At 74.5% G+C, this 57151-nt stretch carries 48 protein-coding genes and 1 pseudogene (1 of these 49 only partly in view); 21 read left to right on the top strand and 28 right to left on the bottom strand.

Annotated elements, in window-relative coordinates; all coding sequences use genetic code 11:
- Positions 1–102, top strand: partial view of a phosphatidylinositol-specific phospholipase C gene (locus tag ACFV0O_RS04795; RefSeq protein WP_380336380.1) — the end only. Its footprint begins 894 nt before the window's first position; 102 of the gene's 996 nt are visible here — the last part of the coding sequence; the start codon falls outside the window, past its left edge; its stop codon occupies positions 100–102.
- A 146-nt stretch (positions 103–248) separates the two neighbouring features.
- Here the strand turns inward: ACFV0O_RS04795 and ACFV0O_RS04790 are convergent, their stop codons facing one another.
- The 3 genes from ACFV0O_RS04790 to ACFV0O_RS04780 form a co-directional block, all read right to left on the bottom strand.
- Complete coding sequence (locus tag ACFV0O_RS04790) at positions 249–983, bottom strand: hypothetical protein (protein WP_380336378.1); 735 nt, start codon at positions 981–983, stop codon at positions 249–251.
- Positions 984–1142: 159 nt separating this feature from the next.
- Complete coding sequence (locus ACFV0O_RS04785) at positions 1143–1682, bottom strand: PadR family transcriptional regulator (RefSeq protein ID WP_380336375.1); 540 nt, start codon at positions 1680–1682, stop codon at positions 1143–1145.
- 340 nt (positions 1683–2022) lie between these two features.
- Positions 2023–4065 carry an FAD-dependent oxidoreductase gene (locus ACFV0O_RS04780; RefSeq protein ID WP_380336372.1) on the bottom strand — a complete coding sequence of 681 codons (2043 nt, stop codon included), beginning with the start codon at positions 4063–4065 and terminating at the stop codon, positions 2023–2025.
- Between the two features lie 276 nt (positions 4066–4341).
- Between ACFV0O_RS04780 and ACFV0O_RS04775 the strand changes: the two genes are divergently transcribed.
- Positions 4342–5577, top strand: coding sequence for a monooxygenase (locus ACFV0O_RS04775; RefSeq protein WP_380336369.1), 1236 nt, complete (start codon positions 4342–4344; stop codon positions 5575–5577).
- Positions 5578–5623: 46 nt separating this feature from the next.
- Here ACFV0O_RS04775 and ACFV0O_RS04770 read toward each other — a convergent pair whose 3' ends face one another.
- Positions 5624–6199 carry a TerD family protein gene (locus ACFV0O_RS04770; RefSeq protein WP_360250906.1) on the bottom strand — a complete coding sequence of 192 codons (576 nt, stop codon included), beginning with the start codon at positions 6197–6199 and terminating at the stop codon, positions 5624–5626.
- Positions 6200–6528: 329 nt separating this feature from the next.
- On the opposite strand from ACFV0O_RS04770, the gene ACFV0O_RS04765 reads away from it, so the two are divergent.
- Together ACFV0O_RS04765 and ACFV0O_RS04760 are read left to right on the top strand one after the other, a co-directional pair.
- Positions 6529–6822, top strand: a complete 294-nt coding sequence (locus tag ACFV0O_RS04765) for a hypothetical protein (RefSeq protein ID WP_380336366.1) — start codon at positions 6529–6531, stop codon at positions 6820–6822.
- 155 nt (positions 6823–6977) lie between these two features.
- A complete protein-coding gene (locus tag ACFV0O_RS04760; protein WP_380336363.1) occupies positions 6978–7508 on the top strand; it encodes a hypothetical protein in 531 nt (176 codons plus the stop codon).
- Here the strand turns inward: ACFV0O_RS04760 and ACFV0O_RS04755 are convergent.
- On the bottom strand, positions 7496–9055 hold the full coding sequence (locus ACFV0O_RS04755) for a glycerol-3-phosphate dehydrogenase/oxidase (RefSeq protein ID WP_380336360.1): 1560 nt from the start codon (positions 9053–9055) through the stop codon (positions 7496–7498). The two genes, ACFV0O_RS04760 and ACFV0O_RS04755, sit on opposite strands and share 13 nt — an antisense overlap.
- A complete protein-coding gene (locus ACFV0O_RS04750; protein ID WP_360250894.1) occupies positions 9052–9669 on the bottom strand; it encodes a TetR/AcrR family transcriptional regulator in 618 nt (205 codons plus the stop codon). Before ACFV0O_RS04750 ends, ACFV0O_RS04755 begins: the two co-directional genes overlap by 4 nt.
- A 20-nt stretch (positions 9670–9689) precedes the next feature.
- Between ACFV0O_RS04750 and ACFV0O_RS04745 the strand changes: the two genes are divergently transcribed.
- Positions 9690–11312 (top strand): FAD-binding oxidoreductase, encoded by a 1623-nt coding sequence (locus tag ACFV0O_RS04745; RefSeq protein WP_380336356.1) that lies wholly within the window; start codon positions 9690–9692, stop codon positions 11310–11312.
- Positions 11309–12235 (top strand): diacylglycerol kinase, encoded by a 927-nt coding sequence (locus tag ACFV0O_RS04740; protein WP_360250888.1) that lies wholly within the window; start codon positions 11309–11311, stop codon positions 12233–12235. Before ACFV0O_RS04745 ends, ACFV0O_RS04740 begins: the two co-directional genes overlap by 4 nt.
- Before the next feature lie 203 nt (positions 12236–12438).
- Here the strand turns inward: ACFV0O_RS04740 and ACFV0O_RS04735 are convergent, their stop codons facing one another.
- From ACFV0O_RS04735 to ACFV0O_RS04725, 3 genes are all read right to left on the bottom strand, one after another.
- Positions 12439–12897 (bottom strand): hypothetical protein, encoded by a 459-nt coding sequence (locus ACFV0O_RS04735; protein WP_380336353.1) that lies wholly within the window; start codon positions 12895–12897, stop codon positions 12439–12441.
- Between the two features lie 79 nt (positions 12898–12976).
- A complete protein-coding gene (locus tag ACFV0O_RS04730) occupies positions 12977–13897 on the bottom strand; it encodes a DUF6891 domain-containing protein (RefSeq protein WP_380336351.1) in 921 nt (306 codons plus the stop codon).
- Between the two features lie 188 nt (positions 13898–14085).
- On the bottom strand, positions 14086–14637 hold the full coding sequence (locus tag ACFV0O_RS04725) for a GNAT family N-acetyltransferase (protein ID WP_380336685.1): 552 nt from the start codon (positions 14635–14637) through the stop codon (positions 14086–14088).
- A gap of 332 nt (positions 14638–14969) precedes the next feature.
- On the opposite strand from ACFV0O_RS04725, the gene ACFV0O_RS04720 reads away from it, so the two are divergent.
- Positions 14970–15407, top strand: coding sequence for a hypothetical protein (locus tag ACFV0O_RS04720; protein WP_380336349.1), 438 nt, complete (start codon positions 14970–14972; stop codon positions 15405–15407).
- On the opposite strand, the gene ACFV0O_RS04715 is transcribed toward ACFV0O_RS04720, so the two are convergent.
- Entirely contained in the window at positions 15386–16141 is a 756-nt protein-coding gene (locus ACFV0O_RS04715) for a helix-turn-helix domain-containing protein (protein ID WP_380336347.1), read from the bottom strand. The two genes, ACFV0O_RS04720 and ACFV0O_RS04715, sit on opposite strands and share 22 nt — an antisense overlap.
- A gap of 67 nt (positions 16142–16208) precedes the next feature.
- Between ACFV0O_RS04715 and ACFV0O_RS04710 the strand changes: the two genes are divergently transcribed.
- Positions 16209–17165, top strand: a complete 957-nt coding sequence (locus ACFV0O_RS04710) for an LLM class flavin-dependent oxidoreductase (RefSeq protein ID WP_380336344.1) — start codon at positions 16209–16211, stop codon at positions 17163–17165.
- A gap of 46 nt (positions 17166–17211) precedes the next feature.
- On the opposite strand, the gene ACFV0O_RS04705 is transcribed toward ACFV0O_RS04710, so the two are convergent.
- From ACFV0O_RS04705 to ACFV0O_RS04670, 8 genes are all read right to left on the bottom strand, one after another.
- Positions 17212–18570, bottom strand: a complete 1359-nt coding sequence (locus tag ACFV0O_RS04705; RefSeq protein ID WP_380336342.1) for a DUF2252 domain-containing protein — start codon at positions 18568–18570, stop codon at positions 17212–17214.
- 156 nt (positions 18571–18726) lie between these two features.
- Positions 18727–20322 carry a multicopper oxidase family protein gene (locus tag ACFV0O_RS04700; protein ID WP_380336339.1) on the bottom strand — a complete coding sequence of 532 codons (1596 nt, stop codon included), beginning with the start codon at positions 20320–20322 and terminating at the stop codon, positions 18727–18729.
- Complete coding sequence (locus ACFV0O_RS04695) at positions 20319–20792, bottom strand: hypothetical protein (protein WP_380336336.1); 474 nt, start codon at positions 20790–20792, stop codon at positions 20319–20321. Before ACFV0O_RS04695 ends, ACFV0O_RS04700 begins: the two co-directional genes overlap by 4 nt.
- A gap of 466 nt (positions 20793–21258) precedes the next feature.
- Positions 21259–23784 carry an ABC transporter permease gene (locus tag ACFV0O_RS04690; RefSeq protein ID WP_380336333.1) on the bottom strand — a complete coding sequence of 842 codons (2526 nt, stop codon included), beginning with the start codon at positions 23782–23784 and terminating at the stop codon, positions 21259–21261.
- The gene (locus tag ACFV0O_RS04685) at positions 23781–24638 is read right to left on the bottom strand and encodes an ABC transporter ATP-binding protein (protein ID WP_380336331.1); all 858 of its coding nucleotides are present in this window, start codon (positions 24636–24638) and stop codon (positions 23781–23783) included. Before ACFV0O_RS04685 ends, ACFV0O_RS04690 begins: the two co-directional genes overlap by 4 nt.
- A gap of 110 nt (positions 24639–24748) precedes the next feature.
- The gene (locus ACFV0O_RS04680) at positions 24749–25537 is read right to left on the bottom strand and encodes an aminotransferase class IV family protein (RefSeq protein WP_380336328.1); all 789 of its coding nucleotides are present in this window, start codon (positions 25535–25537) and stop codon (positions 24749–24751) included.
- Positions 25530–26540, bottom strand: coding sequence for a GNAT family N-acetyltransferase (locus tag ACFV0O_RS04675; RefSeq protein ID WP_380336325.1), 1011 nt, complete (start codon positions 26538–26540; stop codon positions 25530–25532). The genes ACFV0O_RS04680 and ACFV0O_RS04675 overlap by 8 nt, the downstream gene beginning before the upstream one ends.
- A gap of 54 nt (positions 26541–26594) precedes the next feature.
- Entirely contained in the window at positions 26595–27713 is a 1119-nt protein-coding gene (locus ACFV0O_RS04670) for a DMT family transporter (RefSeq protein WP_380336322.1), read from the bottom strand.
- Positions 27714–27851: 138 nt separating this feature from the next.
- Between ACFV0O_RS04670 and ACFV0O_RS04665 the strand changes: the two genes are divergently transcribed.
- The 4 genes and pseudogenes from ACFV0O_RS04665 to ACFV0O_RS04650 all read left to right on the top strand — a co-directional run.
- Entirely contained in the window at positions 27852–28754 is a 903-nt protein-coding gene (locus ACFV0O_RS04665) for a LysR family transcriptional regulator (RefSeq protein ID WP_380336319.1), read from the top strand.
- A gap of 128 nt (positions 28755–28882) precedes the next feature.
- Complete coding sequence (locus ACFV0O_RS04660; RefSeq protein ID WP_380336317.1) at positions 28883–30460, top strand: MFS transporter; 1578 nt, start codon at positions 28883–28885, stop codon at positions 30458–30460.
- Positions 30450–31424, top strand: a complete 975-nt coding sequence (locus ACFV0O_RS04655; protein ID WP_380336314.1) for an Lrp/AsnC family transcriptional regulator — start codon at positions 30450–30452, stop codon at positions 31422–31424. Before ACFV0O_RS04660 ends, ACFV0O_RS04655 begins: the two co-directional genes overlap by 11 nt.
- Before the next feature lie 244 nt (positions 31425–31668).
- Positions 31669–32088: pseudogene (locus ACFV0O_RS04650) on the top strand (transposase); the annotation flags it as partial.
- 174 nt (positions 32089–32262) lie between these two features.
- Here the strand turns inward: ACFV0O_RS04650 and ACFV0O_RS04645 are convergent.
- Together ACFV0O_RS04645 and ACFV0O_RS04640 are read right to left on the bottom strand one after the other, a co-directional pair.
- Positions 32263–32568: a hypothetical protein gene (locus tag ACFV0O_RS04645; protein WP_380336312.1), complete on the bottom strand. Its 306-nt coding sequence runs from the start codon at positions 32566–32568 to the stop codon at positions 32263–32265.
- Positions 32569–32880: 312 nt separating this feature from the next.
- Complete coding sequence (locus tag ACFV0O_RS04640; protein WP_380336310.1) at positions 32881–33087, bottom strand: hypothetical protein; 207 nt, start codon at positions 33085–33087, stop codon at positions 32881–32883.
- Positions 33088–33417: 330 nt separating this feature from the next.
- Between ACFV0O_RS04640 and ACFV0O_RS04635 the strand changes: the two genes are divergently transcribed.
- Positions 33418–34845, top strand: coding sequence for a carbohydrate-binding protein (locus tag ACFV0O_RS04635; protein ID WP_380336308.1), 1428 nt, complete (start codon positions 33418–33420; stop codon positions 34843–34845).
- 159 nt (positions 34846–35004) lie between these two features.
- On the opposite strand, the gene ACFV0O_RS04630 is transcribed toward ACFV0O_RS04635, so the two are convergent.
- The 3 genes from ACFV0O_RS04630 to ACFV0O_RS04620 all read right to left on the bottom strand — a co-directional run bounded on the left by ACFV0O_RS04630 (position 35005) and on the right by ACFV0O_RS04620 (position 41191).
- The gene (locus ACFV0O_RS04630) at positions 35005–38073 is read right to left on the bottom strand and encodes a hypothetical protein (protein ID WP_380336305.1); all 3069 of its coding nucleotides are present in this window, start codon (positions 38071–38073) and stop codon (positions 35005–35007) included.
- Positions 38073–40007: an HSP90 family protein gene (locus ACFV0O_RS04625; protein ID WP_380336302.1), complete on the bottom strand. Its 1935-nt coding sequence runs from the start codon at positions 40005–40007 to the stop codon at positions 38073–38075. The genes ACFV0O_RS04630 and ACFV0O_RS04625 overlap by 1 nt, the downstream gene beginning before the upstream one ends.
- A 137-nt stretch (positions 40008–40144) precedes the next feature.
- Entirely contained in the window at positions 40145–41191 is a 1047-nt protein-coding gene (locus ACFV0O_RS04620) for a hypothetical protein (protein ID WP_380336299.1), read from the bottom strand.
- Positions 41192–41541: 350 nt separating this feature from the next.
- Between ACFV0O_RS04620 and ACFV0O_RS04615 the strand changes: the two genes are divergently transcribed.
- Positions 41542–41865 carry a hypothetical protein gene (locus ACFV0O_RS04615; protein WP_380336297.1) on the top strand — a complete coding sequence of 108 codons (324 nt, stop codon included), beginning with the start codon at positions 41542–41544 and terminating at the stop codon, positions 41863–41865.
- Positions 41866–41918: 53 nt separating this feature from the next.
- Here ACFV0O_RS04615 and ACFV0O_RS04610 read toward each other — a convergent pair whose 3' ends face one another.
- A complete protein-coding gene (locus tag ACFV0O_RS04610) occupies positions 41919–42452 on the bottom strand; it encodes a hypothetical protein (protein ID WP_380336294.1) in 534 nt (177 codons plus the stop codon).
- Positions 42453–42923: 471 nt separating this feature from the next.
- Between ACFV0O_RS04610 and ACFV0O_RS04605 the strand changes: the two genes are divergently transcribed.
- A complete protein-coding gene (locus ACFV0O_RS04605; RefSeq protein WP_380336291.1) occupies positions 42924–43724 on the top strand; it encodes a sigma factor-like helix-turn-helix DNA-binding protein in 801 nt (266 codons plus the stop codon).
- Here the strand turns inward: ACFV0O_RS04605 and ACFV0O_RS04600 are convergent.
- Positions 43698–44153: a hypothetical protein gene (locus ACFV0O_RS04600; protein WP_380336290.1), complete on the bottom strand. Its 456-nt coding sequence runs from the start codon at positions 44151–44153 to the stop codon at positions 43698–43700. The two genes, ACFV0O_RS04605 and ACFV0O_RS04600, sit on opposite strands and share 27 nt — an antisense overlap.
- A 240-nt stretch (positions 44154–44393) precedes the next feature.
- The gene (locus ACFV0O_RS04595; protein ID WP_380336287.1) at positions 44394–45836 is read right to left on the bottom strand and encodes a glyceraldehyde-3-phosphate dehydrogenase; all 1443 of its coding nucleotides are present in this window, start codon (positions 45834–45836) and stop codon (positions 44394–44396) included.
- A 660-nt stretch (positions 45837–46496) separates the two neighbouring features.
- Here ACFV0O_RS04595 and ACFV0O_RS04590 point away from each other — a divergent pair.
- Complete coding sequence (locus ACFV0O_RS04590; protein WP_380336284.1) at positions 46497–48671, top strand: UvrD-helicase domain-containing protein; 2175 nt, start codon at positions 46497–46499, stop codon at positions 48669–48671.
- Between the two features lie 180 nt (positions 48672–48851).
- Positions 48852–49322 (top strand): GreA/GreB family elongation factor, encoded by a 471-nt coding sequence (locus tag ACFV0O_RS04585; protein WP_380336282.1) that lies wholly within the window; start codon positions 48852–48854, stop codon positions 49320–49322.
- Between the two features lie 423 nt (positions 49323–49745).
- Here the strand turns inward: ACFV0O_RS04585 and ACFV0O_RS04580 are convergent, their stop codons facing one another.
- Positions 49746–49949, bottom strand: coding sequence for a hypothetical protein (locus ACFV0O_RS04580; protein ID WP_380336280.1), 204 nt, complete (start codon positions 49947–49949; stop codon positions 49746–49748).
- On the opposite strand from ACFV0O_RS04580, the gene ACFV0O_RS04575 reads away from it, so the two are divergent.
- The 4 genes from ACFV0O_RS04575 to ACFV0O_RS04560 all read left to right on the top strand — a co-directional run bounded on the left by ACFV0O_RS04575 (position 49942) and on the right by ACFV0O_RS04560 (position 55698).
- On the top strand, positions 49942–51396 hold the full coding sequence (locus tag ACFV0O_RS04575) for an MFS transporter (RefSeq protein WP_380336278.1): 1455 nt from the start codon (positions 49942–49944) through the stop codon (positions 51394–51396). The genes ACFV0O_RS04580 and ACFV0O_RS04575 overlap by 8 nt on opposite strands.
- Positions 51384–52331, top strand: coding sequence for a formate dehydrogenase accessory sulfurtransferase FdhD (fdhD, locus tag ACFV0O_RS04570; protein ID WP_380336682.1), 948 nt, complete (start codon positions 51384–51386; stop codon positions 52329–52331). The genes ACFV0O_RS04575 and fdhD overlap by 13 nt, the downstream gene beginning before the upstream one ends.
- On the top strand, positions 52332–53249 hold the full coding sequence (locus ACFV0O_RS04565; protein WP_380336275.1) for a LysR family transcriptional regulator: 918 nt from the start codon (positions 52332–52334) through the stop codon (positions 53247–53249). It abuts the gene before it with no gap.
- A 145-nt stretch (positions 53250–53394) separates the two neighbouring features.
- On the top strand, positions 53395–55698 hold the full coding sequence (locus ACFV0O_RS04560; RefSeq protein WP_380336679.1) for an FdhF/YdeP family oxidoreductase: 2304 nt from the start codon (positions 53395–53397) through the stop codon (positions 55696–55698).
- A gap of 133 nt (positions 55699–55831) precedes the next feature.
- Here the strand turns inward: ACFV0O_RS04560 and ACFV0O_RS04555 are convergent, their stop codons facing one another.
- A complete protein-coding gene (locus ACFV0O_RS04555) occupies positions 55832–57142 on the bottom strand; it encodes a YhgE/Pip domain-containing protein (protein WP_380336272.1) in 1311 nt (436 codons plus the stop codon).
- Positions 57143–57151: the final 9 nt, after the last annotated feature.

Here is a 57151-nt window from a genome sequence, read left to right as displayed (position 1 = left end):
ATGGACTTCCCGGACTTCCACGTCAACGTGCTGCAGATGCTGATCGACCAGAACGTCGTCCCGCCGGGTGTCCACCGCGTGCCCGCGGCGGGGCCACGGTGATCCCGTCCGGCGCAGGCCCGGTGGGGCGGGCCCACTGATCCGGCCCGCGCCCGACAGGCCGGTGCCGGACGAACGGGCCGAGACGGCCCGGGCGTTCCCGGAGGTCTCGTCGACGGCGGCCCTCCCCGTCCCGCACCGCCCGCCGCTCAGACCTTCATGTCCTGGGTGGCGGCGACGGTGGGCGGGGTGGTGCTGCCGGCGGTGGTGCCGAGGGTGCGCTCGACCTTGGCCACCGCGGTGCGGTACTGCATCGAGGCGGTCTGCGCGGAGGCGCCCTCGCGTTGGAAGTAGCCGAAGGCCATGGCGACCGTGCCGAAACGCTCGATGCCGATGAAGGCGTTGAGCGGGACACCGTCCAGGGTGCCGTCGAGGCGGACGGCGGGGGCGTCCTGGCGGTCACCGAGCGTGACCGGCGTGACGGTGAAGGTCACCGTGTCCCCCATGCCGGCGTTGAACGTGATGGTGTGACAGCTCCGCAGGGCGTCGGCCACGGAGTTGAAGTCGGCGGCGAGCTGGTCGGGAGCCTCCGCGGCAAGGGCCTCGGTGACCATCGGATTGCCGTCCGGGCCGTCGAGTTCGGTCTCGGCACGCGGGTTCGCGAGGCCGGGATGGGTCGCGTGCATGTTGACCAGGGCGCTGAGCGCGTCGCAACCGCTGACCGGGCTCGGGCTGTCGTCCGGGCCGGGGCTCTGGGTCGGGCTCTGGGACGCCTCGGTGAAGTCGGGGCCGAGGTCGGCCGCAGTGAGCAGGGCCGATCTCAGCTGGTCGGCGGACGGGAGGTCCTGGGCGGGCGCGGCCGACGCCAGGTGGGCCGGGCCCAGGGCGACCGCCGCGACGACGGCCGCGGCGACGACGGCGTGGAGAGGCCTCGGAAGGGACATGCGGGCCCCCTGTCGAGAGTTCGGGCAGGGACAAGGCAACCAGTGTCCCACCGGGGGCCGGACGCGGCGCGCGGGACTCCCGTCCTTGCAGGTCAGAGCGCTGGTCCCGGCGGAGTCCGGGCCGGGTGGGCCCGGGCTGCCGCCGGTGCCGGGCGAGGGTCAGGTGCGGTCCGGGGAGAGGGTCCCGAGAGTTTCGGCGAGCCACTCCACCCAGAAGGTCTCCAGTCCGATCCCGGCCCGCAGCACCGCGTGCTGGAGCCGGTTCTCGGCGTCCGCCCTCTCGGCCGGGAAGTCGCGCCGCTCGATCTCCAGGTAGTCGGCCAACTGTGCGCGGTGCAGTGTCAGATGGCGTTCCAGTTCGGCCGCCAGACCGTCCGTGCCGACCACCGCCGCCGCCCGCAGCCGCAGCAGCAGCGGCTCCCGCACCGCGCGCGGCGCCGCGCCCTCGGCCGTCCAGCGGACCAGTTCCGCGCGGCCCTCCGGCAGGACCTCGTACTCCTTCTTCTGTCCGCGTACCGGTCCGTCCGGCTGGAGGGCCCGGATGTGTCCGGAGGCCTCCAGCCGCCCCAGCTCGCGGTAGATCTGCTGGTGGGTGGCGGGCCAGAAGAAGCCGATCGACTTGTCGAACCGCCTGGTCAGCTCCAGCCCCGACGACGGCTTCTCCAGCAGGGCGGTGAGGATGGCGTGCGGCAGCGACATGCCGACGATCCTAGAGGCGCAGCGGCCGGCCCGACCGTCGCGGCCACGTCCGCCCGGGACGGCAGTGCGCGGGCCCGGCTGCGGCAGCGGCCCCGGCCGGGCCATGAGCGGGGCTCATGCAGCACGGCCATGAGCGGAGCTCACGGGATGGACAAATGAGCAGATCACATGGCCGCGCACATGAGCACCTCTCATGGCCCTACCCCATGAGCAACTCTCATCGCGCGCCCATGAGCAACTCTCATCGCGCCCGCCCATGAGCAGGCCTCATGGACGCGCGCATGAGCAGGCCTCATGGACGCGCGCATGAGCAGCTCTCACGCGCGCGTCCCTGATCCGCTCAGAGCGCGGCGGCCAGCTCGGTGCCCTGCTTGATGGCCCGCTTGGCGTCCAGCTCGGCGGCCACGTCGGCACCGCCGATCACGTGCACCGACAGGCCGCGCTCGTGCAGCGCCTCGTACAGGTCGCGGCGCGGCTCCTGGCCGGTGCAGAGCACCACGGTGTCGACGGGCAGCAGCCGGCTCTCGCCGTCCACGGTGATGTGCAGGCCGGCGTCGTCGATCAGGTCGTAGGTGACGCCGGGGACCATCACCACGCCGCGGTGCTTGAGTTCGGTGCGGTGGATCCAGCCGGTGGTCTTGCCCAGCCCGGCGCCGACCTTGCCGGCCTTGCGCTGCAGCAGGTGGACGCTGCGCGGGGGTTCGGGGCGCTCGGGGGCACGCAGGCCGCCGCGCTCGCGGTACTCCGGGTCGATGCCCCACTTCGCCCGGAACACCGGCGGGTTGAGGCTCGCCTCGTCGCCCTGGTCGGTGAGGAACTCGGCCACGTCGAAGCCGATGCCGCCCGCGCCGAGGATGGCGACCCGCTCGCCGACGGGCGCACCGTCGCGCAGCACGTCAAGGTAGCCGACCACGCTGGGGTGGTCGATCCCCGGGATGTCGGCGGGGGTCCGCGGGGTGACGCCGGTGGCGAGGACGACGTCGTCGTAGCCCTCCGCGGCCAGTTGCCCGGCGGTGGCGGTGGCGCCCAGGCGCAGTGTGACGCCCAGCTCGGCGAGCCGGGTGCGGTAGTAGCGCAGCGTCTCGTCGAACTCCTCCTTGCCGGGGATGCGCCGGGCCACGTCGAGCTGTCCGCCGATCGCGTCGGCGGCGTCGTACAGGGTGACGTCGTGGCCGCGCTCGGCGGCGGAGACGGCGAAGGCGAGTCCGGCCGGTCCGGCACCGACGACGCCGACCCGCTTGCGCACCTTGGTGGGGGCGAGGACGAGTTCGGTCTCGTGGCAGGCGCGCGGGTTGACCAGGCAGGAGGTGATCTTGAGGCTGAAGGTGTGGTCCAGGCAGGCCTGGTTGCAGCCGATGCAGGTGTTGATGGCGTCGGCGCGGTCGTCGCGGGCCTTGGCGACGAAGTCGGGGTCGGCGAGCAGCGGGCGGGCCATCGAGACCAGGTCGGCGCTGCCCGCGGCGAGCAGGCCCTCGGCGATCTCGGGGGTGTTGATCCGGTTGGTGGCGACCAGCGGGATGCCGACCTTGCCCATGACCTTCTCGGTCACCCAGGCGAAGGCGCCGCGCGGCACCGAGGTGGCGATGGTCGGGATGCGGGCCTCGTGCCAGCCGATGCCGGTGTTGATGATGGTGGCGCCGGCGGCCTCGACGGCCTGGGCGAGCCGGACGACCTCGTCCAGGGTGGAGCCACCCGGCACCAGGTCGAGCATGGAGAGGCGGTAGACGATGATGAAGTCCTCGCCGACCCGCTCGCGGACCCGGCGGACGATCTCCACCGGGAAGCGCATCCGCCGCTCGTAGGGGCCGCCCCACTCGTCGTCGCGGTGGTTGGTCGCGGCGACGACGAACTCGTTGACGAGGTAGCCCTCGGAGCCCATGATCTCGACGCCGTCGTACCCGGCGCGGCGGGCGAGTTCGGCGCAGCGGGCGAAGTCCTCGATGGTCTGCTCGACCTGTTCGGCGGTGAGCTCGTTGGGCACGAACGGGCTGATCGGGGCCTGGAGGGCGCTGGGGGCGACCAGGTCGGGGTGGTAGGCGTAGCGGCCGAAGTGCAGGATCTGCAGGGCGATCTTCCCGCCGGCCTCGTGCACCGCGTCGGTGACCGCGCGGTGCTCGTCGGCCTCCTCCTCGGTGGTCAGCATCGCGCCGCCTTCCCAGGGGCGCCCGGCCTCGTTGGGGGCGATGCCGCCGGTGACGATCAGGCCGACGCCGCCGCGGGCGCGCTCGGCGTAGAACGCGGCCATCCGCTCGTAGCCGCCGGGGGCCTCCTCCAGGCCGACGTGCATGGAGCCCATGATCACGCGGTTGGGCAGGGTGGTGAAGCCGAGGTCGAGCGGGCTGAGCAGGTGCGGGTAGCGGCTGCTGCCGGGGGTGGCGCTCATCGACGTCTCCTGGGGCGCGGGCGGGGTGTCGTGGTTACCGCAGGGTAGGGGACGGGTCTCGCGATATGCAACTAGTTGCATAAACGCTCGAGGAGCACCGAGACCACCGAGGGGCCCACCGGAGGGGCCCACCGGAACCGAGCAGCCCCGCCGCTCCGGAGGGACACCCACGGGCCCGAAGCGGCCGAACGCCGGGCGGACCGTGGGGCGCCCGCGTATCGTCGTGTTCCGGACATCGCGGGCTCGGGAGAGGGGGCGGCCGTGCGAGGTGGCTCGGTGGCCGTGGTCGGGGGCAGCATCGCCGGGAGCGCGTTCGCCGGGGCCGCCGCCCGGCTGGGCGCGGAGCGGGTCGTGGTGCTGGAGCGCAGCCCGGGCCGGCTGGAGGACCGCGGCGTGGGCATCTGCACCCACAACGACCGCTTCGACGAACTGGTCCGCGCCGGGCACCTGGCGGCGGACACCCGGCGCCACCGCCTCACCGTCCGCCGCTGGGTCACCCGGGGGCCGGCCGGCGGGGGCGACGGCCCCGACGGACGCGGGCGGGTGCTCTGGGACCAGCCGTTCCCGTTCCACTCCCACCACTGGGCCGGGCTCTGGCAGGCCCTGCGCGAGCGGACGCCCGCGCGGGTCGAGTACCGCCTGGGCACCACCGTCACCGCGGTCGGCGGCGACGACGACGGCGCCTGGACCGAGGACGCCGACGGCGGCCGCCACCCGTACGACCTGGTGATCGGCGCGGACGGCTACCGCTCGGTGGTCCGCGCCGCGGTCTGCCCGCAGGCCGCGCCCGAGTACGCCGGGTACGTGTGCTGGCGCGGCAGCTACGACGACGCACTGCTCGCCGGACTGCCCGGCGGGGCCGCGGTCTGGCCGGAGGAGGAGTGCATCACCGTCTGCTACCGCGGCGGGCAGGTCGTGATCTACCGCATCCCCGGTCTCGACCCCGGCCGCACCCAGGTGAACTGGGTCTTCTACGCGCCGACCCCCGCCTGGCTGCGCCTGGACGGCCCGACCAGCATCCCGGCGGGCACCCTCACCGACGGCCGGCTGGACGACCTGCGGCAGCTCGCGGAGCGACACCTGCCGCCGTACTGGGCCGGGCTGGTCACCCTCACCCCGCGTGAACGGACCTTCCTGCAACCCGTCTACGACCTGGCGGCCCCGCACCGCACCGCCGGGCGGCTGCTGATCGGCGGGGACGCGGCCACCGTCGTGCGCCCGCACAACACCAGCGGAGCGGTGAAGGCGCTGCAGGACGCGCACGCCTTCGAGCAGGCCGGTCGCACGGCCGGCTCCTGGCCGGCCCTGCTCGCCACGTACGACCGCGAACGCAGCGCGGCCGGGCGGGAGTTGGTGGAGCTGGGCCGGACCCTCGGCCGGGCACAGGTCACCGGGGCACCGGACTGGTCGACCATGGACGAGCCGGCGATGACCGCCTGGTGGCAGCACCAGCTCACCGGCGGCGGGGGTTTCGGCGGCCACGCGCTCGGACGGACCGAGCGCTCCTCGTGACCACCGAAACCCGGCCGGACCGCGTGCCGCGGCCGGGCGCCGTGGATCAGACGTTGACGCCGTAGTCGGTCGCGATGCCGCGCAGGCCGGAGGCGTAACCCTGGCCGATGGCACGGAACTTCCACTCGGCGCCGTTGCGGTACAGCTCGCCGAAGACCATCGCGGTCTCGGTCGAGGCGTCCTCGCTCAGGTCGTAGCGCGCGATCTCCTGGCCGTTGGCCTGGTTGACGATCCGGATGAACGCGTTGCGGACCTGGCCGAAGTTCTGCAGCCGGGCGTCGGCGTCGTAGATCGACACCGGGAAGACCACCTTGGCCACGTCGGCCGGCACCCGGTCCAGGTCGACCTTGATCTGCTCGTCGTCGCCGTCGCCGCCACCGGTCAGGTTGTCGCCACTGTGCTCGACCGAACCCTCGGGGCTGCGAAGGTTGTTGAAGAACACGAAGTGCTGGTCCGAGATCACCTTGCCGAGCGCGTTGCACAGCAGCGCGCTGGCGTCCAGGTCGTAGTCGGCCCCGGTGGTGGTGCGCACGTCCCAGCCGAGACCCACGATCACGGCGCTCAGACCGGGCGCCTCCTTGCTCAGCGAGACGTTGCCGCCCTTGGCCAGCGAAACTCCCACAATGCCCTCCTCGATCTCTCCCTGCGGACGAATCTACAACACTGTAGAGATCACGAGGATCCGTCTACAGGTCGGCTCCGCCCCGGGAATTTGTCCGGGGCCCTTTCAGGGGCCCCACCGGGAACCGATCGCGGCGGCCCCGGTACCGGGCGGGCCGCGCGGCCTTCCGGGCGCCGGGGCGGTGCCACCGACCTAGACTGTCGGTGGGTCCCCCCGGTTCCCCCGGTTCCCCTGCATCACCGGTTCCCCCGATTTCCCGGTTCCGAATCCCGGTTCCCCGGTTCCGAATCCCGGTTCCCCGGTTGCGGCGCCCCCGAGGGAGGTTCGCCATGCGCCATCGGTACAGCTTCCACGTCGACCAGGGCGGACACTCCGTGACCGTCAACGTCCGCTCCGGCTGGATCACCGAGACCGAACTACTGGTGGACGGCAAGGAGTGTGGCTTCCACCGCGTCCGGGGGCACGGCAGCTACCCGCTGACCCTCGCCTCCCAGCTCGCCGAGGAACCGCCCCGGCCGCTCACGGTCACCCTGGACCGCACCGGCACGGCCGAGCACCCGCTCTCCTGCGTCCTGGACCTCGCCGGCGCCGCCCACCCCATGCCGGAGAAGACCGCCCGCTGACGCCGCCCGCCGGGCCGCCCGAGCGAGCGGTTTGCCCTGGAATGCAGGGAAACCTTACGATCGCCCGTCCGCCTTCCGCCGTCCCGCCGCTCCGGGCCGCCCGCACCCTGCGCCCGCACCCACACCCACACCCTCCTCCCGACGAGAGCCTCCGCATGACCTCCCCCACGTCCCCCGCCTCCCCCACGTCCCCCGCCACCCCTACCGCCCCGGCCGCCCCCGGCGTCTTCGACGACCTGCTGCGGGAGGCGATGACCGGTGCCGAGCGCTTCGGGCACCGCGAGCACGTCCGCCTCACCTGGCTCGCCGTGCGCCGGCACGGGGCCGCCGCCGCCCTCGACCTGATCGGTGACGGCATCCGGCGCACCGCCACCAGGGCGGGCGCGCCGCAGAAGTTCCACGTCACCATGACCCGGGCCTGGGTCGAGCTGGTGGCCCACCACGTCCACGCCGCACCGGACTCCGCGAAGGCCGGGGACACCACGGAGCGCGAGCACGCCGAGGGGACCCACGGCCCCGAAGGAACCGACGGCTTCGAGGAGTTCGCCGCCCGCCACCCCGAGCTGCTCGACAAGGGGCTGCTCACCCGGCACTACCGGCCCGGAACGCTCGCGGACGAGCGGGCCCGGACCGGCTGGGTCGAACCGGACCTGGCCCCCTTCCCCCGGGCCGATCAGTCGTCCTGAGCCTCCGCCAGGATCGCCCCGACCGCCTTGCGCGCACGCTCCGCGTCCCGCGTGACCAGCCCGATCCGGGTACGGCGGTCGAGCACGTCGGCGACGTCCAGCGCGCCTTCGTGGGACACGGCGTACGCGATCTCGGCGCGCGTCACGTCCAGGCCCTCGGCGACCGGCGCCAACTCCCCGGCTGCCAGCACCTCGTGGGCGGTGCCGCCGTGCCGGGCGAGCAGTGAGGCGGGCACCCCGCGCGGGGGCAGCGGACGGCTGTCCCGGTGGCCGGGGGCGCCGACCAGCGGAAGCCGGGCCGTCCAGCAGGCCCGGGCGGGCAGGCCGCGCAGTCGGACGGCGGCGTCCACCGCGTCCTCGGCCATCCGGCGGTAGGTGGTGAGCTTGCCGCCGACCACGGTGACCACCCCGGACGGGGACTCCAGCACCGCGTGCTCACGCGAGATGTCCGCGGTGCTGCCGCCGCCGGTGTCGATCAGCGGGCGCAGCCCGGCGTAGGCGCCGAGCACGTCGGCCCTGGTCAGTGCGGTGGCGAGAGCGGCGTTGACGGTGTCGAGGAGGAAGGCCAGCTCGGCCTCGGTGGGCTGCGGCTCGTCCGGGATCGGGCCCGGGGCGTCCTCGTCGGTCAGGCCGATCGCGATCCGGCCGAGCTGCTGCGGCAGGGCGAACACGAAGCGGCTGGTCGAGCCGGGCACCGGCACGGTGAGGGCGGCGGTCGGGTTCCCCAGCATCCCCGCGTCCACCAGGACGTGGGTGCCGCGGCTCGGGCGCAGCGTGATCGAGGTGTCCACCTCGCCCGCCCAGACGCCGGTGGCGTTGATCACCGCGCCCGCCCGGACGACCATGGCCTGCCCGGTGAGCACGTCGACCAGCCGGGCGGAGGTGCCGGTCACCTCCTCGGCCCGCACCCTGGTCAGCACGCTCGCGCCGTACTGCGCGGCGGTCCGGGCCAGGGCGACGACCAGCCGCGCGTCGTCGACGAGTTGGCCGTCGTGCGCGACCAGCGCGCCGCGCAGGCCCGCGGTGCGCACCCCCGGCACCAGCCGGCGGGTGCGGGCGGCGTCGATCCGGCGCACCCGGGGCAGGACCGCCGCCGGCGTGCCGGCGCTGATCCGCAGCGCGTCCCCGGCGTGGAAGCCCGCGCGGATCAGCGCGCCCTGCCCGGGGCGCAGCAGGTCCGGGAGCAGCGGCACCAGTTGGGGCAGTGCGCGGATCAGGTGCGGGGCGGTGCGGGTCATCAGCACGCCGCGCTCGACCGCGCTCTCCCGGGCCACCTTGATCCGGCCGGAGGCGAGGTAGCGCAGCCCGCCGTGCACCAGCTTGGAGCTCCAGCGGCTGGTGCCGAAGGCCAGGTCGCGGGACTCCACCAGCACCGTGCGCAGGCCGCGCGAGGCGGCGTCCAGGGCGGCGCCGGCGCCGGTGACGCCGCCGCCGATCACCAGCAGGTCGATGTGCGGGTCGTCGCCGAGCGCCTCCAGCTCCAGGGTGCGGCGTGCGGCGTTGAGTCGGCTCGTCCCCGCGAAGGGGCCGACGGCGGGCGTCGTCATGGGGCGAGGTATCCGTTCAGCGCTCTGGCCAGTTCGCGTCGCCAGGCCGGCTCGGGCAGCAGGGAGGCGACCATGCGGTGCGACTGGACGGTGGACTGGGCGATCAGCAGGACCATGGCGGCCAGTTCGAGCGGCTCCCCGGCACGGATCGAGCCGTGCGCCTGGCCCTGCTCGATGCCGCTGCGCAGTGCCTCCAGCAGGCCGCGCTGGCTGGCACCGAGCCGCTCGACCACGTACTCGAGCAGCAGGTCGGAGTCGTCGGAACGCAGCAGCGCGCCGAGCACCGGGTGGTCCCGCAGCCGGACGGAGACCTCGACGACCCGCTCCACGAAGGTCTCCCGGTCCTGGACGTCCAGTGCGGCGCCCTCCATGGTGGCCAGGATCTCCCGGGTGAGCAGCGCGCCGATCACCGCCCGGACGTCCGGCCAGCGCCGGTAGACGGTCGGCCGGCTGACCCCGGCGCGGCGCGCGATCTCGGCCAGCTGCGTGCGGCGCACGCCGAGGTGGACGAGCAGGTCGGCGGCGGCGTCCAGGATCGCGTCGTCGGTGCTGCGGGGCCCGGGCGTCGCGGGCGGCTCGGCTGCGGTCGCCGGCTCGGCGTTACTACTTGACATGATGTGTGAAACTGTAACGCATGGCACCTGAGACGCAAGCGGGACCGGCCGGCGCCGCACTTCCGCTCCCCCCGATGAAGTGGGACGCCTGGGGCGACCCGGCCCTGGCCAAGGAGCTGTCCGCCGACATCAAGGGACTGCTCGCCGCCGCCCTCGGCGTCACCGGCGACGCCACCCCCGGCCCGAAGGCCGACGAGGTCGTGCTCAGCCCCTCCCGGATGACCGACGAGGACCTCCGGGCGCTCGCCGCCGCCGTCGGCGGGGCCCACGTCAGCGCCGCCGACGCCGACCGGCTGCCGCGCTCCGGCGGCAAGTCCACCCCCGACCTGCTGCGCCGCCGCAGCCGCGAGCCGCAGGACGCGCCCGACGCCGTCGTGCTGCCCGGCACCGAGCAGGAGGTCGCCGCCGTCCTCGCGGTCTGCGCCGAACGCCGCATCGCCGTCGTCCCGTTCGGCGGCGGCACCAGCGTCGTCGGCGGCCTCGACCCCGAGCGCGGCGCCCTGCGGGCCGTCGTCTCGCTCGACCTGCGCCGCCTGGACGGGCTGCTCGACCTCGACGAGACCTCCGGCGAGGCCGTCCTCGGCGCCGGCCTCACCGGCCCGGACGCCGAGGCGCTGCTCGCCGAACGCGGCTGGGAACTCGGCCACTACCCGCAGAGCTTCCGCTACGCCACCATCGGCGGCTTCGCGGCCACCCGCTCCTCCGGGCAGGACTCCGCCGGGTACGGGCGCTTCGACGAGATGGTGCGCGGCCTGCGGGTGGTCACCCCCGTCGGCGTGCTCGACCTGGGCCGCGCCCCCGCCTCCGCCGCCGGGCCCGACCTGCGCCAGCTCTTCCTCGGCTCCGAGGGCACCCTCGGGGTGATCACCGCGGTCCGGCTCCGCGTCCACCGGGTGCCCGCCGTCAAGGCCTACGAGGCCTGGAGCTTCCCCGACTTCGCCACCGGGACGGCGGCACTGCGCGCCGTCGAGCAGCAGGGCACCGGCCCGACCGTCATCCGGCTCTCCGACGAGGCCGAGACCATGGTCAACCTCGCCATGACCGAGCAGATCGGCGGCGCCCCCGCGGTCACCGGCTGCCTGGCCGTCACCGTCTTCGAGGGCAGCGCCGACCAGGTCGCCGCCCGCCACCGCGCCACCCGCGAGGTGCTGCTCGCCGCCGGCGCCACCTCGCTCGGCGAGGCCCCCGCCCGGGCCTGGGAACACGGCCGGTTCAACGCTCCCTACCTGCGCGACTCGCTGCTGGGCGCCGGCGCGCTGTGCGAGACCCTGGAGACCGCGGCCGAATGGAGCCGGCTCCCGGCCCTGCGGACCGCCGTCACCGGGGCGCTGACCGCCGCCCTGCCCGGCGCGCTCGTGCTCTGCCACATCTCGCACGTCTACCCGACCGGCGCCTCGCTCTACTTCACCGTCGTCGCCGCCCTCGGCGAGGACCCCCTCACCCGCTGGGGCGCCGCCAAGCACGCCGCCGGGGACGCCATCGTCGGCGCGGGCGGCACCATCACCCACCACCACGCCGTCGGCGCCGACCACCGGCCCTGGATGACCGACGAGATCGGCGACCTGGGCGTGCGCATCCTGCGCGCCGTCAAGGCCGAACTGGACCCGACGGGCATCCTCAACCCCGGCAAGCTGATCCCATGAGCCGCGCTCATGGGGCGCCCGGCCCGAGAACCGTCCGCAGGGTCGCCGTTCTCACCAACCCGGCGGCGGGCGCCGGTCACTCCGGCCCCGCCGCCGAGCGGGCCGTCGCCCGCCTGCGCTCCCTCGGCGTCGACGCCGAACCGCACGCCGGGCGCTCCGCCGAGGACGCCCTCCGCCTCGCCCGCGAGGCGGCCGCGGACGGCGTCGACGCGGTGGCCGTCGTCGGTGGCGACGGCATGATCAACCTCGCCCTGCAGGCCCTCGCCGGCACCACCGTCCCGCTCGGCGTGGTGCCGGCCGGCACCGGCAACGACCACGCCCGCGCCTACGGCCTTCCGCTCGGATCCCCCGAGGCCGCCGCCGACGTCATCGCCGCCGGCCGGACCCGCGCGGTCGACCTCGGCCGGATCACCGGCCCGGACGGATCGGTCCGCTGGTACGGCTCCATCCTCGCCACCGGCTTCGACTCCCTGGTCAGCGACCGCACCAACCGCCTGCGCTGGCCGCGCGGCCGAATGCGCTACAACCTCGCCATCCTCATCGAGTTCGCCAACCTGCGCCCGCTCCCGTTCCGGATCACCCTCGCCGACGGCACCGTCATCGAACGCGACCTCACCCTCGCCGCCGTCGGCAACACCAGCAGCTACGGCGGCGGCATGCTCATGTGCCCGGACGCCCTCCCGGACGACGGCCTGCTCGACGTCACCCTCGTCGACGCCATGCCCCGGCTGCGGATCGCCCGCTTCTTCCCCACCCTCTTCAAGGGCACCCACACCACCCGCTCCGAGGTCACCACCCTGCGCACGACGTCCCTGCGCATCGACTCCCCCGGCATCACCGCCTACGCCGACGGCGAATTCATCGCGCCGCTGCCGGTCGAGGTCACGGTGCGGCGGAACGCCCTGCACCTGCTGGTGCCGTGAGACGCTGCGGTCCGGCCGGCCGACCGGTCGGACCGCAGCCGGCGGAACCGTTCACCCGCCGCCGGTCGCCGTCACCCGTCGACCGTCACTCCCCGACCGTCACCCGTCGACCGTCACTCCCCGACCGTCACCCGTCGACCGTCACCCGCCCCGCTCACTCGCAGCCGTTCGGCCACCGCCGTTCACCCGGCGCCGTTCACCCGTCACAGGCGCGCCCTGACCTGCCGCACCGGGTGGCCCAGCGCGGCGGCGATCACGGCGAGTTCCGCCTCCGCGAACCAGAGGCGCTCCGGGTTCCACACCTCGATCTCGAACCGGGCGAACCCGCACGGCCAGTCGTAGCCGAGCACGTCCAACGTGGTGGCGCTGCCGCAGCACGGCACCGTCACCGCGAGCGTCGCGAAGCCGTCCGCCGCGTGCTCCTCCGACAGGTCCGCCCACCACACCGGCTCGATCGAGCCGCCGCAGTGCGGGCACCCGATCCGTTCCAGGTTCTCCCCGCAGTCGACCACCGTCGGACGCTCGTACCAGCCGACCTCCACCTCGGCGTCGTCGTCCGCCTCGACCAGCCCGGCCACCACCGCGACGGCCCGCTCGGCCGCCGCCGGCTCCGGCTGCCAGTACGGGTCCGCCGGGATCACCGACAGGACGTCATCGCTCACTGCCCGGCCCCTCCACGGTCTCCGTCCCGGACTTCCACCTCGGCCCCCGGCCCGGCAGGACGGGGTGAACCAACCGTCGTCACCCGCCCAGGCGGCGGCGCCAGAGCAGCGGACGCACCTCGATCGCGTCCGACGGGTCCCCGCCCCAGACCGCGGGCAGTCCGGCCGCCGTGAGGGCCGCCACCACCTCGTGCCCGATGGCGGTGGTGGTCGCCGGGGAGCCGTCGAAGCCACCGTAGAGGAGGGACAGACCGCGGCCGGCGGCGGCGGAGTCGGTGCACTGGGAGTGGAAGAAGACGAAACCGCGGGCGGCCGGGGCACCGGCGGCGCCGATCTCGGCCTCGCCGCAGGAACGGCAACAGCTGAAGTGCTCCCGGGCCGTGATGCCGTCGGCGTCGAGGGCGGCGAAGGCACGGGCGAGGCGCTCCGGGTCGGTCTCGCCGAGCCAGCCGGTCTGCTCGCCGACCCGCTCCAGCCAGAGCCGGTCGGCGAGTTGCTCGGCCTGGGCGCGCGAGAGCGGACGGCGCCCGCCCGACACCAGGTACTCCTCGGCCTCCTCGGCGAGCCGCGCCCGGTCGGTGTACCCGCAGGCCAGCGTCAGCCGCAGCCGGTCCTCCAACTCCCGTCGCTCGTCCGCGCCCAGCTCCGGTGGCGGCACGGGCTCCGGTGCGGGGCCCATGTCGAGCGGCTGCCAGTCCAGACCGTCCGCCCAGCCCGCGTCGCCGCGCGCCCAGGCCGTCATCACCGCGGCCACCGGATCGGGCCCGTCCAGCCGCACCTCGAAGTGCCGCTGGGCGGAGCCGTCGCGGTGCTCCAGCGTGTAGTCCTCGCCGTCGGCGTGCCACACCTGGACGAACACGTCCGGCAGGTCCGGCACCCGCTCCACGACGAGGAAGCGGTCGTCCTCCGCGCCGATGCGCAGGACCAGCCCCGCCAGCTCGTCCGCGCTCGGCCGCGACAGCCGCTGCCCGTCGTTCGTCTGTACCGTGATCGCCAACATGGGTCCACCCTTGCACACACCACTGACAACCGCCCCGGCCGAAGCCCCAGTTCAGCCCGGGTGCGAGCGGACCCGGCCGGCCCTCCGGCCATCGCCCCCGAGGCTTCGCCGGCCCCTGCCGGGGCGGCCCCCGCCGTCCGCCCGCGCCCCCCGCCCCCCGTCAGCCGTCAGCTGTCAGCTGTCAGCAATCAACCGACCTGGGACGGCTGGTCTTCCCGGCGGACCCGGAACACGACGTTGCGGCGCAGCGGCCCCTCCGGGGCGGCGGGGTCGTCGAAGTCCTCGGCGGGGTCGTGGGTCATTCCCAGGCGGCGCATGACCGCCTGGGAGCGGTGGTTGGCGGCGGTGGTGATGGCCAGGACCTCGGGGAGGCCGAGGGTGTCGAAGCCGTACCCGAGGACGGCGCGGGCGGCCTCGGTGGCGTAGCCGTGGCCCCAGGCGGAACGGGCCAGGCGCCAGCCGATCTCGACGCCGTCGACCGGGTCCGTCTCCTCGATGTCGTCCAGGCCGGCGAAGCCGACGAACTCACCGCTCCCACGCACCTCGACGGCCAGCCAGCCGTACCCGCGCCGCTCGATCGCCGCCTCGAACCGCGCCACCGAGGCGTCGCTGCGCTCGCGGGTGAGCGGGTCGCCCAGGTGCTCGCGGACCTCGGGGTCGGCGTTCATCGCGGCCCACGGGGCAAGGTCGGACTCCCGCCAGCGGCGGAGCAGCAGGCGTTCGGTGCGCAGTTCGGTCAGCGGTCGGCTCGGCAGTCGGCTCGGCGGTCGGTCCGACGCTCGGTCCGACGGCCGGTTCAGCGGTTCGTCCATGGTGCCAACCCAACGGCACCGCGCCCGCCCGGGCAAGCGGAATAGCCACCTCCCCGCGGCGGCCGCCCGACGGCCCGGGTGCGCCGCTGCTCGGCCCCGCCGCGCGCGGCCCCGGCGGCGCCAAGGGCACACACGCCGCGCGAGCGGGCCATTCCCCGGCGGGAATTGTCCGGCCGCGGGGTCGCTCCGAGGATGGGTCGCACCGAGACCGAGCGATCCCGTCGGTCGATCCACCGAGCGATCCCAGCAAGGAGTCCGCCATGACCACCGACCTTCCCGTCACCACCAGTGCCCAGCAACTCGCCGACCGTTACGCCATGTTGTGGACGGAGTCCGACCCGGGCGCCCGCCGGGAGGCGATCGAGCGGCTGTGGGCCGACGGCGGGACGCACCTCCTGCACCCGCCGGTCGAGGCCCGCACGGCGGCCGCCCGGGTCGGGTTCGCGGAGCCCGTCCTCGAAGCCCGCGGCTACGAGGAGCTGGAGTTCCGGGTCACCCGCGCCTACGAGGAGTTCGTTGCGCCCGGTGGGTTCACCTTCCGTGCCCGGCCGGACGCCGTACGGCTGCGGGACGTGGTCCGCTTCGGCTGGGAGATGGTGCCCGTCGACGGCGGCGAACCGGTCGGCGGCGGGGAGGAGTTCGTCGTCCTGGACGCCGACGGCCGGATCACCGCCGACTACCAGTTCCCCGGGCTCTGACCGGCGGCTGCCCGCAGCGCCTCGGCGGTCGCCGCGTCGGCGGGCAGGAACGCCTCCAGCTTCAGCTCGGCGAGCGTGACGTCGACGGCGGTGGCGAAGGTGGTGACCGTGGTCATCAGGTGCAGCTCGCCGAGCGGGGTGCGCAGTTCCAGCGGGACGGCGAAGCCCAGGTGGTGCTCCCCCACCTCCGCCTCGGGCACGTAGGAGCTCAACTCCTCGTGGAGGTCGCCGAGGTGCCTGGTGCGCTCGACGATGTGGCGGGCCCAGGCGGCGAAGTTGAGGATGCGCGGGGCGAGGCCGTCCGGGTGCAGGGCCAGCCGGTAGGCGTTGGTGCCGGGGCCGACGAGCCGCGGGTCGGCGCCCTCGGTGATCACGTCCACGGCGGCGTTGGCGGCGACCACGTCGCCGCGGCGGTCCACCACCAGGGCCGGGTACGGGAGGTGGCCGGCCAGGACGTGGCCGATCGCCTCCCGCACCGGCGCCAGCGACGGCCCGTCCAGTGGCGTCTCCGGGTAGACGGGCGCGTAACCGGCCGCCAGCAGCAGCTCGTTGCGGTCCCGCAGGGACAGGTCCAGCGACTCGGCGAGCCGGACCACCATGGCCCGGCCCGGCGCCGACCGGCCGGACTCGATGAAGCTCAGGTGCCGCTGGGTCGTGCCCGCCCGGGTGGCGAGGTCGAGCTGGCTCAGACGGCGGCTGGTTCGGCGCTCACGCAGCGCTCGGGGGAAGTCCACACCACCAGCCAACCCCGGACGGCCGCGGTCCGCCATTCCCCCGGGGGAATTGAGACCGTGCACGGCGGTGAGCAGTATCGACGGCATGGACATCGGCGTTTTCCTCCCCACCGGCCAGGACCAGTGGGCCGCGCACGGCCCCCGCGAGCTGGTCGCGTTCGCCCGCCGCAGCGAGGAGTTGGGCTTCTCCTCGCTGTTCGTCAACGATTCCCTGCTCGGCCCGCGGATCGAACCGCTCACCATGCTGGCCGCGGCCGCCCCGGTGACGGAACGGATCCGGCTGGGCACCGGCGCCCTGCTGCCGGTGCTGCGCCGGCCGGTGCAGACCGCGCAGACGCTGGCCTCGGTGGACCAGCTCTCCGGCGGCCGGCTGACGGTCGCGGTCGGCGCCGGCTTCCCGGGGCGCTTCGGCCGCCCGCTGCACGAGCTGTCCCAGGTGCCGTGGGAGCGCCGCTTCGCCCGGCTGGACGAGACGGTCGCCCTCTGGCGGGCACTGTGGGCCGGGGCGAAGGAGTTCCACGGCGAGTTCCACTCCTTCGCCGAACTCCCGCCCGCCACCGCGCCGTTCCGCGTCGGCGGGCCGCCGGTCTGGCTCGGCGGCGCGACCCCGGCGGCCCTGGACCGCACCGGTCGCCACTACGACGGCTGGCTGCCCTACCCGCCGGACCCGGCGGACTACGCCGCCGGGCTCGCCGTCGTCCGGGCGGCGGCCGAGCGGGCCGGACGCCCGCCGGAGGCCGTCGCCCCCGCCCTCTTCGTCAACGTCCGGATCGACCGCGACGCGGAGGCCGCCCGCCGGACCATGGACGCCTACACCCGGTCCAACTACGGCCTGCCGCTGGCCGAGACGGAGAAGATCCAGGCCTTCGCCCTCGGCGCACCGGACGAGGTCGCCGCCACCCTCGCCCGCTACGCGTCCGCCGGCGCCCGACACGTCGTGGCCCGCCTCGGGGCACTCGAACTGGACGGTCAGCGCGACCAGTTGGAGAAGCTGGCCGCCCTCGTGGGGCCCGGGTCGCGGTGACCCCGCGGCCCACGGATCCGCCGGAGGCTGCCGGCGCGCCGGGCGCTCACACACCGTGGGTCGCCGTGATCCTCCCGTCCTCGATCGCCGACACCAGCTCCCCGTGGTCCACCAGCGTCCGGTCCGCGTACCGCACCGCGAACTCGGCCACCGCGTCCGCGAAGGTGTCCGCACTGCCGAGGTAGCCGACGATGGCGATGCGGTCGCCGGTCCGGGCGTGGGCACGGGCGAGGGTGCGCCCGCAGAGGTCGGCGTAGGCGCGCAGGCCGGACGGCCGCATCTCGCCGATCTCGACCGAACCCTTCATGTCGCGCAGTTGGCGGCCGTAGAAGTGGCGCCCGGCGGGGCCCGTGGTCCAGCCGAGGAAGATGTCGCTGGCGGCCTGCATCAGGTGCTGTCCGGTGACCACCCGGCGGCCGCCGTGGTGGGCGGCGACCTCGGCCTCGACCCGGGTGGGCGGCAGGTGGTCCTCCAGGACCGACCGGCCGGCCTCCTTGATCTGCAGGAACAGCGGGTCGCGGCCGTCCCGGCCCTCCAGCAGGACGATGAAGCAGCGGGTGCCGACACTGCCGACGCCGACCACCTTGGTGGCCGCGTCGACGAAGCGGTAGCGGTCCAGCAGCACCCGGCGGTCCTCGGCGAGAGTGGCCCGGTAGTCGCTGAACACCTTGCCGACGCCGCGCAGCTCGGTCTTCTTCAGCGGTTCGATCAGCGGCGGCGCGCTGATGATGCGTCGCCGGCCGTCCCGTTCCTCGGTGAGCTTGCCGAAGGCCTGCAGGCTGGTGCGGCGTCGGGCGTGCTCGAGTCCGGCCTCGAAGCGCTTGCGCTGCCCGGACTTGGTCAACAGCGGCACCAGGTCCGCGGTGTCCACCCGGGCGTACCACGCCTCCAGTTCGCCCACGCCCGCCAGGTGCCGCATCGCCGTCGCGTAGCCGGTCGCGGAGGCGCGGGCGGCGCGGCGCACGCGCTCCTCGTCCAGGCCGTTGTCGCGGGCGGCGACGGCGACGCTGGCGGCGAGCCGCTTGACGTCCCACTCGAAGGGGCCGGGGTAGGTCTCGTCGAAGTCGTTGACGTCGAAGAGCAGGGCGCGTTCCGGCGAGGCGTACACCCCGAAGTTCACCAGGTGTGCGTCGCCGCAGAGTTGGACGGTGAGGCCGGTGTCGGGGACGGCGCCGAGGTCGGCCGCCATCACGGCGGCGGCCCCGCGCAGGAAGGCGAAGGGACTGGCGGCCATCCGCCCGTAGCGGATCGGCAACAGCTCGGCGACCCGGTCCTCGCCCTGCCGCTCCAGCACGCCGACCGGATCCGGCCGGTCTGCGGCGGGGATCCACCGGCCGTGGTCGGCCCGGGAGACGCGGTCACGGGCTGCCCGGCCACGGCGGCGGCGATCGGCGGGAGTGGTCATGCGGCGGCTCCGTCCGTCGGCGGGGTCCTCCCCGCGGCGGGGAGGCCGCGGGTGCCCCTCCCCGCGACGCTAGGACACGAGTGCCGGAGCGCGCAGCACACGCCCGCCGGTACTCGCCCGCCCGGGTGAAACCGGGCGGGCGAGTGCCGGGCCGGCTCACTGCACCGTGAAGTCCGCCATCATCGCCATGTCCTCGTGCTCCAGGTTGTGGCAGTGCAGCATGTACGCCCCCGCGTAGTCGGTGAAGCGCACCAGCACCTCGACCGCCTCCGCCGGGCGCAGGTCCACGGTGTCCTTCCAGCCGGCGTCGTACGGGCCCGGGTCCGCGCCGTTGCGCCCGATCACCTGGAAGTGGTCCAGGTGGACGTGCACGGGGTGGTGCAGGTCCGACGAGAAGCGCCAGCGCTCGACCGTCCCGAGGGCGGGCGTGGCGATGCTGTCGCCGGGCCGGTAGGGCGCGCCGTTGATGGTCCAGCCGTCGCCGCGACTGCGGCGGAAGGTGAAGTCGCGGGTGGTGACGGCGGCGGACGCGTCCAGGGCCTCGACGGCGGCCAGCTTGTCCGGCACCGTCGCGTCGTCCGTCACCTGCTTCGAGGAGACGTCGAACCGCATCACCTCGGCCGTCCGGCCGCTGCCGAACCGGTTGACCAGTCGCACCTGGGTACCGGGCTCGTAGCGGGAGAAGTCGACCACGACGTCGAAACGCTCGGCGGGGGCGATCTCGATCCCGTCGTGGGCGACCGGCGCGGCGAGCAGGCCGCCGTCCGAGCCGATCTGGACGAGGGCGCCGCCGCCGGCGGGCTGCGGGTCGAGTTCGAGCCGGTACAGACGGGCGTTGGAGGCGTTGAGCAGGCGCAGCCGGTAGCGGAGGCGGTCGACGTCCAGCCGGGGCCAGGGGGCGCCGTTGACGAGGATGACGTCGCCGAGCACCCCGTTGGCGTAGGCGGCGGTGACGCCGGGCTCGCCGAGCGCGGGGTCGGTGGCGGGGTACTTGAAGGACCCGTCGGCGGCGAAGGACCGGTCGGCGAGCATCAGCGGCAGGTCGCGCGCGCCGCGCGGCAGCGGCAGGGCGCCGTCCTCGTCGTCCTGGACGAGGTGGAAGCCCGCCAGTCCGCGCCAGACGGCCGGCCCGGTGAAGCCCATCCGGTGGTCGTGGTACCAGAGGGTGGCGGCACGCTGCTTGCCCGGATAGGTGTAACTGCGCTCGCCGACGGCGGTGCGGCCCGCCGCGTGGCGCATGCCCGGCATCCCCTGCATGCCCGGCATCCCCTGCATGCCGGGCATGCCCTGGGCGGCGTCCGCCGACGACCCGACGGGCATCAGCAGGTCGACCGGGTAGCCGTCGCTGTCCGCCGGGGTGTGCCCGCCGTGCAGGTGGGTGACGGACGGCACCGGCAGCTCGTTGCGGTGCTTGACCACCGCCACCCGCCCGGAGCGGGTGACCAGCGTCGGCCCCGGGAAGGTGCCGCCGTACGTCCAGGCCTCGGTCCGAACCCCGGGAACGATCTCCAGCTTGGCGACCTGCTGGGTGATCTCGAAGTAGTCGGCGGTCCCGTCGGAGCGCACCGGCTGCAGCACGGCCGGCACCGGCAGCGGGGACCGGAAGGCCTCGGGCAGGTCGAGGTCACTGCTCAGCAGCCGCCCCGGGCGGCCCTCGGCGAGCAACCGGGCGGCCGAGGGGACGGCGACCGCGGCCAGCGCGCCCGCGCCGAGGACGGAGGCGCCGATGCCCAGGAACCGGCGTCGGTTCACTTGGACACCTCCACCGGCCCGGCGGGGCGCGGCAGCCGGCCGCTGCCGTCCGGGCCGGCCCCGGGCAGCCCCGCCCGCACCGGCAGCGGCAGCCGCCAGGCACCGACCAGCGCGAACAGGATGCCGCTGACCAGCAGCACGCCGAGGGTGACGTGCACGCCGAGCGCCCTGGCGTAGCCGGCGCCGATCTGGCCGATGACCGCCACGGTGAGCAGCAGGGTGGTCCACAGCGGCCAGAGCGAACCGCGGCCGGGCCACCGGACCGCGACGGCCACCCCGAGCTGGAGCACCACGACGGTGGCCAGCGTCATCGCGTTGCCCTCGTGGTCCTTGAGGGAGTCGTAGGTGCCGTTGAGGAAGCTGCCGGCCAGCATGACCTGGAGCAGGGCCAACAGGGCCAGCGTGGTGGCGGTGGTGCGCAGCAGGATCAGCGGCCAGCGGGGCACGGGGGCGTCAGGGGGACTGCTCATGTCGGGCTACTCTCTGCGTCGGCGGTCGGTCGGGGCGGGCGAGAGCGTAGCTGATCCGACATCACGATCAGCTCCAATAAAGGCTTTTGGGCCATCCCGTTACCCCATTGCGCCTGCTCGTCCCGCCTTTGTCACCCGGACGAGGGACGTGCTTGAGCAGTCCTCAAGGGCACCTGTCATGAGCTTCGCTCCCCCGGGTCTCATGGATTCCTCGCCGGGGCGCGTCATGAGGCGGGCTCATGGCGAACACCATGAGGCGGGCTCACGCCCGGCCCATGAGGCGGGCTCATGACGCACCCCGGGAGTTCCATGAGTTCTCCTCATCGGAGGCCACGTGAGCGACGTTCATGTGGGCGAGGCATGCGGCCCACTCATGGGCCGAGGCATGAGGCCTACTCATGGAGCAGCGGCCCCATGAGTTCCTCTCATGGGGCCGCCTCATGAACTCAGCTCACCGCCAGCCGGTCTACTGCCGCGCCGCCGCCAGCTCCACCGGCCGGGTCCGCAGCAGGGCTCGGACCGGCAGCCCGGTCGCGCCGAGGCAGAGCAGTACGGCGCCGGCGGCCAGCGGCAGGCCGAGCATCGGCGGGACGTACGGGGAGGCGTTGGCGACGCCCCGGGTGACCGGCACCAGCGTGATCCAGGCGATCACCGCGCCGACCGCCAGCCCGGTCGCGGCCACCAGCAGCGCCTCCCAGCGCATCATGCCGCGCACCTGTCGCCGGGTGGTGCCGGCCAGTCGCAGCAGCGCGACCTCGCGGCGGCGGTCGAGCACCGTCATCACCAGGGTGTTGGCGGCGCTGACGGCAGCGAACCCGCCGAGCACGCCGGCCATCACGGTGTTGGCCCAGCCGTTGAGTTCCATGTCCTTGTCGGCCCGGGCGGCGAATCCGGCCCGGTCGGTCACGCTCGTCCCAGCCGTCGCGCCCAGCCCGGCGGCCACCGCCGCCCGGTCGGCGCCCGGTGCGTCGGCGACCAGCACCTGGCTGTCCTGGTCGGCGGTGACGTGCGCGGCGACGGCCGCCCGGGGCAGCACCGCCTGGCCGACGCCGAGGCCGCGCTCGTACACGGCGACCACGAGGGGCCGTACGGCGGTGCCGTCGCCGAGCCGCAGCGGGACGCGGTCGCCGACCCCGGCGTCCAGGGTGTCGGCGAGGCCGGTGCTCAGGGCGACGGTGTCGGGGGCGCGGCCGAGGTCGGCGAGCGAGCCGGTGCGCACGCCCAGGTCGAGGACCTTCGACAGCCGGGCCGGGTCACCGTCGACCCCCAGCGCGGGGGCGGAGCTCAGCCCGCCGCCGCTCTCGACGACCAGGCCGGTGCGGAGCACGCCGACGGCGGTGTCCACGCCGGGTACCTCGGCCGCCCGTGCGGCGGTCCCGGCGGGCAGGCCGGGGCCGGTGGCGCCGATCACGTGGTCGGCGGTGATGCCGGCCCGGACGTTCTCGCCGGAGGTGTGGCGCAGGGTGCTCTGCAGGACCAGCAGGGTGCCGCAGAAGGCGGTGACGAGGACGATCGGGGTGATCGCGGAGGCGAGTCGGCGGGCGTTGGCGCGGGTGTTGTCGGCGGCGAGCGAGCCGGGTGCGCCGCCGGCCCGCAGCGGGACGCCGAGCACGGTGGCGGCGATCCGGGCCACCCAGGGGCCGAGCAGGGCGACGGCCAGCATGAGGCACATGACCACGCCGAGCGCGGTCTGGGCGGCCTTCTCGCCGTCCAGGGCGGCGGCGACGCCGGCGATCGCGATGCCGCCGGCGGCGAGGAGCAGCCCGAGGACGGCGCGCACCCGGCCCGGGCGGGGCGTCTCGACGGCTGCCTCGCCGAGCGCCTGTGCGGCGCGCAGCTTGGAGGGACGGCGGGCGGCCAGGAAGCCGGCGGTGAGCGCGGCGAGGGTGCAGGTGAGGACGGCGGCGAGCATCGGCAGCGGTCCGATGTCGAGGCGGACGCCCGGGGGGACGGCGCCGCGTTCGGTCAGCTGGCCGAACCACCAGCGGGCGAGGGCGAGTCCGGGCAGGACGCCGAGCGCGGCGGCTGCCGGGGCGACCAGCACCGCCTCGGCGGCGATGGTGCGGCGGATCTGGCGCGGGGTGGCGCCGACGGCGCGCAGCAGGGCGAACTCGCGGGCGCGCTGGCCGGTGGCGAGGGCGACGGTGCTCATGACCACGAAGATCGCGGTCATGGTGGCGTAGCCGCCGAAGGTGCCGCCGATTCCCATCAGCATCGTCCGGGCCTCGCCGAGGGCGGGGTGTTCGACGGCTCCCCGGTCGTCTCCCGAGTGGACCTTCGCCGCGCCGCCGACGGCCTGACGGACCTGTGCGGCGAGGGCGGCGGCGGTCACGCCCTCGCGGGGCTGGACGGCGATGGCGTCGATCCCCCCGGGGTGGCCGGAGAGGCGGTCGGCGGTGGCGTCGGCGAACCAGGCGGTGGGGCCGGTGGTCTGGGCGGCGGCGAGGCCGGAGACCCGGTAGTCGGCGGTGCCGCCGGGCGCGGTGAGCCTGAGGTTCGCGCCGGGCGCGAGGTGGGCGGCGCGCGCGGTGTCGGCGTCGAGCACCACCTCGTTCGCGCCGGGTGCGCGGCCCTCGACCAGTCGGTCGGCCGGTCCGGCGATGCCGAGGGCGGCGTGTCCCCGGCCGGTCAGGGCCGGGGTGCCGCTCGCGGCGGTGACCGGGAAGGCGGTGTCCGGCCGGGCGGCGGCGACGCCGGGCAGGGCGGTCAGCCGGCCCACCAGCGCGGCGTCCGTGCGGGCCAGCTCCGGCGTGGCCTGCTCCTGGGTCTGGGTGTCCTCGCCGACCTTCTTCCGGATCTCCACCGCCTGTTCGGCCGCGACCACCACGGGCGCGGAGGCGTACCGGACGGGTTCGAGGCGCGCGGTGAGGCCGGTCTGCAGCAGCACTCCGCAGGCCGTCACGACGGCGGCGCCGAGCAGCAGGGCGACCAGGGTGCCGACGAAGGAGGCGGGCCGGAAGCGCACCGAGGCGCGCGCGAGTCCGTTGGTCACGCCGCCGCTCCCACCGGGCGGGCGGTGAGCGCGACCATCCGGTCGGCGACGGCCTGCGGGCCGGGGTGCGGCAGGTCGTCGACGATCGCGCCACCGGCCAGGAACAGCACCCGGTCGGCGAAGGAGGCGGCCACCGGGTCGTGGGTGACCATCACGACGGTCGCGCCGAGGGAGTCCACCGCCTGCCGCAGCAGCTCCAGGACCTCGTGCGCCGTGCGGGTGTCGAGCGCCCCGGTCGGCTCGTCGGCGAACACCACGTCCGGGCGGGTGATCAGCGCACGGGCGATCGCGACCCGCTGCTGCTGGCCGCCGGAGAGCTGGCCGGGCCGCCGCCCGGCGTGCCCGCCGAGGCCGACCCGTTCCAGCAGTTCCCGGGCCCGGGCGCGGTCCTGGCGCTCCCCGGCGAGCCGCTGCGGGAGCAGCACGTTCTGCTCGACGCTCAGCGAGGGCAGGAGGTTGAAGGACTGGAAGACGAAGCCGATCCGGCTGCGGCGCAGCTCGGTGAGCCGCTTCTCGCCGAGTGCGGTGATCTCCTCACCGCCGAGCCGGATCTCGCCGGCGTCCGGGCGGTCCAGGCCCGCCGCGCACTGCAGGAAGGTGGACTTGCCGGAGCCGGAGGGCCCCATCACGGCGGTGAAGCTGCCCGGGGCGAGCGCCAGGTCGATCCCGCGCAGCGCCTGCACCGTCCCCGCCCCGCGCCCGTAGGTGCGGCGCACGCCGCGCAGCTCGATCGCGGGGCCCGGCTGCGGTCCGGGGTACCGGTCGGAACCGTACGGGGCGCCGTCGTGCGCGTCGGCGGCGTACGGGTCGCCCGCGCGCTCGGCGTTCCTGCGGCGGTCGTGGCGGCGTGCCATGGAGGGCCTTCCTTCGGTTCTGCGTCGCTCGTCGTCAACGTGCTCCACGCTAGGAAGACGGCGCCCCGCGGACCATGGAGGCCACCGGCGGACCGGAGGTGGGGTTATCCCTACACCGCTTCGGCGGTGATCCCCAGGTAGGCCGCGCGCAGTTCGGCGAGCACCGGGTGCGCCGGGTCGAGGGCGGTGCCGTCGACGGCGGCCAGCGGCCGGACGCCGACGCCCGCGTTCACCGCGAAGGCGGCGGCGAAGCGGCCCAGCCCGGCGGCGGGCAGGGGCGCGCGGGACTGCCGCCCCCGGTACGCGCCGGACAGCAGGGCCTCGGTGACGCCGGGCAGGCTCGGGCCCTCCGGCCAGACCAGCCCGTCCCCGTCCAGGAAGCCGACGTTCCAGGTGGCGCCCTCGGTCACTCGGCCGTCCGGGTCGACGAGCAGCACGTCGTCGTAGCCCGCGAGTTGGGCCCGTCGGCGGTGGTGCACCAGGCCGAACAGGCCGACGTGCTTCACCTCCGGCAACTCGCGCCGGTACACCGCGGTGCGCACCCGCAGCGGGGCGGGTTCGGCCGTCGCGGCCGGGCGGGTGGTGACGAGCAGGGCGGGCACGGCGGGGGCGGCGGGGCGCTCCAGGCCGAGCGCCGGGTCGTACACGGTGACCCGGACGACCACCGGGGCGCCGTCGGCGGGCAGCACCGAGCGGATCCGCTCCCGCACCGCGGCCCGGTCCAGTTCGGCGGCGAACACCGTGCGGCAGTCCCGGACCAGCCGGTCGAGGTGCAACGTCAGGCCGCGGACCCGGCCCGCCTCGGCGCGCAGGGTGGTGAAGTGCCCGTAGTTGAGCAGCCCCAGCGCGGCCAGCCGCGCCGGGTCGGCGGGGGCGCCGTCGATCTCGATCTCAGCCATCCCCCGAGTCTGCCAGCTGCGGCGCCGGCGCAGCCGGCCTCGCAGTGGGCTGCACCGCGTCCTGCGCGGGGGTCCGCACCGTGTCCTGCGCGGGCCCCTGCGGCGCGGGGACCGGCGCCCCGCGGTACGGGGAGGGCCCCGGCCGGCGGGCGGCCCGCTCGAAGTCCTCCATCCGGTACGCCAGCCCCTCCGGTTCACCGCCGTCCGACCAGCGCCACGCCTCCGCCCACCACTGCGGGCCGCGCACCAGCGGGAAGCCCGCGAGCGCCAGGTGCAGGGCCAGCGTCGAGCGCGCGTAGTCGTGCACCCAGCCGTCGGCGCCCCGGTAGTCCGCGGTCTCGTCCAGGCGCAGCCAGCGGCCCTCGCGGCCGGCGGTCAGTATCGGCACCCAGCCGTGCAGCCGGTCGGCGACCAGCAGGAGCAGCCGCCCGTCCACCTCGCGCACCCGGTAGGAGGGGAGTTGGGGCATCCGCGCCAGCGCGAGCGAGCGCTTCCAGCCGACCACCCACAGCCCGCGGCGCAGGTAGTAGCGGACCGCCGGCCGCCAGGTCCAGTGCGCCTCCAGGCGGAACCCGGGCAGGCCCTCGGCGGTGGCCGCCGCGTACACCTCGTCCAGTGCGGCGGCGGCCAGTCCGCGTCCGCGCGCGGCCGGGCTCACGTAGAGGGAGGAGACGGCGAGTTGGCCCGGGCCCCGGGTCCAGTTGTCCACCGCGACGGTGCCCGCCACGGCGCCGTCGTCACCGTGGATCCAGTACCGGCGGCGGTACAGCTCCCCGCCGGGCCACTCCCGGCCGCTCTCGCCCAGCCGCTCTCGCCAGCCTCGCTCCGCCGGCGGCGCCAGACCGTCCGGCTCCACCGGCTCGCCCAGCTCGCCCTCGACCAGGGACGCCAAGTCCCAGCGCGCGAACCGCCGTTCTTCCCCTTCGCCGACCGCCCCCAGCCGCGGACCCGCCGCCAGCCGGTCCTGCGCCCGCTCCACCGCCGCGTCCCACGACCTCACCACGGCGCCACCCTAACCGGGACCGGAGACATTCCGTAATTCAGTGGACACCGAACGTCAGGTCGGATACGAATACGGCTGTCCGATCAGCCCGGTTCCCACCGGCTTGTCCGGGAGGTTCCGTTCAGGAGGGAGATCCCCATGCGCGGCATCTTCGTACGCGCCGTCGCCGGGGCGGCGCGCGCCCTGACCGACGGCCTGACACGGCTTCGGCGCCTCGTCCGCCTCGTCGGACACGCGGTGCCCGACGGGTATGCCGGGCGCGGCGGCGTCGGATGCGTCAGGCACGACGGGCACGGTCCGCCGCCGGGCGGGCCGGGTCAACGCCACAGCCGCGACCACCAGGGCGCCGCCGGCCAGGGCGTTCCAGCCGACCGGCTCCGCGAGGAACAGCGCGCCGATCGCGGTGGACCACAGCGGCATCACGTAGGTGACGGACGAGGCCGCGGTGGTGCCCGCGGTCCGGACGAGACCGAGGTTGAGCAGGTACGCGAAGCCGGTGCCGACCATGCCGAACACCAGCAGGGCGGCGGCGGGGCCGGCCCCGGGCCAGTGCGGGGCTCCCGCGGCGAGCGGCGCGATCACGGCCAACTCCGCGGCGGCGCAGCCGATCTGGAGGGCGGAGAGGGTGGTGACGGACTCCGGACGGCCGGACAGGAAGCGCCGCAGGTAGGCGAAGCCCGCCCCGTAGCAGCAGGCGGCGGCCAGGCAGGCGAGCCCGCCGGCGGCCTCGCCGGGGCCGACGCCGTGCCAGACCCCGAGCACGGTGAGCACCCCGACGAACCCCAGCGCGAGGCCGAGCAGCCGGCGGGCGCCCGGGCGGCGTTCCTCGGGGACGGTGAGCACCGCGAACACCAGGGTGAACAGCGGAGTGGTCGCGTTGATCACCCCGGCGAGCACCGAGCTGACTCTGGTCTCGCCGAACGGGAACAGGATGAACGGCACGGTGTTGAGCAACACCGCGACCACCGCCGAGTGCCCCCACAGCGCACGGTCACGCGGGATCCGCTCACCGCGCAGCACCAGGACGACGCCCAGCGTGACCGCGCCCAGCAGGCACCGCCACAGCGCCACCCAGACCGGCGGCACCCCCGCATCGACCGCCACCTTGATCAGGGCGAAGCTCGCACCCCAGATCCCCGACAGTGCCGCAAAGGCCGGCAGCCATCGTCGCACCGCAACCACCCCCGTATTCCTCCGGTGTTCCCTGCTGGACAGAGGGTGGCCCGGCGTCCGAGCATGAGTCCAACAAGTGGCACTCCGACGTGGATGAGGAAGTCTCATGTCCCCAGGTCACACGCCCCAGGACGCCCGATGACCACGGAGGTCAACCTGGCCCAGCTCAGGGCACTGGTCGCGGTCGCCGACACCGGCGGCTTCGGCGCGGCCGCCGACGAACTGGGCATCAGCCAGTCCGCCGTCTCGCACGCCGTCGGCGCCCTGGAGCGGGTCCTCGGCGCCCCCGTCCTGATGCGCGGGGCGCCCTGCAGGCCGACCCCGCTCGGCGAACAGGTCCTGCCGCACGCCCGAACCGCCGTCGCCTCCGCCGCCGCCGTGCGCACTGTCGCGACCCGGCACACCGGCGGCCTGACCGGTACCGTCCGGCTGGCCGCGCCGACCACCGTGTGCCAGGCGCTGCTGCCCGGGCTGCTGCGAGACTGGAAGGCCGCATACCCGGAGGTCACCGTCCGGGTCTTCGAGGGCGAGGACGCCGAGCTGCCCGCCTGGCTGGAGGCCGGCACCGTGGACGCCGCCGTCCTGGTGGACGCCGGGCCGCCGCTGCCCGGGGCCGTCGCGCTCGGCGCGGACTCGATGCACGCACTGCTGCGCCGCGACCATCCGCTCGCCGGCCAGGAGAGCATCCACGTCGCCGAGTTGGAGGACGACGACTTCCTGCTTTCCGAGGGCGGCTGCGAGCGCCACATCCGGGAGGCCTACCGGCGGGCCGGCACCCGCTTCGCTCCCCGGCACCGGATCCGCGACCTCAACACCCTGATCGGCATGGTGCACGCCGGGGTCGGTGTCTCGGTGATGCCCGCGCTCGCCCTTCCGATGCTCCCGGCCGACTGCGTGCTGGTCCCGATCCGGCCCGCCGTGCACCGGACCCTCACGCTCACCGGCCCGGCCGGGCGGCCGTGGTCCCCGGTGGTCAGCGGGCTGCTCGTGGGAGTGGGGGCGATGACGAAGGGCAAGGCCCTGGCCGCGGCACCGGCCTGAGTGGAGTTTTTCGGCGCCGGGAGCGGGGTCGGTGGAACTTCCCGTCGGTCCGGCCGGCAGTGACTGGTCGGCGCGCCCGTACGGCCGGAGGGTGACGGCATTCCGCCGTACACCCGAGGGAGGACCCGTTGTCCGCACACCCGCCGCGCCCGCTGTCCGCACCGTCCACGCAGCCGACGGCCACGCCGGCCACGGCCGTGCACCCCACTGCCGTACGGGAGAAGGCCGCGCGGGCGAAGGCCGAGCCGTCGTCGCCCGCTCCGCCGACCCCCGCGCACCCACGCCGCTGGTGGGCGCTGTGCGCGCTGCTCACCGCCGAGGCGATGAACCTGTTGGACGCGACGATCGTGCAGGTCGCCGCGCCACGCATGCGCGCCGATCTCGGCGGGCCGACCGCCGCCGTGCCCTGGCTCACCACCGCGTACACGCTGCCGTTCGCCGTCCTCCTGCTCACCGGCGGGCGGCTCGGCGACCGGGTCGGGCGGCGGCGAGTGTTCCGGATCGGGGTCGCAGGCTTCCTGCTCGCCTCACTGGCCTGTGCCTGCGCGCCCACGCTCGGCGCGCTGCTCACCTTCCGGGCCGTCCAGGGCGCGGCGGCCGCCGTGATCGTGCCGCAGACCGTCGGCCTGATCAAGGCCATGTTCCGGGGCCCGGAGACGGCTCGGGCGCTCGGCGCCATCGGTCCGGTGATGGGGCTGGCGGCGGTCGCCGGCCCGGTACTGGGCGGGATCCTCACCCACGCCGACCTGTTCGGCTCCTCCTGGCGCGCCGTCTTCCTCGTCAACCTCCCGCTCTCGCTCGCCGTCCTCGCCCTCGCCCCGCTGCTCACCGAGGACCGCGCCCCTCGCCGCCCCGGCCTCGACCCGGTCGGCAGCGCGCTCGCGGCGCTCGCCACCGGGCTGGTCGTCCTGCCACTGCTCGCCACCGGGAACGCCCCGACGGTGTGGCCGGCCGTCGGAACGGTCGCCGGCGTGGTCGCCGCCGCGGCCTTCGCCGTCCACCAACGGCGCGGGGCCCGGCGCGGCCGCGACACCCTGGTCGAACCCAGCCTGTTCGCCGCTCCGAGGTTCCCGGCCGCGCTGGTCACCCTCGCGCTCGCCTTCGCCGCCACCACGGGACTCGGCCTGGTCGTCGTCCTGCAGCTCCAAATCGGCAGCGGCGCCGACGCGCTGGCCTCCGGCCTGACCTTGCTGCCGATGTCGGCCGGACTCGCCGTCGGCTCGCTGTGGGCAGGGTCGTCGCTGGTCCGGCGGTACGGGCCGCGGGTGATGCCCGCCGGGGTGGCCGTCATGGCGGTCGGCATGGTGGCCGCCGCCGGCGCCTACCGGACGGGCCAACGACCCGAGGCACTGCCGTACGCGCTCGCCGTGGTCGGGCTCGGCCACGGGCTGTTCACGCCCGCCTTCTTCACCACCGCGCTGAAGCCGCTGCGACCGCAGGAGATCGGTTCGGCGGCGGGCCTGCTCAACGCCGTCCAGCAGCTCGGTTCCACGCTCGGTGTCGCAGTGCTCGGCCGGATCTACCTGGCCGCCCCGGACACCGCCGGGGCGCAGCACGCCTGCTGGATGGCGGTCGGCGTGCTGGCGGCCGTCGCCGTGGCGGGACACCTGATGAGCGACGCTCAGGGCGCCCGCACCGGTCTCCCCGTCCACGCGGCAGAATCGGACGGTGAGTCCGCCCACCGGGAACCCCCGCATGCTCGATGACCTCGACCGCGCGCTCGTCCACGCCCTGCGCGTCGACGGGCGCGCCCCGTTCAACCGGATCGCCGCCGTCCTCGACGTCTCCCCGCAGACCGTCGCCCGCCGCTACCGACGGCTGCGGGCCGAGGCCGGCCTGAGAGTGGTCGGCCTCGCCGACCCGCACCGGGCCGGGCGGGCCCAGTGGCTGCTCCGCCTCACCGCCGGACCGCACACCGCCCAGAACCTCGCCCAGGCACTGGTCCGGCGGACCGACACCGCCTGGGTGAAGCTCACCTCCGGTGGCACCGAGATCACCGCCATCGTCGACACCGGCCCGGGCCCCGACGGCCACAGCCTGCTGCTGCGCGACATCCCCCGCACCGCCGCCGTCACCGACGTCTCCGCCCACTGCCTGCTGCACACCTACCGGGGCGGCCCGACCGCCTGGCCGGTCAGCACCGAGGCGCTCAGCGAGGAACAGCAGGACCGGCTCCGCCCCACCGCCGCGGGTCCGCCGTCCGGCGGCCTCGACCCCGCCGACCTGACCCTGCTCGGCGCACTGCACCGGGACGGCCGCACACCCCTCGGAGACCTCGCCGCCGCCACCGGCCGCACCCCGGCCACCGTCGCCCGCCGGCTCGCCGAACTCCGCTCCGACGGAACCGTGTTCCTCGACGTGGAACTCGACGCCCGGCTCCTCGGCGCGGGCATGCAGGCACTGCTGTGGATCGGGGTCGCCCCCGCCCACCTCGACCGCGTCGGCCGTGCCCTCGCCACCCACCGCGAACTCGCCTTCGTCGCCGCCACCACCGGCCCCAGCAACCTCGCCGCCCTCGCCCTGTGCACCGACCCGGCCGACCTCCACCGGTACGTGACCGAGCGGCTGGGCGCCGTCCCGGAGATCACCGCCCTGGAGTCCGCCCCCGTCCTCCGCACCCTCAAGGCCGCCGGTCCGGTCCCGGCGCCACCGGGACACGGACGGTCCTGACCGGGGTCACGGCCCCGCGCGGGGTCATCGCCCCGCACGCGCTCACCGCGGGTCCTGGTGCCGCCCCCGGCCCAGCCCCTGAACCCACCTCCGCCGCAGTGCGACGCAGCGCCACGACCGCAACGATCGAACAGGGAAAGGCAGCCGACACGAAGGCCGCCGTTGATCATCGTGAGTTGTGTCAGCAAACGAGGATCAGGCGGTGGCCGCAGGCCACAGCGCAGTACCTGCCCATCGGCGGTCGATGTTCGACCAGGCGCCGGGTCGCATTGCGGGCCGGTTCGCCCGGGTCGAGCCCCGCCTTCGGGCACGGGCACGGGCGCCGGTGCTGGGCCTGCTGTCCGACCTACCGAGGAAGAACTGCCGGCCCCTGGCCGAGCACGCGGGTGACGCCACCCCGGACGGCATGCAGCACCTGCTGCACCGTGCGCCGTGGGACGCCTACGCGGTCCGCGACGACGTACGCGTCTACGTGGTCGAGCACCTGCACGACCCCGACGCCGTGCTCGTGGTCGACGAGACCGGCGACCTGAAGAAGGGCACCGCGACCGTGGGCGTGCAGCGCCGATGCACCGGCACGGCGGGCCGGATCGAGCACTCCCGGGTCACCGTCTACCCGGTCTACTCCGCCGCCTGCGGGCACGCCGCGATCGACCGGCACCTGCAACGAGATCCAGCACCTGTTCACCACATTGATCGCGGGACGAGTCCACGACTTCCGGCATCGGCTCCGCTGGTCACAGTGGCGGCGCCGACACCAGGCCCGAGCCCGTGACGGCCGCCACCGGCAGCAAGCAGCCCTGCAGCCATGACGATCAAGCCATGCGACCGGAGGTGACTACGCCGGAAATTCCTGGCCCATCGCCCGCAGGACGTCGGCGAGCCACACCAGGTGGTATCCCAGAGCACGATCCTGGTCGGCAAGCAGATCCCTCAGATGCTGCCAGGACTCCGAGAGCTGCCCGATCGTCAGGGCTCCCGGCTCCATGGCGACGTCGTACAGCTCGTCCGAGGGGACGGACCAGAAGTAGTCCTTGTCCAGGGCGACGGTGTCGCCCGCCACGGCGGTTTCCACATGGCTCAGCAGCACGTCGAACGACCTGCGCAGCTCAGCGAGGGACACGTACAGGGGTTCACCAGTCATGAGCACCATCATGAAGGACCGACAAGATCACGATCTACGGCCGGAGTACCAGGCGACCGGAACGCCGATCGCCGCCGCGACGGTCAGGCGGGGCGGCAGTACCGCCGTCACGCGCAGCGCGGAGGCGACGTCGCGGCGCGCGCGGAGCTTGGTGAGGGCGGATCAGGCGAACACCGCCGCGATCACGGCGCGGCAGCCGAGCCACGGGTATGCGGTCACGGCCCCCCTTGCGTCGGCACTCCCGCCGACGCAGGGCGGGGGCACGGGCGGCCCCGCGTCGGCCGGCCGGTTCGGCCTGCGGACCGGTACGGGTCAGCCACCGCCGCCGACGCAGGTGACGCAGGTGACGCAGGACGACTTGACCGCACAGGCCCAGGAGCAGCACCCCGTGACGTACAGGCCTTCGCCGCTGCAGTGCGTGGTGGTGCCGGTCGGGCAGGCGCAGTACGCGTCCGCGACATTCGCCTTGCGGCCGCCGGAAACCACGCGGTCGACCAGGTCGGGAACCGCCTGAACCATTTGTTCCTCCGCTCGGGAGGGTGGATCGGAGAGACCGTGCACGTACTCACGAGATCTCGCGGGACGAAAAGCTGACCGACCATTCGAGAACGTGCCCAGACCAACGCCGAAGCCGTCAACGGTCGGGAGTCCGGAATCAGAGGCTCCTGTCCCCCGGGGTTCACACTTCCCCTCCGCCGGGTCTTGACCCGACCTCCGGGACAGGTCTATACCAGTGGGAGCTCATGGCAACCACCCCACGCCCCTGGGCAGTTCACCCTGCCGACGCGCCACCCCCACCTCCGGCGCGAACAGGCACTTCCCCCACTGCCGTTTCCTGGAAGGCTTCCGATGGAACGCGCCATTCCCCCACACCCCGCCCGCCCGGAACACCCTGCCCACCCGGAACTCCCCGCCGGACCGCAGCAGTTCACCGGCCCGGAGCAGCGCGTCGACCCGAAGCAGCGCGTCGGGCCACCCGCCGGCTCATCCTCCGCGCCCGCCCGGCACCGGCGCAGGCACCGCCCCGGCCGAGCCGCCCTCGCCGCGACCGGCGTGCTCGGTCTGCTGGCCGGAGGCCTCGCCGCACTCGCCGGCTCCGGCTCCGCCGCCGCGGACACCACCGCCGCCACCGCCGCGGCCGGTCTGGGCAGCAACTGGTACGCCTCGGCCCCGTACCTGATGCCCGAGGACAACAGTCCGCCGGACGCCGCCGCCGTCATGGACGCCACCGGCCAGAAGGCCTTCCAGCTGGCGTTCATCCTGGCCCAGGGCAACAGCTGCTCCCCCGCCTGGGGCGGCACCTCCTCGATCGACAGCGACACCACCATGCCGAACGTGATCCAGACGATCCGCGGCAAGGGCGGGGACGTCTCGGTGTCCGTCGGCGGGTACGGCGGCACCAAGCTGGGCCAGGTCTGCGGCACGCCGGAAGCGACCGCCGCCGGCTACCAGAAGGTGATCACCAAGTACCAGCTGAAGGCGATCGACTTCGACCTGGAGGAGCCGGAGTACGAGAACACCGCGGCCATCCACAACGAGATCGGCGCGGCGCGGATCCTGCAGCAGAACAACCCGGGCCTGTACGTCTCGATCACCACCGCCGGCACCAACGCGGGCACCGGCTGGTTCGGCACCCAGATGCTCAACGAGGCCAAGTCCCAGGGCTTCACGCCGAACAACTACTCGATCATGCCGTTCGACGGCGGCTTCAACGGCGCGGCGGCGCAGACCGACGCGCTGGTGAAGTTCAACCGGATCCTGCAGACGACCTTCGGCTGGAGCGAGACCACCGCCTACGCCCACGAGGGCGTGTCGATGATGAACGGCCGCACCGACGCCGCCGAGTACTTCCGCCAGGCCGACTTCCAGGCCGTGCTGGACTTCGCCACCGCGCACGGCCTGGCCCGGTACACCTACTGGTCGGTCAACCGCGACCGGCAGTGCCAGGGCCCGGTGGACCCGGGGCTGTCCGGCTCCTGCTCCAGCGTGGCGCAGAACGACTGGGACTTCACCAAGTACACCGTGAAGTTCGCCGGAGCGACGCCGCCCACCACCCCGCCCACCACCCCGCCGACGACTCCCCCGACCACGCCGCCGACCAGCCCGGGCACCCCCGGCACCTGCACCGCCCCGGCGTGGAACGCGGGCACCACCTACAACGGCGGCGCCAAGGTGTCGTACAACGGGCACGACTACCACGCCAAGTGGTGGACGTTGAACGAGGTGCCGAGCGCCAGCGGCCAGTGGGGCGTCTGGGCCGACGACGGCCCCTGCTGACGCGGGACCGCACGGCACGGCCCGGCCGACCGACCGCCCGCCCGGCGCGACCGGACACGAGCGGGGCCCCGGGGTGCGTACGCACTCCGGGGCCCCACCCTTCGGTTCCGGCGCCCGCGACCCGACCGGGTCACCCGGCGTCCTTCCCCGCGCCGCCCGTCACCCCGACGCGGTGAACCGCTCCCGCAGCTCCGCCAGCACCTGAGCCGCCTCCGGCAGCCCGGCCGCCTCGCACTCCGCGATGCCGGCGGTCAGCCGGGCCACCGCCGCCGCGGTGCGGCCGAGGTCGCTGCCCTCGATCAGGGCGGCCAGCCGGACCGACTCCGCCCGCGGCGCCCCGGCCCGATCGCCGCCCTGCCCGTACGCCTCGACAGCCCGCTCGACCTCCGCGAGCGCCTCCTCGTACCGCTCGGCGACGGCCAGGCAGCGCGCCCGCTCGTAGTGCGAACCGCCGCGCAGGTACCAGGTGTTGTACTCCTGACCGCGCTCGTCGGCGGTCGCGCCGACCGCGTCCGCCTCGGCCACCAGCGCCAGTGCGGCGGACAGGCCGTCCGCCCCTTCCGCGCGTATCGTGATCCGCGCCAACTCCCGCAGCGTGGCGGCCATCTGGTCGACCTGCGGAGCCTTGGCATGGGCCTCGCGGGCCCGTCCGAGGGCCGCCTCGGCGGCTTCGTGGCGGTCCGCCTGGGCAAGCGCCAGGGTGGCCTCGCAGGCGACCATGGTGTGGGTCTCCTGGTCCTCCCAGTCGGCCACCAGGTCGGCCAGCCGCAGGTACTCCTCGGCGGCGTCCCGGTACTCCTCCAGTTCGACCAGGCCCCGGGCGAGGTCCAGCCGGGTCTGGGCGAGCATCCGGACGTCCAGCCCGGCCGCCGACGCGTCCAGCAGCACCGACTCCAGGACGGCGACCGCGTCCGCCGCCCGCCCGGTGTCGCGCAGCACGTCGGCCAGCTGCAGCCGGACCTGCGCGGCCTCCTCGACGGCCTCCGCACCCTTGCGGTCGTAGCGCGCGGCCGCCTCCGACAGCGCGCGGACCGCGCCCCCGAGGTCGCCCACCTGCAAACAGGAGTGGCCGAGCATCATGTACGTCGGCGCGTACGGATAGGAGTCCTCGCCCCAGCGCGCGGCTTCGGCCAGCGCCCGGTGGAACACCTCGACGGCCCGGCCGGGCTCGCGGCCCTGCAGCAGCACCTGGCCCAGCAGGCCGAGCACCCGCGGGGTGTGCCAGGGCAGTTCGGCCGCGTCCAACTCGGCCAGCACCTCGCGCAGTTCGTCGGCCGCCTCGGCCAACCTGCCCTGCCGGGCGGCGGCGTCGGCGGTGTACTGCCGGGAGGTGGCGGCGCGGCGGGCGGAGCCCAGCTCGACGGCACTCCGGTGGTAGCCGCCGACGGCCGCCTCGAAGCGCGCGGCGGTCTCCGCGGAGGGCTCGGGCAGCGCCTCGACCAGGTCGTGGTGGGCCGCGTAGGCGCGGGTCTGCAGCACGATCAGGTAGTCGTCGTCGGTCAGCTCGCCCGTCGCCCGCAGCTCCTCGGCCCGGGTCAGCGCCGTGTCCAGCGCCGCCCAGTCGGCGGTCCGGCCCCCGCTCCCGCCGGCGCCGACGGCGGCCCCCGCATCCGCGTCACCGGCGTCCGCAGCGCCGGCCGCCCCGTCACCGGCCGCCCCGTCAACCGCCGCACCGGCCGCGGCCGCGTCACCGGCTGCGCCACCGGCCGCCGCGTCAGCCTCCGCACGACCCGGCTCCTGGTCGAGTTCGACGATCAGCGTCCTGGTGCGCACCATCAACGCGGGCCCGGGCATCCCCGCCGCCTCGAACAGCTCCGCGGCGGCCAGCAGCCCGGCCTTGCCCTCGGCGTGCGCGTCGCGCTGCAGCGCGTCGTGGGCGCGCTGCTCGGCGAGTTCCGCGCGCAGCCGCTCGGGGCTGCCGACCGCCGTGCCCTCGGGGTGGGCGAAATCCGCGGCGGCGACGCGCTCGGCGATCCGCTTCCAGAGCCGGTCGGAGTCCGGGTGCCCGAGGGCTTCCAGTTCACGGGCCCGGACCACGAGGGCGGTGAAGTCCTCCGGTTCCGCCTCGACCGTCCGGCGCGGCGCGGGCGGGACGGCCGGGGCCGCGGACAGCTCGGGCGCGGCGGCGGCGCGCACGCCCAGGGCCAACGGCTCGTCCAGCAGCGACTCGACGGCCAGCCGCGCGCGCCGCGCGGCGCCGACCGCGTCGGTGCCGTTGCGGGCGTCGAAGCGGGCGGCCAGCGCGTCCGCCTCGGTGCGCAGGTGGGCGAGCAGGGTGTCCACCGTCCAGGCGGTGCCGGCCGGGCCGCTGACCGCGAGGTCGCCGTGGCCCGCCCTCGCCAGGCCGGCGATCAGCACCTCGACGCCGGTCAGGAAGTCCAGCCGGGAGGCGGCCTCGCCGGTGACGGCGAACAGGTCGCGGTTCTCGGCGAGCAGTTCCAGGCCGCGCGGCTCGTTGCCGGACAGTGCGCAGAACTCGATGTGCCGGGCGACGGAGGACAGCATCGAGGACTTGCCGCGCGCGAACCGGTAGCCGGTGAGGTGCGCGGAGCGGGCCTCGTCCGGCCGGCCCCGGCGCAGCAGCGGCAGCAGGGCGACCGACTGGCTCAGGTAGGGCTCCAGCTCGCAGGTGCTGCGGCCGGTCAGCACCGGGGCCAGCACCTCCAGCGCGCGGGCGTCGTCGCCGAGTTCGAGGGCGTGCCGGGCGCGGGCGCGGGTCTCGCAGGCGTGGCAGTCGCTCATCTCGGAGCGCGGACGGCCCGCCCACAGCTCGTACGCCTCCTGGAGGCCGACGCCGGTGAGGCCGGCCAGGTGGTAGCGCTCGGCGTAGTACGGCTGGAGGCCGTAGCCGGCCGCTCGGTAGCGGTCGCGCAGTTCGGTGAGCCAGCGCTCGACGGCCGCCAGCGGCACGTCCGGGTTCTGCCGCAGCGAGCCGGCCACCCACTTGAAGCGCCAGAACACCTGGTGGCGGGCCCAGTCGCCGAAGCCGTCCGGGTCCTTGTCCCAGAGCCCCAGCACGCGCGCGAACACGACCGGGATCTTGTTGCGCTCGCCGTCGTACTCGTAGGCCTCCATCAGTTCGAGCAGGGCCATCGAGCGGACCTTGGTGTCGTCGAACTGCTCGGCGGCGTCGACGAGTTCCTCGGCGGTGACGGTCCGGGAGCGGCCGTACGGACGGGAGTCGTTCTCGTGCAACGCGGCCATCACCGCGTCGGGGGTGTCCAGCATCACGCCTCCTGCTCGCCGTCGCGGTCCGGGCCGCCCGCCCCGCCCGGTCCACCGACTCCACCTGCTCCACCGACACCGCCCGCTCCACCGGCTCCACCGAGCTCGTGGCCGAGCATGGCGTGGTCGAGCAGGCTGATGAACGAACGGTTGAGCAACGCGGACTCGCTGGCCTTGAGCGGACGGCGGGTCATCAGCACGGCCTGCCCGTACAGCGCCTCGACGGCGGTGACGGCCAACTCGCGGTTGGTCACGGTCGCCGCGCGGCGCACCAGCGGGTTGAGGTGGTTGAGCACCAGCTGGGCGCGGGGCACCTCGGCGCGCAGCGAACCGAGGATGTCCGCCCACAACCCGTCTGCCTCGTCCGCGAGTTGGGCGCGGGTCCGTTCGTGCCGGGCCTCCCGGTTGTCGAGCAACAGGGCGGGCGCGTTGGTCGGGTGGAAGCTGCGCAGGGCGACGTCGCAGTCGAACCGGCCGACCACCTCGCGGGCGATCGCGAGGAAGGCGTTGGCGGCCAGCTCGGCGGCCGGGTCGACGGTGTCCAGGTGCGCGGTGACGGTGCCCGGGTCGAGGTCGGACACCGAGACGCCGGGACGGATCTCGGGCAGCCGGTGCACCAGGTCGCGGTCGTAGGTGTAGCCGCCGTTGACCACGCCGAGGCCGGCCGCGCCGGCGATCGGGGCGACCTGGCGGAACTCCTCGACCGTACGGGCCACCAGCACCACCGGGTGGCTGCGGGCGAACTCGTCCAGGGTGACGTTGCCGTCGGTGGTCTCGAACGGCAGCCAGGGCAGCATCATCCGCAGCAACTCGTCGTCGTAGCGCGCGAGTTCCTTGACCGCCAGGTGGTGGACGGACAGGAAGCGGTGCAGCAGCGCCGGGTCGCTCGCGGACAGGCCGGTCAGCCAGTCGCGGATCCGGGCACCGAGCGCGTCCCGGACGGCGGCCAGCGTCTCGTCGGCGTACAGGCCCTCGCGGGAGGCGGTGGGGCGCAGCCCGTCGGTGTCGACGACGCAGCGGACGAAGAAGGCCCAGTCCGGCAGCAGTTCGTCGGCCTGGTCGGACAGCAGCATGCCCTTGAGGTGCACCCGGTGGCCGTTGCGCCGCGACGGCGGGGCCGCGTCCGGCAGCACGTACGCGACGCCGCGCAGGCCGACCAGCGGCAGGTCCAGCTCGATGGTGTCGAGCGGGGTGAAGTCGAAGGTGGCGCGGCAGTACTCGCCGAGCGCGTCGCGCTTGGCGAGCGGGGAGGCGTGGCGCTCGGCCCACGGCGGGGTGCGGTTGACCCGGTGCTCGGTGCCGCCCGCGTCGATCACGGTGACGTCGTGGCGCAGCAGGCTGCCGAACTCCCGGGCGAGGGTGAGCACCCGGCCGGGGCGGGTCCACTCGACGGCGTCGGCTCGCGGGGCCAGGGTGACGGTGGTGCCCGGCTCGGGCTTGGCGGCGGCGGGCAGGGTGCGGATGGTGTAGCTGCCGTCGGAGCTGCCGCGCCATTCGATCACTGGGGCGTCCGGCGTGGCGGCGGAGCGGGTGACCACGGTGATCTCGTCGGCGACCACGAAGCAGGCGAGCAGGCCGATGCCGAACTGGCCGATGAAGTCGCCGCGGGCCCTGGCCAGTCCGTCGCCGTCGAGCCGGCCGTCGGCGTCGCGCTTGGAGCTGCGGCCGATGGTGGCGAGGAAGGTGTGGACGTCCTTCTCGGTCAGGCCGACGCCGGTGTCGGTGACGGACAGTTCGTCGTCGGCGCGGACGGTGATCCGGGCCGGTGCCGCGGGGTCGAGGGCGCGGCGGGCGGAGATCGCGTCCACCGCGTTCTGCAGCAGTTCGCGCAGGTAGACCCGCGGGCTGGAGTAGAGGTGGTGGGAGAGCAGGTCCACCAGGCCGCGCAGGTCCACCTGGAAGGTGTGCGCACTCGTCGGGTTGTCGGTCGGGGACACCGGAGGCTCTTTCGATCGCGGGGCGGGTGGCGGTCAGGGGACGCGGCTCGGCGTCAGGGGACGCTCGGGGTCGGGGGCGGGGCGATGCCGGGAATCGGTCGGGGTCGGGAACGGCAGGCGTCGGGGAACGGCCGGCGTCAGTACGCGGCGCAGCGGTCGCGGTGGGCGCGGAAGGTCCTGACCGGGTCCCCCGACAGGTAGTGCCAGGGCGACTCGGTGACGGCCCCGTCCAGCGCGTCGAACAGCAGCCGGGCGGTCTTGCGCTGGTCGGCCAGCGAGAAGGCCATCGCGAAGGTGTTGAAGGTGCCCTGCCAGCCGCGCACCGGTTCGAAGTCCGGGTGCAACACGGAACGGAAGGCGGCCTCCTGCAGCTCGGCCAGCACGGTCGGGCTGGTCAGGTACGCGCGGTCCTCGCCGTCCGGGAGGTCCAGCCAGTGCTCCAGGTGCGCGAGCGCGACCAGCTCGCCGAGGTGACTGCCCCCGGGCGCGGCCAGCATCGCCGAGCGGGCGAAGCCGTGCATCTCCTCGTGCGAGCCGCCCCACTTGGCGCACAGCTGCTGCAGCCGCTGGCGGTGGGAGCCGCCGTGTTCGGGCGAGCGGCGGACGGCGGCCTCGAAGCGGCAGGTGGCGACCTCCGGACCGAGCGAGGCACCGCGGGCGCTGACCTGCAGGAAGTACCAGGGGGCAAGCCAGGCCGGCTCGCGCTCGGCCACTTCCAGCAACTGCTCCTCGGCCGTGTCCAGCCGCTGCCGGAACACCGTCCACTGCTCCTCGGTGACGTTCTTGGCCCGGGCACCCGTGCGCGCCTCCCAGGCCCAGGTGATCTGCCGGGCGCCGGAGAGCAGCAGCGCCACCGTGTCGTCCGGGGTGTCGTCCAGGACCCGGCCGGTCCACGCCTCGACCCCGGGCACGTCGGCGATCACCCCGGCGAGGTACGTCAGTTCGGCGCCGTCCTCGACGGCGGACAGCACGGGGCGCAGCGCGGCCCAGTCCCCGTCCGCGGCCTGCGCGAGCACCAGGCGCACGGCCGCGTCCCCGAACGTCGGGTCGAGCTGCGGCTCGGCACCGCGGGACGCCGCGGGCGCCGCGGGCGCCGCGGTGGAGCGACGGCCGAACCCGAACCCGCGCCACCCGGCCCGGTCCTGCGCGCCCTCCCCGCCGGAGCGGCGTCGGAACAGCGGCATGTGGTGGCCCCCTCGAACGTCATCGGCATCTTTCGCATGGCCGTACTGCAGCCACTCCAGATGGAGTACATATCACGCCCGACTGACATCCGTTTCCCCAGCCCAGCGCCCTCCCGGGCCGGAAGCGGAGCGGAGCCCGTCCGGGGACGGAGCAGAGCGGAGCCGGAAGCGGAGCGGAGCCGGGAACAGGACCGGGGCCGGGCACGGAGCGGAACCCGGGGCCGGGCACGGAGCGCAACCACACCCGAACCGGCACCAGCGGGCATCAAGGGTGACATCTTGCTGCCTGACAGCGATCTGCCACCGTCTCTCGCACCGCACCGCACCGACGATCCGTCACCCTTGGTACCGTGCACGCCATCCGTTTCCACCTGCGCGCCCCCGACGGCCCCCGCAGCACCGACCAGCCGACCCCCGAGTCCGTGCGGGACGGGCTGGAGCGCGGGCTGCGCGGTCCGGTCCGGGTCGGGCACGCCCGGATCGTGGCCGGGCCCGGCACCGTGGACGCGGTGGTCTTCACCCTCGCCGACGACCTGATCACCGCCGAGGCCGCCCTGACCGCGGCCTGCGCCGAACTGGTGGGCACGGACGGCCCGCTGCCCGGCTGGCGGGTGGCCCACTGCGGGTTGGACACCTGGCTCACGCTCGGACCGTACGAACCCAGCCACCGCTGACGGGCGGACGGCCGCACCGCCGGCGCCCCGTCAGCAGCACCCGCCACCCGGACTCAGGCCGGCCCCGGCCCGGCGTCCGGCGTCCGGCCCGCCTGTGCCTGCTCGATCCGCTGGACCAGCATCACCGCGAACCGCCGCGTCGCGGCCACGTCCACCGGGCCGCCCTCGGTGGTCACGCTCGCCACCACGGTGCCCGAGCGCACCACGATGCCGACGCCCTCGCCCTCGGCCAGCGGCCCCTGGAAGGCCTGGCTCTCGCTGCCCAGCACCGGGGTGTCGAGCTTCCTGAACGGCCCGGCGGCGTACGAGGTGTACGTCTCCTTCAGCCGGTTCTTCGCCGCGTCCCGGCTGGGCAGGGTCTCCACGATGAAGCGGGTGACCACGTCGCCCGAGGAGAACCGGACCGACGCGCTGAGCGGCTTGCCCGCGCAGGGCTTGGCCGCGGTGCAGGTGACGGCGTGGTCGGCGGTGTCGACCCGGCGCTTCTCCTCCTCCCACCCGGCCATCGCCTTGGCGTCCGGCAGCACCTGGCCGACCAGCTTGTCGTCCAGCAGCGCCGCCTCCAGGTCCGCGGTGGGCGCCGCCACGGGGGCCGGCGCGGAGGCGGGTGCACTCGCGGGCGCGGTCGCGGGGGCCGGAGCCGCCCCGGACCCGGACCCCGCCGCCGACGGTGCGGCCGGATCCGCGGGCGCGGATGCCGCAGCCGTTCCGGCGGCCGCGCTCGCCGCCGCGCCCGGCGCCCCGGACGCCGTCGGCGCGGCGCCCTTCGACCCCCCGGACGAGCATCCCGCCAGCACCGCTGCCAGCACCCCGGCCGCAACCCCGGCGGCCATCCGCCGACCACCCATCCCCATTGCCCGCTCCCTCCGGCTGTCCGTGACCCCTCAACATAGCCGCAGCTCCACCCCCTTCCACCCCCGCCCCCTTCCACCTCCGCCCTCACGCCTGCCGCCCACGTTCCCGCCCGCATGCCCGCCGCCGCGGCCCGCCCCGGCCAGTAGCGTCCACCCGGGCACGACGACCGACAGCGGCCGGCAGCAACCGACGACGGGGGCGACATGACAGACGCGGACGGCCGACCACGGGGCACCCACCCGCCGGTGCCCACCCCGCCGGACTCCGCCCCGACCGACCCCACCGTGCCTGACCTCACCGCGCCCGACCTCACCGCGCCCGACCAGACCCCGCTGGTCCGGGCAGCCCAGCAGGGCGACGCCCTCGCGCTGAACGAGGTGATGAGCCCGCTCATGCCGTACGTCGGCCGGGTCTGCGCCCCGATCGCACGGCAGGACGCCCCCGACGCCGCCCAAGAAGCGGTGATCGCGATCGTCCGGAACCTGCCCCCGACTCAGGGCCCCGAAGCACTGTTCCGCCGGGCCCGGACCATCGCCGCCCGCGAGGCCGTCCGGTTCGTGAGCCGCGCCACGGCCGGCCCTGGCCGGACCGCCGCCGGCGCCGTACCCCTCTCCCCTCTCGTCGACGAGCAACCCGACCTGCGCGACGGCGAGTTGGCCGCTGACGTCCACGATGCCCTGGAGCGCCCGCCTCCCCGCCATCGCACCGTTCTGACGTTTCGTCACATCGAAGGACTGGACGAGCAGTCGGTGTCCGAGATCCTCGACATCCCGCTCGGCAGCGTCCGTTCACGACTCTTCGCGGCTGACCGTCCCCACCCATCTGCTCGGCGGCGCGCCGGACCCGGTGATCCGCCCCCCGCCCTGCTCTCCCCCGCCGGTGCTCCGGCGGACCGCCTGACGGCCGAAGTCCTGCCCGGCTGCGGGCACTTCCTGCCGCACGAGCGTCCCGAGGAGGTGGCCGCCGCCGTCCGCCGCCTATTCGCCGACGGCGTCCGACCGTGACCGGCCCCGTCGTTCCAGGCGGTCCAGCAGCACCTCGCCGCGCCGGTCGACGGGCTCGCCGAAGAAGCGCTGCACCGGCCCCGCGCCGGGCACCCGCGGGGTGGCGAGCAGGGCGAAGCGCGTCCCGTCGCCGTCCGGTACGGCCGCCATCCCGCCGAGCAGCACCCGGCTCCGCATCAGGCACCACCCGCCACGCAGCACGACCTCGAACTGCTCCCGGTGTCCCACCGCACTCACCGCGGCCCCCTCCCGCCGACCGCCGGGCCCGGCGGGACCGACCTCGAAGGAGCGCAACCCGCTGGTCAGGCGGGGCAGTTGACCGGACAGGTCGTCCACGACCGACCACACCTCGTCGAAGCCAGCCGCGATCCGGCGCTCGGCGAACAGCGGACGTCCGGGCCCGGCCGCGGCCGGCACCCGCCGCCGCACGGCGCCCCACTTGACCGTCGGCCACCCGTCCGCCGTCCCCGCCCCTCCCACCAGCCGACGCCCGACGCCCGATCACCACCCTCGGGCACCCGGGACTCGGCACCCGGCACCGGGCACCGCAGGCCGCGTGCCGACCGACCGGGCACCCGGCCGGCACCTAGCGCCGCCGGAAGGACCCCGGTACGCCGACGGGGCGGCGACCAACCGGTCACCGCCCCGTCGTACGACCCCACCGACGGATCAGACCGCCGGAGCCGGGTAGGTCGGGTACTCGACACCCGAGATGTACTGCACGACCCGCACGACCTGGCAGGAGTAGCCGAACTCGTTGTCGTACCACAGGTAGAGGATCGCGTTGTCGCCCTCGACCTTGGTCGCGCCGGCGTCCACGATCGAGGCGTGGCGCGAGCCGATGAAGTCGCTGGAGACCGCGTCGGGCGAGTCGATGAAGTCGATCTGGCGCTTCAGCGGCGAGGTCAGCGAGACGTTGCGCAGGTACTCCAGGACGTCCTCGCGGTTGGTCTCCCGCTTGAGCTGGAGGTTGAGGATCGCGATGGAGACGTCCGGCACGGGCACGCGGATCGAGCTACCGGTGATCTTCGCCTTGAGGTCCGGCAGGGCCTTGGCGACGGCCGAGGCGGCACCGGTCTCGGTGATCACCATGTTCAGCGGTGCCGAGCGGCCACGGCGGTCGGCCTTGTGGTAGTTGTCCAGCAGGTTCTGGTCGTTGGTGAACGAGTGGACGGTCTCCACGTGGCCGCGGACCACGCCGTACTCGTCCTCCATCGCCTTCAGCGGCGGGACGATGGCGTTGGTGGTGCAGGAGGCGCAGGAGATGATCTGCTCGTCCGGCTTGATCATGTCGTGGTTGACGCCGTGGACGATGTTCGGGACGTCGCCCTTGCCCGGAGCGGTCAGCACGACCTTGGCGATGCCGGGGCGCAGGTGCTTCGACAGGCCCTCGCGGTCACGCCACCGGCCGGTGTTGTCGATCAGGATGGCGTCCTTGATCCCGTACTCCGTGTAGTCGACCTTGGTCGGGTCGTCGGAGTAGATCACGGTGATCTCGTTGCCGTTGACGACGATCTTGTTGTTCGTCTCGTCGACGGTGATCGTGCCCTGGAACTGGCCGTGGATGGAGTCCCGGCGCAGCAGCGAGGCGCGCTTGACCAGGTCGTCGCCGCCGCCGTTGCGCACGACGATGGCCTTCAGCCGCAGACCGTTGGCCGAGGCCTTTTCGATCAGCAGGCGGGCGACCAGGCGGCCGATGCGGCCGAACCCGTACAGCACGACGTCCTGGGCGGACCGGCGCTCCAGCTTGTTCTCACCGGTGGCACCGGCGACGGCCTGGGCGGTGAACTCCTCCACCGACAGACCGTGGTCGTCCGCCTTGTACGTGGCGGCGAGCATGCCGATGTCGATCTGCGAGGGGCCGAGGTCCAGGGCGGTCAGCGCGCTCAGGAACGGCATCGTCTCGGTGACCGAGAGCTCCTCGCCGGCTATCTGCCGGGCGAAGCGGTGCGTCTTGAGGATGCTGACCACCGACTTGTTCACCAGGGAACGGCTGTGGCACAGGACGGTGACGTCCCGCTCCCGGTGCAGCCGCCCGATGATCGGGATCATCGACTCCGCGATCTCCTCGCGGTTCTTCCAGTCCGTGAACACGTCGTCGTTGACAGTCACAAGTCCATCTTTCGAGCTGAGGGTGTTGCCCACATGGTAGCTTCGCCCGCTCCCGACCCAGCGGCCGGTCCCGCCCTTCGCGCCCACACCGAAGCCCCCGACCTGCACTTTCCCCCACGCCCCCACCCCAGAAGGTGATCACCGCCACCCTCGGACAGCACCCGCCGGCGCCGCCGAGGGGGCCGGCGTCCCGGAGGACGACGGAGCCAGGCACCACCGCCGACCGGGCGCGCGCCGCCGTTTCGTCCACCGACCCGACGCGGACCCGGAGCCGACCCGACACGGACCCGACGCGGACCCGGAGCCGACCCGACGCGGACCCGATGCCGGCTCGGCGCCGACCGGCGCGACGCCCCGCACGGGCTCCCGGAGCCGGGAAGGCACGCCCGCGACGAGGCGAGCCGGCGCGGGGTCGACGGGCCCGAACCGGACGGACCCGCAGCGAACGTGCGTCCGCCCGCCCGCTCCCGCGCGTTCCACGCCCGACCTTGGGAAGCCGTTGCGGTTCCGGGGTGGTTCGTCCACGCCGCCCCGCGCGGGGCGCCCCCGGTCGGCGTCGCGTGGCGGCCACCCGCCGTCGTCCCGAGTGATCGTCGGGCCGGTACCGGGCCAGTACAGTGAGCGCACTGCCCGACCGGACAGAGGTGTGAGGGGGCCTGCGTGGCGACGCTGGGTATGCACCGGGACTTCCTGCTGGAGTTCGCGGCGCTGGAGAAGTCGGTGCAGCGGCGGGTCTTCGAGACCTTCGAGAAGTTCACCGTGGCGACGCACGCCGGCACGCACTTGGAGAAGCTCACCCACCAGCGGGATCCCCGGATCCGCACCATCCGGATCACCGACTTCTGGCGCGGGGTCGTCCTCAAGGCCGACCGGGGCGACGGCTACCTGCTGCTGAAGGTCCTCCCGCACGACAAGGCCAACGACTGGGCGGGCAAGCACCGGGCCTCGGTCAACGCCGCCACCCAGGGCGTCGAGATCCGCAACGACGTCGCGCTGGAACGCGCCACCGAGTCGCTGCGGACCCGGGCGTCCGACGAACCCCGGCGGCTCTTCGCCGACCGCTCCGACAAGGTCCTGCGCAGCCTGGGCATCGACGAGGAGATCCTGCCGATCATCCGGCTGCTGCCCGACGAAGCCCATCTGGAGGCGCTCCACCGGGTCCTGCCGGAGCAGCAGTTCGACGTCCTGATCGGTCTCGCCAGCGGGATGGAACCGGCCGACATCGACCGCGAGATCGTCCAGGCGTACGCGCGGGCGGCGGCTCCGGCGGGCGCCGAGCGGTCCGGGGACGAGCTGGTGTCGGCGATGGCCCGCGCGCGCGGCCGGGTCGCCCTGGTGTCCGGTCCCGAGGAACTGCTGGAGATCCTGGAGCGCCCCTTCGACGCGTGGCGGATCTTCCTGCACCCGGCGCAGTACCGGATCGCCTACCGGGAGTCGTACAACGGTCCGGCCCGCGTCACCGGCGGTCCCGGGACCGGCAAGACCGTGGTGGCCCTGCACCGGACCTACCACCTGGCGCGCCGGCTGCCGCCGGACGCCCCCGACGGGTCGGTGCTGCTCACCACCTATACCAAGGACCTCGCCGCGGAGCTGGAACGCTGCCTCGGTCTGCTCGTCACGGACGAGCGGATCAGGGCGAAGGTCCGGGTGGTCACCGTCGACGCGCTGGCCAACGAGCTCCTCCGCCGCGCCCTCGGCGGCGCCCCGCTGAAGATCGTCTTCAACCAGCGCGCGGTCCTCGCCCGTTGGCGGCGGGTCGCCGACCGGCTCGGCGTCGACTTCACCGACGTGTTCCTCGACCAGGAGTGGCGACAGGTCGTCCTGGCCCAGTCGATCGAGGGCCCGGAGCAGTACCTGAAGGCGTCGCGGACCGGCCGGGGCACGACCCTCGGGCCGCTGAAGCGGGCCCAACTGTGGCGTGCGGTCGCCGCGTTCGAGGAGGACCTGCGACAGACCGGGGAGCGGACCTTCCTGCAGGTGTGCGCGCAGGCCGCGCGGACGCTCGACGAACAGGGGCACCGCCCGTTCCGGCACGTGGTGATCGACGAGGCGCAGGACCTGCACCCCGCGCAGTGGCGGTTCCTCCGCGCCGTCGTCGCACCCGGACCGGACGACCTCTTCCTCGCCGGTGACCCGCACCAGCGGATCTACGGGAACAAGGTCTCGCTGCGCTCGCTCGGGATCCAGGTGGTCGGCCGGTCCTCCCGGCTGCGGATCAACTACCGGACCACGCACGAGATCCTCAGCTGGTCCGCCTCCCTGCTCACCGGCGAACGCCCGGACGACATGGACGGCGGGGAGGAGTCCCTGGTGGGCTACCACTCGACCCTGCACGGCGCGCATCCCGAGACGCACGGTCACGCCGACAGGTCCGAGGAGATCCGGGCGCTCGTCGCCCGCATCGGGGAGTGGACCGCCTCGGGCGTGCGCCCGGAGGACATCGGCGTCGCCGCCCGGACCGCCCAGCTCGGCCGCGACATCGCCCAGGCCCTGGACCGCGCCGGAACCCCCGCGTACGTGCTCGGAAACGCGCCGTCCCCCGGCGTCCGGATCGGCACCATGCACCGGATGAAGGGACTGGAGTTCCGCTGCGTGGCCGTCGTGGGCGTGAGCGACGGCATGGTGCCCATGCAGAGCGCGATCACCCCGCAGGACACGGACCCGCAGCAGCACCAGGAAGACCTGAACAGCGAGCTGAGCCTGCTCTTCGTGGCGTGCACGCGCGCCCGGGAAGCCCTGCACGTGTCCTGGCACGGCACACCGAGCGACTTCCTCGCGCCGGTCGTGCAGCCGCGGACGCCGGAACCCCGACGGGCCGACGCCCTGGTCCGCTGACCGCACGCTCCTGTCCGGTCCGCTCCGGTCCGCTCCGGTCCGCTCCCGCGGTGACCGTTCCCGTCCGTCCGCGGGCGCCGAGTGGCGCCCCCACGGCCGGAGTTGCCCGGGGCCCGGCAGGGTGGGGTAATGGGAGGCGTCCGGCGTTTGAGCGTTCCGCGAGAGACCCGGGAGCAGGCAATGACCGGTGGTCCCGAACCCATCAGTGCCGAGGGCCTGCGTGCGGTGCAGGAGGAGTTGGCGCAGCTGCGGACGGATCGGGGGGAGGTGGCCGAGACGCTGCGCGGCGTGGAGCCGGTGGGCGACCGGGCGGACGCGGCGGACGAGTTGCAGCGGGCGTCGGAGGTGACGCGGCTGGACCGGCGGATCGCCGAGCTGGAGGAGCGCCTGCGGGAGGCGTCCGTCGCCGGCGCACCGTCGACGGAGGTGGTGGGGGTGGGGTCCACCGTCACGGTGCGGTTCGCGGACGGTGACGAGGAGACCGTCGAGGTCGCGGAGCTCGCCGAGGAGCGGGAGCTGACGCTGGTGACCTCCGACAGTCCGCTCGGCAAGGCCCTGCTCGGGCGCCACGCCGGGGAGACGGTGCACTACGAGACGCCGGGCGGCGCGACCAGTGCGGTGGTGCTGTCGGTGGGGCGGAGCACGGACTAGCGCAGCGGCTCCGTGCCGTCACGCTCCCGAAGAGCCCGCCGCGCCCTCGAAGGGCCCGTGCCCCGACCGCCCTGACCGCGGTGCGGACATTCCCGATCGCCCGGTCGGGGAAATCCGGCGGACCGTTCCGGAATCCACGATAAGCGGCGCCTATCACCCCACAGGAACCACCTCTTTGACGTGCCACCGCCCCGGACTCCACACTGGCAGGAAGGAATCCGGAAAACGAAACCCGGGTCAACGGTACGCCGGTAAAAGGGACACCGTAAAACGGGACGCCGGAGAATCGGCGAGCCGGGAAATCCGGGCAAGGGGCGGCGCAGCACGTGGTCATCATCGACGACCTGGTGGACGCCCTCGCCCCGACTCCACCCGCCCCCGGAATTTCCCGGGCCGCACACCGCTCGCCCTGCCGGACGGCATTCACGGGCCCGGAATCATCACGTCGATGATTTCCGCGAGAACGACACCGAGCACATCGACATCGGGTGATTCGACGCCGCAGACGATTTCCGTCGGGCCGCCGCCGAATTGTCCCGTACCCGTTCCGGCACGCCGGTTCCGGCCGTCCGCAGGATCGGCGCAACCGTCCGTGGGGGCGAGAGAGCAGAGCACGCAGATGTCCACCCGCTGGCTCCCGGTGGCGGCGGCCGTGGCCGTCGCCGCCTGGGGCGCGAACCAGTTCACCGCCCTGGCCACCGTGTACCGGGTACGCACCGACTGGTCGGCGCTGTCGCTGGCCGCCATGTTCTCGGTGTACCTGGTCGGGCTGGTGCCCGGTCTGTTGCTGGGCCGCCCCGCAGCGGACCGCTACGGCCGGCGGCGGGTGGTGCGCGGCGCGCTGGTGCTTTCCGCCGCCGCGAGCGCCGTCCTGGCCGTGGCGGACGAGTCGGCCGTGTTCGCGGCCCGGGCGGCCACCGGCTTCGCCGCGGGTCTGGTGTTCCTGGCCGGGGCGGCCTGGCTGCGGGAGCTCTCCGGCCCGTCCGTGCCGCCCGCGGTGTCGGCCCGGCGGGCGGTGTGCGCGACCGGGGCGGGCTTCTCGGGGGGTGCGCTGGTCTCCGGGGTGCTCGCCGAGTGGCTGCCCGGCCCGATGGTGCTGCCGGCGCTCGCCCACGCCCTCGGCTGCCTGCTGGTCCTGTGGGCCACCCGCCGCCTGCCCGATACCGGGCCCGCCGCCGCACCGGGCAGCGCGGCGAGCACCGCACCGGACACCACGGCGAGCACCGCACCGGACACCACGGCGAGCACCGCACCGGACACCACGGCGAGCACCACACCGGGCACCGCACCGGCCCGCGGTCCGGGCTCCGGCCCCGCCCCGAGCACCGGCACCGCCCCCAGCCCCTGCCCCGGACGGGGAACCGGACAGGGCCCCGGACACCGCGCGGCCGTCCGGCACCCCCGCTTCCGCTACGTCGTACTTCCCGCCAGCCCCGCCGTGCTCGGCTCCGCCACGGTGGCGTACGTCGTGCTGCCCCCGCTGGTCGCCGACCGCGTCCCCGGCCACGCGCCGCTGTTCGGCGGCCTGGTGGCGGCGCTCACCCTCGCCACGGGCGTGCTCGCCCAGCCCTTCGCGGAACGGCTGGACGACCGCGGCAGCGCCCGGGCGACCCTCACCGCGATGGCCACGGTGATCGCCGGGCTGCTGGTCGGTGCCCTCGCCGCCGAGCGCGACTCGGTGGCGCTGGTGCTGGTGGCCGCCGTCGTCCTCGGCACCGGGTACGGGCTGACGCTCGGCGCGGGTCTGCACGAGGTGGAGCGGCTGCCCCGCACGCCCTCCGGGCCCTCCGGCCCGAGCGGCCCGAGCGCCGCCTCCCTCTACCAGAGCACCACCTCCAGCGGCTTCCTCACCCCGCTGCTGCTCGCCGGGACGGCCGGCCACGCCTCCTACCCGGCGCTGCTGACCGGCATGGCCGCGGTGGGCGTGCTGTGCCTGGCCGTGACGGCCGCGCACAGCCGCCGTCACCTGCCCGAACCGGACCTCGTGGCGCACCTCCCCCGCCGAACGCGCGAGGATTCATGCGTAGCGTCCGCCACGACCCCGCCGAGGAGCCGACGACCATGGGCCGAGTGACCGTCCCGCGCAGAGTGCTGCGCCTGCGCCAGGGCACGCCCACGCACCGCCCCGACACCCTGGCCGCCGAGGAGCCGATGGAGATCCGGGTCGGCGGGCGTCCGCTGACGGTGACCATGCGCACGCCCGGCAGCGACTTCGACCTGGCGGCCGGTTTCCTGGTCAGCGAGGGCGTGCTGCACGCCGCGCACCAGGTGGCCGGGATCCGGTACTGCGCCGGTGCCACCGCCGACGGCGGCAACACCTACAACGTCGTGGACGTCGTCCTCGCCGCCGGTGTGCCCGCCCCGGACGCCTCCCTGGAGCGCAACTTCTACACCACCTCCTCCTGCGGCCTGTGCGGCAAGGCCAGCCTGGACGCGGTGCGCACCACCGCGTCGTGGAGCGTCGCCGGGGACGAACTGCGTGTCACCCCCTCCCTGCTCTCCGCCCTGCCGGACCGGCTGCGGGCCGCCCAGAAGGTCTTCGACAGCACCGGCGGCCTGCACGCGGCCGGGCTGTTCGACGCCGACGGGCGGCTGCTCTGCCTGCGCGAGGACGTCGGACGGCACAACGCCGTGGACAAGGTGGTCGGCCACGCCCTGCGCGAGGGCATGCTACCGGCCCGCGGCACGGTGCTGATGGTGAGCGGCCGGGCGTCCTTCGAGCTGGTCCAGAAGGCCGTGATGGCGGGCGTCCCGATGCTCGCGGCGGTCTCGGCCCCCTCCTCGCTGGCGGTGGACCTCGCCGAGGAGACCGGTCTGACCCTGGTCGGTTTCCTGCGTGGCGAGTCGATGAACGTGTACACCCGCACCGACCGCATAGACACCGGCACCGGCACCGGCACCGGCACCCGGACCGCAGCCGGCACCGACGCCGCAACCGGCACCGACGCCGGAACCGCCGGCGGAACCGGAACGGACCCGGCCGCCGCCCCCGCGCCGGAGGCCGGGTAGATGCTCTTCCGCCAGCTCGAGTACCTCGTCGCCCTCGCCCGGGAGCGCCACTTCGCCCGCGCCGCCCAGGCCTGCCACGTCTCCCAGCCGGCCCTCTCCGAGGCCGTCCGCAAGCTGGAGGACGAACTGAAGGTGCTGCTGGTCCGGCGCGGCCGCGCCTACGAGGGGCTCACCCCCGAAGGCGAGCGGATCGTGCTGTGGGCGCGGCGGATCCTGGCCGACCGGGACGCCCTGCGGGACGAGGTGGACGCGCTGCGCACCGGTCTGAGCGGACGGCTGCGGATCGGCTCGGTGCCGACCGCCTCGGGCGCCGTGTCGCTGCTCACCGGGCCGCTCTGCGCCGCCCACCCGCTGGCCACGGTGGAGCTGTCCACCGATCTGCGTTCCGAGGAACTCCTGCGCCAGGTGCGGGACTTCGAGATCGACGCGGGCATCACCTACCTGCCCGGGCCGGGCGCCGACGACGTGCGCACACTCCCGCTGTACGAGGAGCGCTACGTCCTGTTGACCGGCCTGGCCGACGAGTTGGCCCGGCACCCGGGGGCGACCTGGACGGAGGCCTCCCGGCTGCCGCTGTGCCTGCTGCACTCGGGCATGCAGGGCCGGCGGGTGCTGGACGAGGTGTTCGCGGGCCTCGGGCTGGAGCCGACCCCGCGGGTCGAGACGGACTCGGTGGCCTCGCTGTTCGCGCACGTGCGGACCGGGCACTGGGCGAGCGTCGTGCCCTACGCCTGGCTGCACGTGTTCGGGGTGCCGCACGGCATGCAGGCCGTCCCGCTGGTGGAGCCGGTGCACAGCGCGTCGATCGGCCTGGTGATCGCCGCCCGCGAGCCGGGTTCGGTGATGGCCCGCGCGCTGCTGGACGTCGCCCGGCGGACGGACGTCGCCGCCGTGCTGGGCAGCCTGCCGGGCGTGTGAGCGCTCGCCGCGCAGGGCCCGGCGGGCGGACGTAGTCTCGGTCCAGCGCCGGGTCCCCGACGCCCGCGCGCCCCTGCGAGGGAAGGCGAGCACCGTGACCACCTCCGACGACGCCCCCGACGACGCTTCGGACGACGGCGCCGCCGTGACCGCCCGCCGCGAACCCGCGCGGGAACCGGACATCGGCCCCTCCCCCGCCGCTCCGCCGCGGTTCGCGCCGTACCACCACCCCGCCGCGGGCTGGGGCGCGGCCAGGAGCGTGACCCGCTTCCTGGCCCGTGAGGGCGCCTACGTGGACGGGCCGCGGGCGGTCATGCGGATGAACCACGAGAACACCGGCTTCGACTGCCCCGGCTGCGCCTGGCCCGACGACACCAAGGGCCTGCACCTGGACATCTGCGAGAACGGCATCAAGCACGTCACCTGGGAGATGACCCGCAAGCGGGTGGGCCGCGACTTCTTCGCCGCCCACTCGGTGACCGAGCTGTCGGGGTGGAGCGACTTCGCGCTGGAGGACCAGGGGCGGCTCACCGAGCCGATGGTCTACGACGCCGCGACCGACCACTACGTGCCGATCGGCTGGAAGGACGCCTTCGAACTCGTCGGCCGGACGCTGCGCGGGCTGGACCACCCGGACCGGGCGGCTTTCTACACCTCCGGCCGGCTCGGCAACGAGGCCACCTTCCTCTACCAGCTGATGGCCCGCGAGCTGGGCACCAACAACCTGCCCGACTGCTCCAACATGTGCCACGAGGCCAGCGGACGGGCCCTGCAGGCCGCGCTCGGCACCGGGAAGGGCACGGTCGACCTCAAGGACTGGGAGGTCGCCGACGCGCTGTTCATCCTGGGCGTCAACGCCGCCTCCAACGCGCCCCGGATGCTGACCGCGCTCGCCGAGGCGTTCAAACGGGGCGCGCAGGTCGTGCACGTCAACCCGCTGGTCGAGGCGGCGGCGACCCGGACGATCATCCCGCACGACTTCACGGACATGGCGCTGAACCGGTCCACCCGCACCTCCACCCTGAACCTCCAGCCGCGCATCGGCGGCGACATGGCGTTGCTGCGCGGGATGGCGAAGGCGATCCTGGAGCAGTCCGCGACCGACGACGGGGCCCTCGACCGGCTGTTCGTGGAACGCCACACCAGCGGCTTCGAAGCCTACCGGGAGGTCTGCGAGGCCACGCCGTGGGCGGAGATCGAGCGGCAGAGCGGGCTGGACCGCGCCGAGGTCCTCAAGGCCGCCCGGATCTACCGCGACGCGGACCGGTCGATCTTCAGCTGGTGCCTGGGCGTCACCCAGCACGAGCACGGCGTGGACACCGTCCGGGAGATCGTCAACCTCCTGCTGCTGCGCGGCAACCTGGGCCGCGAAGGCGCGGGCCCCTCCCCCGTGCGCGGGCACAGCAACGTCCAGGGCAACCGCACCTGCGGCATCGACCACCGGCCGTCCGCGGAGTTCCTGGACCGGCTCGCCGAGGTGTGCGGGATCGATCCGCCGCGCGAGCACGGGCTGGACACCGTCCGCACCATCGAGGCGATGCGGCGCGGCGCGGTCACGGTCTTCGTCGGCATGGGCGGCAACTTCGCGCTCGCCGCGCCGGACACTCCCGTCACCTACGAGGCCCTGGCCGGGTGCGAGCTGACCCTCCAGGTGAGCACCAAGCTGAACCGCAGCCACCTGGTGCACGGCCGGAAGGCGCTGATCCTGCCCTGCCTGGGCCGCACCGAGAAGGACCAGCAGCGCGGCGGGCTGCAGTCCACCTCCGTCGAGGACTCCATGAGCATGGTGCACCTCTCGGTCGGCATGAAGAAGCCGGCCTCATCGCACCTGCTCTCGGAGCCGGCGATCATCGCCGGGATGGCCCGCGCGGCCCTGCCGGACAGCCCCACGCCGTGGGAGTGGTACATCGAGGACTACGACCGGATCCGCGACACCATGGCGCGGGTCCTGGACGGCTTCGAGGACTTCAACCGCCGGGTGCGGCTGCCGCTGGGCTTCCGGATCAAGCAGCCCGCCCGCGAGCTGGTCTTCCTCACCCCCTCCGGCAAGGCCGAGTTCTCCGCCGCCCCGCTGCCCGACGTCGTCCCCGGGGCCGGCACCCTGGCCCTGGGCACGATGCGCTCGCACGACCAGTGGAACACCACCATCTACTCGGACGACGACCGCTACCGGGGCGTACGGAACCTGCGCACCCTGGTCTTCCTGAACAAGGACGACATGCGCGAGCGCGGCATCGCCGAGTTCGACCGGGTGGACGTCACCAGCACCGCCCGGGACGGCAGCACCCGCTCGCTGAGCGGCTACCTGGCCGTCCCGTACGACATCCCGCGCGGCTGCGCGGCCGGGTACATGCCGGAGATGAACGTGCTCTGTGCGCTCGGCGACCACAGCACGCAGAGCGACCAGCCGATCATGAAGCACCTCACGGTGACCGTGACGAAGGCCTGACCGTCCGGTCCACGCGCCGGTCCCGTCCCGGCCGCGGCCACGGCCGTCCGGTCCACGCGCCGGTCCCGGTCGCCGTGCCGGTCCCGGTCGCCGTGCCTGTCGCGGTTCCGGTTCGGGTCGCGGTTCCGGCGGCTCAGTCGGTCGGCTGGGGCGTCCAGCGGTGCAGGCCCTTGCGGTCGTAGTAGCGGGTCATCCCGAAGCCGAACGCCAGGGCCAGCACCGCACCGATGGCGATCATGGTCCAGCCGCGGGCCAGCCCGGCGTCGCCCCTGGCGTCGAAGAACAGGATCGCCCGGATGCCGTCGCTGAGCTGGCGCATCGGCTCGAACACGCTCAGGAAGCGGTAGAAGGAGGGCACCGCCTGCAGCGGCACGGTCGCGCCGGAGGAGGGCAGGGCCAGCGCGATGAAGACGAACATCGAGATCAGCTGTCCGATGCCGCCGAACGCGGCGTTGATCGCCTGCACCCCGAGGCCGACGGCGAGGCTGGCGCAGTAGGCGAAGAGCCAGAGCATCGGCTGGTGCGGGGCGTCCATGCCGAGGACGCCGACCGTGCACAGCAGCACCAGGGAGGTGGTGATCAGCATGATCCCGGCCGTCATGACCATCTTGAGCAGCAGGGTCTGGGTGCGGTTGATCGGGACGGTCGGCCGGCGGGTGTGCCAGGGGCCGATCTCGCTGTCGCTGTAGCCGAGCGCGCCGTCGACGCCGTTGTGGATGATGTTGCCGCCGATGAAGCCGGTCAGGACGGCCAGCAGGGTGAAGTAGAAGGCGCTCAGGCCGAGTCCGCTGCGGCTGCCGATCGGGTGGCCGACCTGGGTCGCGACGGCGAACGGGTCGGCGAGCAACAGGCGCGCGGTGGCGCCGGTGTCCGGGCCCGCGGCGGTCGCGGGGCTCGCGGGCGGAACGGCGGCGAGCAGTTCCCGGCCGGCCGCCTGGGAGGCCTGGTGGGCGGCGTTCTGGGCGATCTGCGCGGCCATCGAGGAACCGAGGCTGCCCAGGCCGGGGTTGGTCAGCACGGTCACGGTCGGGCGCTTCGTGGCGCCGCCGGCGACCAGCGCGGTGACGTCCGCGGTGAAGTCCTCGGGGACGACCAGCGCGCCGTAGACCTTGCCGGAGGCGAGCTGTTCGCGCAGTCCGGCCTCGTCCACCTGCCGCCAGTCGACGGTGCTGTCGGGCGTGCCGGCCACGATCGCCTTCGTCAGCTGGGTGCCGAGGTTGGCCGGCTGCCCGGGCGGCGGCGCGCCCCGGTCCGCGTTCACCAGGGCGATGGGGAGCCGGTGCAGGTGCCCGGTCGGGTTCACGATGCCGCCCATGTAGAGCAGCGAGAGCACGACGGCCAGCAGGCCGCACAGGACGGTCGGGAAGAGCCACAGCTTCGGGCGCCGGGCGAGCGCCAGCGCCCGGGCCTGCCGGGGAGCCTCCTGGGAACCTTCGGCCGCCATGCCACCCCT

The organism is Kitasatospora sp. NPDC059577 (assembly GCF_042735475.1).
Classification (GTDB): domain Bacteria; phylum Actinomycetota; class Actinomycetes; order Streptomycetales; family Streptomycetaceae; genus Kitasatospora.
This window is presented reverse-complemented; position numbering and strand designations above follow the sequence as displayed.

Bases quoted from the DNA above. Each gene is read 5' to 3' on its own strand.
- ACFV0O_RS04635 (WP_380336308.1), top strand. From the start codon at position 33,418: ATGGAACGCGCCATTCCCCCACACCCCGCCCGCCCGGAACACCCTGCC.
- ACFV0O_RS04760 (WP_380336363.1), top strand. From the start codon at position 6,978: ATGACCTCCCCCACGTCCCCCGCCTCCCCCACGTCCCCCGCCACCCCT.
- ACFV0O_RS04585 (WP_380336282.1), top strand. From the start codon at position 48,852: ATGACCGGTGGTCCCGAACCCATCAGTGCCGAGGGCCTGCGTGCGGTG.
- ACFV0O_RS04745 (WP_380336356.1), top strand. From the start codon at position 9,690: ATGGCACCTGAGACGCAAGCGGGACCGGCCGGCGCCGCACTTCCGCTC.
- ACFV0O_RS04640 (WP_380336310.1), bottom strand. From the start codon at position 33,087: ATGGTTCAGGCGGTTCCCGACCTGGTCGACCGCGTGGTTTCCGGCGGC.
- fdhD (WP_380336682.1), top strand. From the start codon at position 51,384: ATGGGCCGAGTGACCGTCCCGCGCAGAGTGCTGCGCCTGCGCCAGGGC.
- ACFV0O_RS04705 (WP_380336342.1), bottom strand. From the start codon at position 18,570: ATGACCACTCCCGCCGATCGCCGCCGCCGTGGCCGGGCAGCCCGTGAC.
- ACFV0O_RS04645 (WP_380336312.1), bottom strand. From the start codon at position 32,568: ATGACTGGTGAACCCCTGTACGTGTCCCTCGCTGAGCTGCGCAGGTCG.
- ACFV0O_RS04620 (WP_380336299.1), bottom strand. From the start codon at position 41,191: ATGCCGCTGTTCCGACGCCGCTCCGGCGGGGAGGGCGCGCAGGACCGG.
- ACFV0O_RS04665 (WP_380336319.1), top strand. From the start codon at position 27,852: ATGACCACGGAGGTCAACCTGGCCCAGCTCAGGGCACTGGTCGCGGTC.
- ACFV0O_RS04790 (WP_380336378.1), bottom strand. From the start codon at position 983: ATGTCCCTTCCGAGGCCTCTCCACGCCGTCGTCGCCGCGGCCGTCGTC.
- ACFV0O_RS04565 (WP_380336275.1), top strand. From the start codon at position 52,332: ATGCTCTTCCGCCAGCTCGAGTACCTCGTCGCCCTCGCCCGGGAGCGC.
- ACFV0O_RS04695 (WP_380336336.1), bottom strand. From the start codon at position 20,792: ATGAGCAGTCCCCCTGACGCCCCCGTGCCCCGCTGGCCGCTGATCCTG.
- ACFV0O_RS04740 (WP_360250888.1), top strand. From the start codon at position 11,309: ATGAGCCGCGCTCATGGGGCGCCCGGCCCGAGAACCGTCCGCAGGGTC.
- ACFV0O_RS04630 (WP_380336305.1), bottom strand. From the start codon at position 38,073: ATGCTGGACACCCCCGACGCGGTGATGGCCGCGTTGCACGAGAACGAC.
- ACFV0O_RS04655 (WP_380336314.1), top strand. From the start codon at position 30,450: ATGCTCGATGACCTCGACCGCGCGCTCGTCCACGCCCTGCGCGTCGAC.
- ACFV0O_RS04685 (WP_380336331.1), bottom strand. From the start codon at position 24,638: ATGGCACGCCGCCACGACCGCCGCAGGAACGCCGAGCGCGCGGGCGAC.
- ACFV0O_RS04680 (WP_380336328.1), bottom strand. From the start codon at position 25,537: ATGGCTGAGATCGAGATCGACGGCGCCCCCGCCGACCCGGCGCGGCTG.
- ACFV0O_RS04765 (WP_380336366.1), top strand. From the start codon at position 6,529: ATGCGCCATCGGTACAGCTTCCACGTCGACCAGGGCGGACACTCCGTG.
- ACFV0O_RS04750 (WP_360250894.1), bottom strand. From the start codon at position 9,669: ATGTCAAGTAGTAACGCCGAGCCGGCGACCGCAGCCGAGCCGCCCGCG.
- ACFV0O_RS04555 (WP_380336272.1), bottom strand. From the start codon at position 57,142: ATGGCGGCCGAAGGTTCCCAGGAGGCTCCCCGGCAGGCCCGGGCGCTG.
- ACFV0O_RS04605 (WP_380336291.1), top strand. From the start codon at position 42,924: ATGACAGACGCGGACGGCCGACCACGGGGCACCCACCCGCCGGTGCCC.
- ACFV0O_RS04575 (WP_380336278.1), top strand. From the start codon at position 49,942: ATGTCCACCCGCTGGCTCCCGGTGGCGGCGGCCGTGGCCGTCGCCGCC.
- ACFV0O_RS04730 (WP_380336351.1), bottom strand. From the start codon at position 13,897: ATGTTGGCGATCACGGTACAGACGAACGACGGGCAGCGGCTGTCGCGG.
- ACFV0O_RS04785 (WP_380336375.1), bottom strand. From the start codon at position 1,682: ATGTCGCTGCCGCACGCCATCCTCACCGCCCTGCTGGAGAAGCCGTCG.
- ACFV0O_RS04755 (WP_380336360.1), bottom strand. From the start codon at position 9,055: ATGACGACGCCCGCCGTCGGCCCCTTCGCGGGGACGAGCCGACTCAAC.
- ACFV0O_RS04720 (WP_380336349.1), top strand. From the start codon at position 14,970: ATGACCACCGACCTTCCCGTCACCACCAGTGCCCAGCAACTCGCCGAC.
- ACFV0O_RS04780 (WP_380336372.1), bottom strand. From the start codon at position 4,065: ATGAGCGCCACCCCCGGCAGCAGCCGCTACCCGCACCTGCTCAGCCCG.